General features: G+C 41.6%; 34 protein-coding genes, 1 tRNA gene, 3 pseudogenes and 1 riboswitch. Of the genes and pseudogenes, 20 read left to right on the top strand and 18 right to left on the bottom strand.

Annotated features, from left to right (window positions below; translation table 11 throughout):
- Window positions 1–453: 453 nt before the first annotated feature.
- Window positions 454–527, bottom strand: a tRNA-Met gene (locus ACT8YW_RS08840).
- A 223-nt stretch (window positions 528–750) separates the two neighbouring features.
- On the opposite strand from ACT8YW_RS08840, the gene ACT8YW_RS08835 reads away from it, so the two are divergent.
- The 4 genes from ACT8YW_RS08835 (at window position 751) to ACT8YW_RS08820 (ending at window position 5,611) form a co-directional block, all read left to right on the top strand.
- Window positions 751–1,137: an START-like domain-containing protein gene (locus ACT8YW_RS08835; protein ID WP_444104663.1), complete on the top strand. Its 387-nt coding sequence runs from the start codon at window positions 751–753 to the stop codon at window positions 1,135–1,137.
- A gap of 76 nt (window positions 1,138–1,213) precedes the next feature.
- A complete protein-coding gene (locus ACT8YW_RS08830; protein ID WP_444104662.1) occupies window positions 1,214–3,112 on the top strand; it encodes an LptF/LptG family permease in 1,899 nt (632 codons plus the stop codon).
- A gap of 5 nt (window positions 3,113–3,117) precedes the next feature.
- Entirely contained in the window at window positions 3,118–4,335 is a 1,218-nt protein-coding gene (locus ACT8YW_RS08825; protein ID WP_004309056.1) for a bifunctional 3,4-dihydroxy-2-butanone-4-phosphate synthase/GTP cyclohydrolase II, read from the top strand.
- A gap of 82 nt (window positions 4,336–4,417) precedes the next feature.
- Window positions 4,418–5,611: a pyridoxal phosphate-dependent aminotransferase gene (locus ACT8YW_RS08820; RefSeq protein ID WP_004306402.1), complete on the top strand. Its 1,194-nt coding sequence runs from the start codon at window positions 4,418–4,420 to the stop codon at window positions 5,609–5,611.
- A 244-nt stretch (window positions 5,612–5,855) separates the two neighbouring features.
- Here the strand turns inward: ACT8YW_RS08820 and ACT8YW_RS08815 are convergent, their stop codons facing one another.
- Entirely contained in the window at window positions 5,856–6,026 is a 171-nt protein-coding gene (locus ACT8YW_RS08815; protein ID WP_002559159.1) for a DUF362 domain-containing protein, read from the bottom strand.
- Between the two features lie 180 nt (window positions 6,027–6,206).
- Here ACT8YW_RS08815 and metA point away from each other — a divergent pair, with 180 nt between their 5' ends.
- From metA to ACT8YW_RS08795, 4 genes are read left to right on the top strand one after another with little or no spacing between them, the layout of a single operon-like run.
- Window positions 6,207–7,124, top strand: coding sequence for a homoserine O-acetyltransferase MetA (metA, locus tag ACT8YW_RS08810; protein ID WP_004314573.1), 918 nt, complete (start codon window positions 6,207–6,209; stop codon window positions 7,122–7,124).
- Complete coding sequence (locus ACT8YW_RS08805) at window positions 7,121–8,950, top strand: peptidase U32 family protein (protein ID WP_444104661.1); 1,830 nt, start codon at window positions 7,121–7,123, stop codon at window positions 8,948–8,950. The genes metA and ACT8YW_RS08805 overlap by 4 nt, the downstream gene beginning before the upstream one ends.
- Window positions 8,947–9,903, top strand: coding sequence for a zinc ribbon domain-containing protein (locus ACT8YW_RS08800; RefSeq protein WP_032849822.1), 957 nt, complete (start codon window positions 8,947–8,949; stop codon window positions 9,901–9,903). The genes ACT8YW_RS08805 and ACT8YW_RS08800 overlap by 4 nt, the downstream gene beginning before the upstream one ends.
- Window positions 9,904–9,939: 36 nt before the next feature.
- Window positions 9,940–10,458 carry a GNAT family N-acetyltransferase gene (locus ACT8YW_RS08795; RefSeq protein WP_221661423.1) on the top strand — a complete coding sequence of 173 codons (519 nt, stop codon included), beginning with the start codon at window positions 9,940–9,942 and terminating at the stop codon, window positions 10,456–10,458.
- Window positions 10,459–10,990: 532 nt separating this feature from the next.
- Here the strand turns inward: ACT8YW_RS08795 and ACT8YW_RS08790 are convergent.
- From ACT8YW_RS08790 to ACT8YW_RS08760, 7 genes are all read right to left on the bottom strand, one after another.
- Window positions 10,991–13,456 (bottom strand): TonB-dependent receptor, encoded by a 2,466-nt coding sequence (locus tag ACT8YW_RS08790; protein ID WP_444104660.1) that lies wholly within the window; start codon window positions 13,454–13,456, stop codon window positions 10,991–10,993.
- Window positions 13,457–13,546: 90 nt separating this feature from the next.
- Complete coding sequence (locus tag ACT8YW_RS08785) at window positions 13,547–14,149, bottom strand: response regulator transcription factor (RefSeq protein WP_004306407.1); 603 nt, start codon at window positions 14,147–14,149, stop codon at window positions 13,547–13,549.
- A 16-nt stretch (window positions 14,150–14,165) separates the two neighbouring features.
- Complete coding sequence (locus ACT8YW_RS08780) at window positions 14,166–15,818, bottom strand: NAD(P)/FAD-dependent oxidoreductase (protein ID WP_444104659.1); 1,653 nt, start codon at window positions 15,816–15,818, stop codon at window positions 14,166–14,168.
- Window positions 15,819–15,896: 78 nt separating this feature from the next.
- Window positions 15,897–16,832 (bottom strand): acyltransferase family protein, encoded by a 936-nt coding sequence (locus tag ACT8YW_RS08775; RefSeq protein ID WP_444104658.1) that lies wholly within the window; start codon window positions 16,830–16,832, stop codon window positions 15,897–15,899.
- A gap of 773 nt (window positions 16,833–17,605) precedes the next feature.
- A complete protein-coding gene (radA, locus tag ACT8YW_RS08770) occupies window positions 17,606–18,973 on the bottom strand; it encodes a DNA repair protein RadA (protein ID WP_270702666.1) in 1,368 nt (455 codons plus the stop codon).
- An 11-nt stretch (window positions 18,974–18,984) separates the two neighbouring features.
- Complete coding sequence (locus ACT8YW_RS08765) at window positions 18,985–20,184, bottom strand: ATP-binding protein (RefSeq protein WP_008999047.1); 1,200 nt, start codon at window positions 20,182–20,184, stop codon at window positions 18,985–18,987.
- A 103-nt stretch (window positions 20,185–20,287) separates the two neighbouring features.
- On the bottom strand, window positions 20,288–21,325 hold the full coding sequence (locus ACT8YW_RS08760) for an asparaginase (protein WP_444104657.1): 1,038 nt from the start codon (window positions 21,323–21,325) through the stop codon (window positions 20,288–20,290).
- A gap of 401 nt (window positions 21,326–21,726) precedes the next feature.
- Here ACT8YW_RS08760 and thrA point away from each other — a divergent pair, with 401 nt between their 5' ends.
- The 5 genes from thrA to ACT8YW_RS08735 all read left to right on the top strand — a co-directional run bounded on the left by thrA (window position 21,727) and on the right by ACT8YW_RS08735 (window position 30,081).
- On the top strand, window positions 21,727–24,162 hold the full coding sequence (thrA, locus tag ACT8YW_RS08755) for a bifunctional aspartate kinase/homoserine dehydrogenase I (RefSeq protein ID WP_004299126.1): 2,436 nt from the start codon (window positions 21,727–21,729) through the stop codon (window positions 24,160–24,162).
- A gap of 7 nt (window positions 24,163–24,169) precedes the next feature.
- Complete coding sequence (locus ACT8YW_RS08750) at window positions 24,170–25,378, top strand: cofactor-independent phosphoglycerate mutase (RefSeq protein WP_444104656.1); 1,209 nt, start codon at window positions 24,170–24,172, stop codon at window positions 25,376–25,378.
- Between the two features lie 43 nt (window positions 25,379–25,421).
- On the top strand, window positions 25,422–26,723 hold the full coding sequence (thrC, locus tag ACT8YW_RS08745) for a threonine synthase (protein WP_444104655.1): 1,302 nt from the start codon (window positions 25,422–25,424) through the stop codon (window positions 26,721–26,723).
- Window positions 26,724–27,664: 941 nt separating this feature from the next.
- Entirely contained in the window at window positions 27,665–28,882 is a 1,218-nt protein-coding gene (locus tag ACT8YW_RS08740; RefSeq protein ID WP_444104654.1) for an OmpA family protein, read from the top strand.
- 14 nt (window positions 28,883–28,896) lie between these two features.
- On the top strand, window positions 28,897–30,081 hold the full coding sequence (locus tag ACT8YW_RS08735) for a hypothetical protein (protein WP_444104653.1): 1,185 nt from the start codon (window positions 28,897–28,899) through the stop codon (window positions 30,079–30,081).
- 96 nt (window positions 30,082–30,177) lie between these two features.
- Here the strand turns inward: ACT8YW_RS08735 and ACT8YW_RS08730 are convergent, their stop codons facing one another.
- The 3 genes from ACT8YW_RS08730 to ACT8YW_RS08720 are packed head-to-tail and all read right to left on the bottom strand — an operon-like array spanning window position 30,178 to window position 33,668.
- Window positions 30,178–30,801: a thiamine diphosphokinase gene (locus tag ACT8YW_RS08730; RefSeq protein WP_444104652.1), complete on the bottom strand. Its 624-nt coding sequence runs from the start codon at window positions 30,799–30,801 to the stop codon at window positions 30,178–30,180.
- Entirely contained in the window at window positions 30,798–31,406 is a 609-nt protein-coding gene (gene pnuC, locus ACT8YW_RS08725; protein WP_444104651.1) for a nicotinamide riboside transporter PnuC, read from the bottom strand. The genes ACT8YW_RS08730 and pnuC overlap by 4 nt, the downstream gene beginning before the upstream one ends.
- Window positions 31,407–31,418: 12 nt before the next feature.
- Window positions 31,419–33,668 (bottom strand): TonB-dependent receptor, encoded by a 2,250-nt coding sequence (locus ACT8YW_RS08720; protein WP_444104650.1) that lies wholly within the window; start codon window positions 33,666–33,668, stop codon window positions 31,419–31,421.
- Between the two features lies 1 nt (window position 33,669).
- A riboswitch (TPP riboswitch) is annotated at window positions 33,670–33,766 on the bottom strand.
- A gap of 129 nt (window positions 33,767–33,895) precedes the next feature.
- Between ACT8YW_RS08720 and ACT8YW_RS08715 the strand changes: the two genes are divergently transcribed.
- Window positions 33,896–34,804 (top strand): mechanosensitive ion channel family protein, encoded by a 909-nt coding sequence (locus tag ACT8YW_RS08715; RefSeq protein WP_122136748.1) that lies wholly within the window; start codon window positions 33,896–33,898, stop codon window positions 34,802–34,804.
- Between the two features lie 102 nt (window positions 34,805–34,906).
- On the opposite strand, the gene ACT8YW_RS08710 is transcribed toward ACT8YW_RS08715, so the two are convergent.
- Both ACT8YW_RS08710 and ACT8YW_RS08705 read right to left on the bottom strand, forming a co-directional pair.
- Window positions 34,907–35,146 carry a hypothetical protein gene (locus tag ACT8YW_RS08710; RefSeq protein ID WP_004306417.1) on the bottom strand — a complete coding sequence of 80 codons (240 nt, stop codon included), beginning with the start codon at window positions 35,144–35,146 and terminating at the stop codon, window positions 34,907–34,909.
- Window positions 35,147–35,214: 68 nt separating this feature from the next.
- Complete coding sequence (locus ACT8YW_RS08705) at window positions 35,215–36,501, bottom strand: O-acetylhomoserine aminocarboxypropyltransferase/cysteine synthase family protein (RefSeq protein WP_004299135.1); 1,287 nt, start codon at window positions 36,499–36,501, stop codon at window positions 35,215–35,217.
- A gap of 178 nt (window positions 36,502–36,679) precedes the next feature.
- Between ACT8YW_RS08705 and ACT8YW_RS08700 the strand changes: the two genes are divergently transcribed.
- The 5 genes and pseudogenes from ACT8YW_RS08700 to ACT8YW_RS08680 all read left to right on the top strand — a co-directional run bounded on the left by ACT8YW_RS08700 (window position 36,680) and on the right by ACT8YW_RS08680 (window position 40,703).
- A complete protein-coding gene (locus ACT8YW_RS08700; RefSeq protein ID WP_004299136.1) occupies window positions 36,680–37,150 on the top strand; it encodes an Lrp/AsnC family transcriptional regulator in 471 nt (156 codons plus the stop codon).
- Between the two features lie 216 nt (window positions 37,151–37,366).
- On the top strand, window positions 37,367–38,005 hold the full coding sequence (locus tag ACT8YW_RS08695) for a CatB-related O-acetyltransferase (RefSeq protein ID WP_444104649.1): 639 nt from the start codon (window positions 37,367–37,369) through the stop codon (window positions 38,003–38,005).
- A pseudogene (locus ACT8YW_RS08690) lies at window positions 37,992–38,141 on the top strand (alpha/beta hydrolase); the annotation flags it as partial. The gene ACT8YW_RS08695 and the pseudogene ACT8YW_RS08690, both read left to right, overlap by 14 nt.
- A gap of 93 nt (window positions 38,142–38,234) precedes the next feature.
- Entirely contained in the window at window positions 38,235–39,608 is a 1,374-nt protein-coding gene (locus tag ACT8YW_RS08685) for an MATE family efflux transporter (RefSeq protein WP_444104648.1), read from the top strand.
- A gap of 138 nt (window positions 39,609–39,746) precedes the next feature.
- Window positions 39,747–40,703, top strand: coding sequence for a bifunctional helix-turn-helix transcriptional regulator/GNAT family N-acetyltransferase (locus tag ACT8YW_RS08680; RefSeq protein WP_444104647.1), 957 nt, complete (start codon window positions 39,747–39,749; stop codon window positions 40,701–40,703).
- A gap of 47 nt (window positions 40,704–40,750) precedes the next feature.
- Here ACT8YW_RS08680 and ACT8YW_RS08675 read toward each other — a convergent pair whose 3' ends face one another.
- The 4 genes and pseudogenes from ACT8YW_RS08675 to ACT8YW_RS08660 form a co-directional block, all read right to left on the bottom strand.
- Window positions 40,751–40,969, bottom strand: coding sequence for a hypothetical protein (locus ACT8YW_RS08675; RefSeq protein ID WP_444104646.1), 219 nt, complete (start codon window positions 40,967–40,969; stop codon window positions 40,751–40,753).
- A 502-nt stretch (window positions 40,970–41,471) separates the two neighbouring features.
- Window positions 41,472–41,941, bottom strand: a pseudogene (locus ACT8YW_RS08670) (GyrI-like domain-containing protein).
- A gap of 30 nt (window positions 41,942–41,971) precedes the next feature.
- Window positions 41,972–43,102: a GyrI-like domain-containing protein gene (locus tag ACT8YW_RS08665; protein ID WP_444104645.1), complete on the bottom strand. Its 1,131-nt coding sequence runs from the start codon at window positions 43,100–43,102 to the stop codon at window positions 41,972–41,974.
- The gene (locus ACT8YW_RS08660; protein ID WP_444104644.1) at window positions 43,099–43,515 is read right to left on the bottom strand and encodes a DUF3788 domain-containing protein; all 417 of its coding nucleotides are present in this window, start codon (window positions 43,513–43,515) and stop codon (window positions 43,099–43,101) included. The genes ACT8YW_RS08665 and ACT8YW_RS08660 overlap by 4 nt, the downstream gene beginning before the upstream one ends.
- 196 nt (window positions 43,516–43,711) lie before the next feature.
- On the opposite strand from ACT8YW_RS08660, the pseudogene ACT8YW_RS08655 reads away from it, so the two are divergent.
- Window positions 43,712–44,054: pseudogene (locus ACT8YW_RS08655) on the top strand (hypothetical protein); the annotation flags it as partial.

Below are 44,054 nucleotides of genomic sequence, written 5' to 3'. Positions count from 1 at the left end.
GACCTCTGTTAATCTAGTCTCTCTAATCTCTTGTGGTAAATAGTGAATTGTGTTAGTCTTCTCTGTTACTCTCATATTAGAATTAATGTTAATAGATTAGTGATTGATTTATCTGCTACGAAGTTACAAAGAAGGGGGGTGTGAACATAATGTAAGAATGGAATCTTAAATAAATGATGTAAAGTTGCTTATTAGCGTTAATCTATCATTGCTCAAATATCCCTTTGGATGAAATTGGAGTATTATGGTTTAATGGATAAGTGGGAAGGATAATATTGACTGGAACTTGTTTGGGTAAAGTCAATTTGATATGTTTAATAATGAATAATGTTTAATCTAATTGATATATGATTTACACTGGTGTAAACCATAGTGTAAACCGCCACCAATTGATGTATAAAAGAAAAAGGCACCCAAGAGTGGAAGCCTCTCAAATGCCTTATTCTTATCAAGTAGCGGGACCCGGGATTGAACCGGGGACCTCATGATTATGAATCATGCGCTCTAACCAGCTGAGCTATCCCGCCATCGTTTCTCGATTGCGGGTGCAAAGATAGATGATTTTTTATAATCTCCAAAACAATTCATAACTTTTTTGTGTTTTTTCTTTAATACGGGCCTTGATTTTTCCTATAAATAGGGAGTTTGATGCCCGATAATGAAAGAATAATTAATAAAGTGTCTGATTTATGCAGCGTATTTAGAAAAAAGTATTTATCTTGGCACACGTAAAAACAATTCGAAATTGCTATGAAAAAGGAAAAGATTCATTTGGAGTATTTGTTGAATGCAACATCTAAAAATATTCTTTGGGGAGCTATTAGCACACCGACCGGGTTGGAGGACTGGTTTGCAGACAAAGTTATTTCTGACGATAAAATAGTAGAGTTTCATTGGGGGAAGACAGAACAGAGGAAAGCAGAGATTATTGCTATTCGCTCTTTCTCTTTTATCCGCTTCCGTTGGCAGGATGATGAAAACGAACGCGATTATTTTGAAATCAAGATGACTTATAATGAGCTGACTAGTGACTATGTGCTGGAAATTACTGATTTCGCAGGGCCGGATGAAGTGGATGATATGAAAGAATTGTGGGAGTCACAAGTAGCTAAATTAAGAAGAACTTGTGGTTTTTAGTTAACTTTCAACTAAAAATTTTCGATGCTCCTTTTTTTGTGCTAATTTTGCATCCTAATTGCACGAACCTATTAAGATGCTACGCATAAAGAAATTAGATATATTCATCGTAAAGAGTTTTTTGATGCTCTTTATTGGTACATTCTTCATCTGTCTGTTCATATTCATGATGCAGTTCTTGTGGAGATATGTAGACGAATTGGTCGGAAAGGGATTGGAGATGAGCGTAATGGCTCAATTCTTCTTTTATTCCGCATTAACATTAGTGCCGGTATCGTTGCCATTGGCAGTGCTACTGGCTTCTTTGATTACTTTCGGTAACTTTGGCGAGCGTTATGAATTGCTCGCGATGAAAGCCGCAGGTATTTCTCTCCTTAAAATCATGCGTCCGCTTGCTTTCTTCGTTTGCGGACTTGTCGGTGTCTCATTCTATTTCCAAAATGTAGTAGGTCCTATCGCCCAGGCTAAATTGGGAACTCTGATCCTTTCGATGAAACAAAAATCTCCGGAGTTGGACATTCCGGAAGGAGTTTTCTATTCTGAAATCAAGGACTATAATTTAAAGGTAGCTAAGAAGAACCGGAAGACCGGTATGCTATATGATGTGCTGATTTATAGTATGAAAGATGGCTTTGAGAAAGCACGTATTATATATGCTGATTCCGGGCGTTTGGAGATGACCGCGGATAAACAGCATCTTTGGCTGCATTTGTATAGCGGAGATTTATTTGAGAATCTGAAAGCTCAAAGTATGAAATCGGAGAATGTACCTTACCGACGTGAGGAATTCAGGGAAAAACATACCATTATTGAGTTTAATTCCGATTTCAATATGGTTGACGGTGAGATTATGGGTAAGCAGTCCAGTGCTAAGGACATGGCGCAGTTGCAGAGTTCCATTGACTCGATGACGGTTGTGGGAGACAGTATCGGACGACAGTATTACAGGGAAGTGGCAGAAGGAAATTTCCGTCCTTCTTATGGATTGACAAAAGAAGATACGGTCAAAATAGAAAAGGCGGATATTTATGAATATAATGTAGATAGTCTTTACGAAGTAGCCTCTTTAACGCAGAAACAGAAGGTGATTTCTTCTGCTGTCAGTCGTGCGGAGAACGTGGCTAACGATCTTGGGTTCAAGAAATTCACGATGGAGAACAATGATTATAGTATTCGAAAACATAAGACGGAATGGCATAAGAAGATAACGATTTCACTTTCTTGTCTGCTGTTCTTCTTTATCGGAGCTCCGTTGGGCGGTATTATCCGTAAAGGAGGTCTGGGAATGCCGGTCATCGTATCCGTGTTGGTGTTTATCATTTATTATATCATTGATAATACAGGATATAAAATGGCCCGCGACGGTAAGTGGATTGTTTGGATGGGGATGTGGACAAGTAGCGCAGTCCTTGCCCCGTTAGGAATCTTCCTTACTTATAAATCGAATAAAGACTCTGTGGTGCTTAATGCAGATGCTTATATCAACTGGTTTAAAAAGATTGTGGGAATTCGTAGTGTGCGTCATATATTTAAGAAAGAAGTGATTATTCATGATCCTGATTACGTACGTCTGACGGGTGATTTGGAACAACTTTCGGCAGAGTGTAAAGCGTATGCCGCCAAGAAACGATTGGAAAAAGCACCGAATTACTTTAAGTTGTGGATGGCGAGTGAGGATGATAACGAGGTGATGGCAATCAATGAAAAGTTGGAAGCATTGGTTGAAGAAATGTCCAATACGAAATCTGCCACTTTGATCGGTGCATTAAACAATTATCCGGTTATTTCCGTTTCTGCTCATGTGCGCCCGTTCCATATATATTGGTTGAATCTGGTAGCCGGAGTCATTTTCCCTATCGGTTTATTTTTCTATTTCCGCATCTGGGCGTTCCGCGTTCGTCTGGCTAAGGATATGGAACGGATTATAAAGAACAATGAACAAATTCAATTCATCATACAGAAAATCAATAAATAAGTGTTATGAAAGAGACTATTAAAATGGATAGAATAGAAGATGCGATTGCCGACTTCAAAGAAGGCAAGTTTGTCATAGTAGTGGATGATGAAGACCGCGAAAACGAAGGCGACTTGATTATTGCAGCTGAAAAGATAACTCCCGAAAAAGTAAATTTCATGTTGAAACATGCACGTGGCGTACTTTGTGCACCTGTCACAGTGTCTCGTTGCAAGGAGTTGGATTTACCGCATCAGGTAAGTGATAATACTTCCGTGTTGGGAACTCCTTTTACGGTTACCATTGACAAATTGGAAGGCTGTACAACAGGTGTTTCTGCTTCCGACCGTGCCGCTACTATTCAGGCATTGGCCGATCCGACTTCTACACCGGCTACTTTCGGGCGTCCCGGACACATCAATCCGTTGTACGCGCAAGAAAAAGGAGTACTTCGCCGTGCCGGACATACAGAAGCTACGATTGATATGGCTCGTCTGGCAGGACTTTACCCCGCAGGTGCCTTGATGGAAATCATGAGTGAAGACGGAACAATGGCACGTTTGCCCGAACTCCGTCAGATGGCAGACGAACACGGACTGAAACTGATTTCTATCCATGACCTGATCGTTTATCGCCTGAAACAGGAATCCATTGTAGAAAAAGGAGTAGAAGTAAATATGCCTACCGAACACGGAAAGTTCCGTCTGATTCCTTTCCGCCAGAAATCAAACGGATTGGAGCACATGGCTATATTTAAAGGAACATGGAGTGAAGACGAACCGATCTTGGTACGTGTCCATTCCTCTTGCGCTACTGGAGATATCCTTGGCTCACAACGTTGTGACTGTGGCGAGCAGCTGCATAAAGCGATGGAAATGATCGAAAAAGAAGGAAAAGGTGTGGTGGTTTACCTCAATCAGGAAGGACGTGGCATCGGTCTGATGGAAAAGATGAAAGCATATAAGTTGCAGGAAGACGGTATGGATACCGTTGACGCGAATATTTGTTTGGGACACCTTGCCGACGAACGTGATTATGGAGTAGGCGCACAAATCCTTCGTGAACTGGGAGTACACAAAATGAGACTTTTGACAAATAATCCGGTGAAACGTGTTGGTTTGGAAGCATACGGATTGGAGATAGTAGAAAATGTACCTGTTGAAACAGTTCCTAATCCGTATAATGAACGATACTTGAGAACAAAGAAAGAAAGAATGGGGCATACTTTACATTTTAATAAGTAAATTGCCAATTTGTTTTCATATATCAAATATTATCGCTTATTTTGCAACGATTTTCACTCAACAACAATAAAATAGATACAAAATGAATCAATTATCAGATCGTTTGAACAGCTTGTCGCCATCGGCGACGCTTGCCATGTCGCAAAAGAGCAACGAGCTCAAGGCACAGGGTGTTGATGTTATTAACTTAAGTGTAGGAGAACCGGATTTTAATACTCCTGACCACATCAAAGAAGCTGCGAAAAAAGCCATAGATGATAACTTTTCTCGTTACTCTCCGGTACCGGGTTATCCGGCTTTGCGCAATGCTATTGTTGAGAAACTGAAAAAAGAAAACGGTCTGGAATATACAGCCGCTCAAATTTCGTGTGCCAATGGTGCCAAACAATCTGTTTGTAATACCATCCTTGTATTGGTAAATCCGGGTGACGAAGTCATCGTGCCGGCTCCTTACTGGGTAAGCTACCCGGAAATGGTGAAAATGGCAGAAGGTACTCCCGTAATTGTTTCGGCAGGTATCGAACAAGATTTCAAGATTACTCCGGAACAGTTGGAAGCAGCCATCACTCCGAAGACGAAAGCATTGATTCTTTGTTCTCCGTCTAATCCGACAGGTTCTGTATATACAAAAGAAGAATTGGCCGGATTGTCAGCAGTATTGGCTAAACATCCGCAGGTGATAGTAATCGCTGACGAGATTTACGAACATATTAATTATATCGGTGCCCATCAGAGTATCGCTCAATTCCCAGAAATGAAGGAACGTACAGTGATTGTAAACGGTGTATCCAAGGCTTACGCTATGACAGGATGGAGAATCGGTTTCATTGCCGGTCCGGAATGGATTGTAAAAGCTTGCAACAAGTTGCAAGGTCAGTACACTTCAGGTCCTTGTTCTGTTTCTCAAAAAGCTGCTGAAGTGGCATATACAGGAACACAAGAACCGGTAAAAGAAATGCAGAAAGCATTCCAACGCCGTCGTGACCTGATTGTGAAGTTGGCTAAGGAAGTTCCGGGATTTGAGGTAAACGTTCCGCAAGGTGCTTTCTATCTGTTCCCGAAATGCGATGCTTTCTTTGGAAAGAGCAACGGCGAACGTAAGATTGCAGATTCGGATGATTTGGCAATGTACTTGCTTGAAGAAGCTCACGTGGCTTGTGTAGGTGGTGCCTCTTTCGGTGCTCCTGAATGTATCCGTATGAGTTATGCTACAAGCGATGAAAATATCGTAGAGGCTATCCGTCGTATCAAGGAAGCATTGGCTAAGTTGAAATAAGAGTTCACCGCAGATTACACAGATTGACACAGATTGAAAAGAGATTGTCTGTCTGAAAAATATTAGATTAATAAAATCATCCTTACTACAGTATGCAGTAAGGGTGATTTTTTGTTTAAGGAACTTCTTTGTATTTTTCTATCCGTTTGATTGTGAATTAATCTGTGTAATCTGCGGTGAAGGAAGAGCAATAAAAAAGGCTGCCTTCCATAGAAAGCAGCCTATACTCTTTTTGTAACTTGTATTATTCAGCCGGGTGAATTGCTTCAGACGGACAAACGTCTGCACAAGTACCACAGTCAGTACATACATCTGGGTTGATAGAATAGATATCACCTTCAGAGATAGCTTCTACCGGACACTCGTCAATGCAAGTTCCGCAAGCAATACAATCGTCACTAATTACGTATGCCATTTTTCTAAGATTTAAATTATTAGTACTAATTTCTCCGGCAAAAATAAGGCTTTTATTGATTGGTTGTTATGCTTCTATGTTTAAATTGACTTAATTTGTACGTCTTCTAAATAAGCTACCTCCCTATAATCTGCTATATTTTTCGTATTTTTGCACTCAAATTACTAATATATAGCGATTATGCCTTTAAATTTACCCGATAAACTACCTGCGATAGAGCTTTTGAAGGAAGAGAATATTTTTGTGATCGACACTTCCCGCGCTACGCAACAGGATATTCGTCCGCTACGGATTGTGATTCTGAATCTGATGCCGTTGAAAATTACAACGGAAACAGACTTGGTGCGTTTACTCTCCAACACACCTCTTCAGGTGGAGATTTCATTTATGAAGATCAAGAGCCACACGTCAAAGAATACGCCGATAGAACACATGAAAACGTTCTATACAGATTTCGACCAGATGCGTCATGAGAAGTATGATGGTATGATTATCACTGGAGCTCCTGTAGAACAGATGGACTTCGAGGAGGTGACCTATTGGGATGAGATTACGGAAATCTTTGATTGGGCACGTACGCATGTCACTTCTACCTTATATATATGCTGGGCTGCGCAGGCCGGATTGTATCATCATTATGGAGTTCCTAAATATCCGTTGAAAGAGAAGATGTTCGGTATCTTTGAACATCGGGTATTGGAACCTTTCCACTCCATCTTCCGTGGTTTTGATGATTGTTTCTATGTGCCGCATAGCCGTCATACAGAAGTACGCAGGGAAGACATTCTGAAAGTTCCGGAATTGACGTTGCTTTCCGAATCGGAAGATGCCGGTGTCTATATGGCAATGGCACGGGGCGGTCGTGAATTCTTTGTCACGGGACACTCCGAATATTCTCCGCTGACACTGGACACGGAATACCGTCGCGATCTCGATAAAGGCTTGCCGATAGAGATGCCCCGCAATTATTATATAGACAATGATCCTGAAAAAGGCCCGTTGGTACGTTGGCGTGCTCATGCCAATTTGTTGTTCTCCAATTGGCTGAACTACTTCGTTTATCAGGAAACACCTTACAACATCAACGATATTCAATGATAAAGCAGCGTAAAATAGAACTTCTCGCTCCGGCGAAAAACCTGGAATGTGGCATTGAAGCTATCAATCATGGGGCAGATGCAGTATATATCGGTGCTCCGAAGTTCGGTGCCCGTGCGGCGGCTGTGAACTCATTGGAAGATATTGAAGCATTGGTGCAGCATGCCCATTTGTATCATGCACGTATTTATGTCACGGTCAATACGATTCTGAAAGAAGAAGAGTTGAAAGAGACAGAGGAGATGATTCATGCACTTTATCGGATTGGCGTAGACGCGCTGATTGTGCAGGACATGGGGATCACGAAGTTGAATCTTCCTCCGATACCGCTTCATGCCAGTACACAAATGGACAACCGTACACCGGAAAAAGTAAAATTCCTTTGGGAGGCGGGTTTCCGGCAAGTAGTCCTGGCGCGGGAACTATCGTTGCGTGAAATAAAGAAGATACACGAAAATTGTCCGGAAGTGCCTTTAGAGGTATTCGTACATGGGGCACTTTGTGTCAGCTATAGCGGGCAGTGCTACGTCAGCCAAGCCTGTTTCGGTCGTAGTGCCAACCGGGGAGAATGTGCGCAATTCTGCCGGTTACCTTTTAGTCTGGTAGACGCGGACGGGAAAGTGATTGTCAAAGACAAACATCTGCTTTCCCTGAAAGATATGAATCAAAGTGACGAACTGGAGCAATTGCTGGATGCCGGAGTTTCCTCGTTCAAGATAGAAGGGCGACTGAAAGACGTTTCTTACGTGAAGAATGTAACGGCCGCTTATCGTCAGAAGCTGGATGCCATCTTTGCCTGTCGTCCGGAATATGTAAGGGCTTCTTCGGGTACGTGCAATTTCGAGTTTAAGCCGCAACTGGATAAGAGTTTCAGCCGTGGATTCACACATTATTTCCTGCATGGACGTGACAAAGAGATTTTCTCTTTCGACACTCCCAAGTCGTTGGGCGAGGAGATGGGGACTGTGAAGGAGATTCGCGGCAATTATCTGACGGTTGCGGGACTTAAATCCTTTAACAATGGAGACGGTGTTTGTTATATCGACGAACAGGGACGTTTACAGGGATTCCGCATCAACCGGGTGGACAGCAACAAACTATATCCACAGGAAATGCCTCGCATCAAGCCTCGTACCACATTATATCGTAATTTCGACCAAGAATTTGAACGAGTGCTTTCCCGTAAGTCTGCCGAAAGGAAAATCGCAGTGCGAATGTTGCTTGCCGACCATCATTCCGGTTTCTCTTTGACATTGACTGACGAAGATGATAATAGCGTCACAATCACCCTTCCACGTGAGAAAGAGCCGGCCCGGACTCCGCAGACGGACAACCTGAAAACGCAACTGTCCAAATTGGGGAATACGCCTTTCGAAGCAAAAGAAATAGAAATCTCTTTTGCCGACAACTGGTTTCTGCCGGCTTCGGTATTAGCCGATTTCCGCCGGCAGGCAATCGACCGGTTAATAACTGCCCGTCGAATCAATTACCGTCAGGAATTGTCGGTATGGAAGTCAACCAATCATGCTTTTCCACAAACGACGCTAACCTATCTGGGGAATGTCATGAATACTCGTGCAGCTTCTTTCTATCAGGAGCATGGGGTTCAACAGGTAGCAGCGGCTTACGAAAAAGAAGCGGTGGAAGATGCGGTACTGATGTTCTGCAAACATTGTTTGCGTTACAGTATGGGATGGTGTCCCATCCATCAACGGGTACGTTCACCTTATAAAGAACCCTATTACCTGGTGTCAAATGACGGCAAACGTTTTCGTCTGGAATTTGATTGTAAGAATTGTCAAATGAAAGTAAAAGTGGCTCAATGAAAACAGTGATGAACCTCCTACTATGTTTACTTTTGCTCTCATCTTGTTATTATAAAGCACCGGCTTTGGATTCGGAAGAACTGTCGAAGAAGACGAAAGACTCGTTGACTTACTTGTACGAACGGCATTATACATGGAATACAAACTTGGAAGTAGTCGATGATTCCATCTCTTTGGAATGTCTTCCGATAAAAGATACTTTTATTCAGTTGAATAAAGGAGATAGGGTAGTGGTGGCAGAGTTTGCGGTTCACCCTGCCGATAGTGTAGACAGTGTTTGGGTGAAGCTGGCTCATACGCAGGATGAACAGGGCTGGGTACGTGAAAAAGAACTCAAGAAGTCATTTGTGCCGACTGATAGTATTTCGCAGGCCATTCATCTTTTCAGTGATACGCATGCTTCTTATTTCATTATCATCTTCGCTTTATTCGTCGGTGTATATCTGTTTCGTGCTTTTCGTCGAAAGCAGTTGCAGATGGTCTATTTTAATGATATTGATAGTGTTTATCCGTTATTTCTCTGTTTGTTGATGGCTTTCAGTGCAACGATTTACGAATCGATGCAGGTCTTTGTGCCGGAAACGTGGGAGCATTTTTATTTCAATCCTACTTTGTCGCCGTTCAAAGTTCCTTTTATTCTCTCTGTCTTCTTGTTGAGTATTTGGCTGTTTTTGATAGTCGCTTTGGCGGTGCTGGATGATTTGTTCCGACAGTTGACTCCCGCTGCAGCTATCTTTTATCTGCTGGGGTTGATGTCTTGTTGTATTTTCTGCTATTTCTTCTTTATCCTGATGACACATATTTATATCGGTTATCTGTTCCTTGCCTTTTTTATGCTGGTTTTTGCGAAGAAAGTCCATCGGAACATTGGGTATAAGTATCGTTGTGGGCGTTGCGGGGAAAAGTTGAAGCAAAAAGGTGTATGTCCCCACTGTGGAGCAATCAATGAGTAATTTTATTATCTGTTTTATTCTTGAATAACTTTTCAAATGATGGAAATCAGATCTACTGAAATAAAAGATCTCCCTTTAGTGATGGAGATTTATGACTATGCCCGTGCCTTTATGCGTGCAACCGGAAATACTACTCAATGGATTGACGGTTATCCTTCTGAAGTATTGATTCGTCAGGAAATTGAGGATGGACATAGCTTTGTCTGCATAGATGAACAGGGAGAAATCCTGGGGACTTTTTGTTTTATCTTGGGCGACGACCCTACTTATCAACAGATTTATGAAGGAACATGGCTCAATAATGAACCTTATGGAGTGATTCATCGGCTGGCAACGAACGGAAAACAGAAGGGGGTATCGGAAACCTGCTTGAATTGGTGTTTCGAACGTTGGCCCAATCTCCGGGTAGATACTCATCGGGACAATAAAGTTATGCAGCATATATTGACGAAGTATGGCTTTCAACGTTGTGGCATCATTTATGTAAAGAATGGGACAGAGCGTATCGCTTATCAGATGACGCGTGTACCTGATGGAACAGTGAAACTTGCTTAATCGTGGTGGAGTGTAGTTGAAGTGTATTAGATGTGGGCAAGATAATCTTAGATATAAGCAAACCAATAGGAAACTGTAGGTAAAGTAATGCCAGGACACCGGTATAGTTCCGTTAAGATGCCGGTATAGTTGTGTGAAGGTACCGCTATCTTTACCTTTCCATGGCTGTGGTAGCTTCTCTTCACGGCCGTGGAGAGATCTCGTCACGGCTGTGGGAAGAAGTCACCACGGCCGTGGGAAGGTAAAGATAGCGTAGGGTTAAGAGAACAATGCCTATTGGATTAATTAAGTATAACGGCTTTATAATGCATACTTCATAGAGGCATACGTTCTTCTATCACGTATTCCATGCCATCAATCTATAAGAGACAGGCTGACAATAAAAGTCAGAATCTTTTATTGTCAGCCTGTTTTTGGATTATTGTCAGCACTTATTGTCAGGTGTCAATGGATTGATAATCATTGTTCTATATGGATAAAATCTTTAGCTGACAATAAAATGACTAAATAATATCTCTATGAGTGAAAATGATTAGAACCGGCAGCGGAGATCTACCCCAAATTGCATTGGGCGTCCTTTCTGCATAAAACCTTTGTTCATTGTTTCGAAATAGAAGGCGGCATATTCTTTATTCAAGAAGTTGCGTGCCCAGAAACTAATCATTGCGTCACCGATTTCCAGATTCGTTCTCCAGTTGAGTGTGCCATAGAAAGATTGGCTGACATCGTTTTGTTCAGTCCAGTAGATGCGTCCGGCAGCGTTATAATTAGCTTGGAATACCACCCGGTCGAAGATAGAGCGCGGACTGCAGGTGATGGCGTATTCTCCTCCGATATTTAAGGTGTGTTTGGGGACGAAGGGAACATATTTGCCATTATAATCTGCGGTCACTTTAAAAGTGCCGTCTTTTTGCTCTTCGGTGATTACATAATCCGTAAAGGTGGCATACGTATATCCGTAACTGACATTCAGGCTAAGTTCTTTTGTCACACTGGCACGAAGGGCTGCTTCTGCACCATAGCTACGGCTTTTTCCTGCATTGATCGTGATACGTCCCAGACCACTTTCTGCAAATTGGGAGAGTTGTTGGTCGCGGGTATCCATATAGAATGCTGCGACGTCAGCCCAAAGTCTGCCTTCCCATAAAGTAAGGTGGCTACCTACTTCGTAGTTCCACGAATATTCGGGTTTGTAAGTGGTGGACGCTTTTACATCAATCTCTTTTGTAGGCACCATTTGGTTCATCATATTAATGATGGTTTTTCCCCAGGTGGCATCTTGCCCTATTGTCGGACTTTCTTTGATGGCATTCATCATCGAATTTTTCAATTCTGTTTGTGATAAGTCAGAGAACATCTGGATGTTATATCCTCCTGAACGATAGCCCCGGGTGACGGTGGCATACACATTATTTTGATTCTTCCATTCATATTGAATAGCAAATTTGGGTAGGAGCTGTACATAATCAGTAGAGAGCTTGCCAACGAAAGAGGCCGGGGCTTTCATATTCTGATCAGACAAGTTTATTTGGTTGGGTCCCATAGCTAAGTGAAAATCAAAACCAAAATCGATAGGAGTGCTAAGAGAATTATATTTCATACTGATTTTCTCGTAATCGAGCCGGAGGCCGGCTGTAACGGACAGTCCTTCTATGAACAAGTTGTTGAAAGTAGACTGATGATAAAGTGCACCGCTAAGAGTCGGGGTGTCGAAAGTTCCTCCTACGCTTAATGACGGGTTGTGCACAGTCATTCCCATGGTGGGAGCTCCGGGTTTGGCAGATACTTCTTCAAAAGCTGCATTGGCGTTGTTTTCAATGACCGACTTCACTCCTTCTTCTTTAAACAAAACAGGTCCCGTAGTATGCAGCCATTGATAGAATCCGAAAGCTCCCGTAGCCCACTGCCATCTTTTTCCGGGTTTGGCTTTCAACACAATCTCTTCGGAAATGGTGTTTGCACGTTGCTTTTGCTCAATATTGAAAATATCTCTTTCTGTGAAATCTTGATCGAGAAACATGCGGTCGTTCAGGTTCTGATAACCTGTCACGGCACTTAATATAAAGTTGTTGGCTTGATATTCAATGTTAACACCGGAGTTGAGCAATCCACGGCGGTAACTGCTGCGGTCGTTATATGAAATCTTACCGATATAATCTGCCCGGTCTTCTGTCATTTCCTTACCATTTTCTTTCGCTTTAGCTATTGCACTGGGGGTAATCCCGGTATAGTAATACGGATATCCGCCCTGATCGCTATATTCATAGCTAAGGGCCATGTCTATTTTCAGGTTCGAAGTGGGCAGGTAAATACCACGGAAACGTCCGCCACCGGCATTGCTCTTGTCTACCTTTTCGTTATTTCTTGCCGAATTTTCAAAGAAGCCACCTGTGTGTTCGTAGAAACCTCCGGTAGAAAAAGCGAAGCGGTCGGATGTCCGGTGATAGTGGGTGAGTGACACATTATAATTATTGTAAGTTGCTGCTCCCATGCGGATATCAGTACCTTGATAAGTGAAAGGCGATTTTGTGTGCACTTTGATAAGTCCTCCCATTGTATTACGTCCGTAGAGAGTACCTTGTGGTCCGCGGAGAATATCAATACGTTCGATATCAGCATAGTTGAAGTCGAAAGCGGATTTGTCGATATAAGGGATGTTGTCTACGTAAAGTCCTACGGACGGAGTGTTGATACGTGAGCCGATTCCACGGATATAAATGGAAGTGGTCAGTTTGGAACCATAATCGGGGATAAACAGATTAGGGACGATGCCTGTCAGGTTTTTCACAGAATTCACCTGATTGGCGCGCATATTATCTTGTGATAAAACAGTGGCTGCCACCGGCAATTCACGCAACTTACGATTCTCTTTTGGAGTAGCAATCACTACCACCTCTTCGATGTCTACTATTTTTAGTGAGTCTTTGGGGAAATCTTCAGCCCATGCTGTCCCTGTCGTCAGGAGCATAAGGGCAATCATAATCTTCTTTGTCTTCATCTGCTGTTAATTTATCTGGTGCAAAGTAACGGCAAATATAGATGACGGTCAATCCTCATTTATTAGGATTATGACTTATTTTTTAAGAGGTCAGATTCGGTCAGCTTCGATATATCCGTTCATTACAGCATAAATAGTCAGCCCGGAGACGGACTTAATGCCTAATTTCTCCGTGATATTTTTTCGGTGAGTGATAACGGTAGTCAGGCTGATATTCAGTTTATCTGCTATTTCTTTGTTGATTAATCCTTTGGTTATCAGTACGAGCACTTCTATTTCACGGGCGGATAGAATTTCCTGATGAGGCTGCATCGGAGGCATGGGTGGCATATCTTTTACCGGATAACCGTCATGGTGAGCATGTTGGTGAAGTTTCAATATGTTTTTCACCAGCTCTTCTTCGGATTCGTGAATGTTGAGTACAGGTACGCCGGACAGTTGGAATTGCGGACTGTCGCTTGCCAATACAATCGTTTTTCGTTTCCGGGGGAGAAAGAAAGCATTGTGCTCCACGTAAATCTGTGCGGAAATGAAATAGTGGGCATACATATCGGGAGTATCGTCCATCAGTTCGCTGAAGTGATGAAAAGTCCGTATGGTTGCCATAGGAATCATTTCCTCCAGGATTCCTTTCAGACCGAGACAGGTCAATGTATTGGCTTCTACGATTGCTATTTCGGGTTGATAATTCATTTTAGTGTAAGTTTAATTAATGGTTGAAATAGTTGGCTGCTGCTTCTGCACATCGTTCGCCGTCCACCCCGGCAGACACAATTCCTCCGGCATAGCCTGCGCCTTCTCCGCAAGGAAATAATCCGCGAACGGTGACATGTTGCAGAGTATCCTTATCGCGTATGATACGAACGGGGGAAGAAGTTCGTGTTTCCACACCAATCATTACTGCCTCATTTGTCAGGAATCCGTGACTGCTTCGTCCGAATTGTTGGAAACCAAGAGATAGCCTTTTGCTAATAAATGATGGCATCCAGAAATGAAGTGGAGACGAAATCAATCCCGGACTATAGGATGACTCGGGCAGATCGTAACTCAATTTCTTGCGGGTAAAATCCAGCATGCGTTGTGCCGGAGCAGTCTGTCGTCTGCCTCCCTGCAACCAGCATTGACGTTCCAATTCCTCTTGAAAGTGAAGAACAGATAGTAACTGTGAATTAATCTCTGAAAGTTGTGAACTTTTCAAATTCGGGTTTAGTGCCATCAGCTGTTCATCTTGTTGCGCAGCCAATTCTTTATTCCTCATTTTTAATTCTTCATTTCCCAAATCTTCCGGTTGAATTTCCACTACCATTCCCGAATTACTCCACCGTGACCCACGGTTGGCAGGAGACATGCCGTTTACTACCACTTGTTCCGGTCCGCTGGCGGCAGGAACGATGAAACCTCCGGGACACATACAGAAACTATATACTCCTCTGCCTTCTGCCTGTGTTACAAAGCTGTATTCAGCAGCGGGCAGGTATTTGCCCCGTCCATTCTTATTATGGTATTGTATTTGATCGATCAACATTGCCGGATGCTCCAAACGGACACCGACTGCAATGCCTTTCGCTTCAATCGCCACATGATTCGCAGCCAGCCAACGATATACATCTCTCGCCGAATGTCCGGTTGCCAGTATCACGGGTCCGAGAAAAGTCTTTCTTGTATTTGTTTCGATACCTTTGACTTCATCGTTCTCAATAATCAATGCATCCATTCGTGTCTGGAAATGTACTTCTCCGCCACATTCGATAATGGTGTTCCGCATATTTTCAATGACACGTGGCAATTTGTCTGTTCCGATATGCGGATGCGCATCCACCAATATCGAAGTCGAAGCTCCATGCTGGCAAAATACGTTCAGAATCTTATCTACATTCCCTCTCTTCTTGCTCCGGGTATAGAGTTTCCCATCCGAATAAGCTCCTGCACCCCCTTCGCCAAAACTGTAATTCGATTCCGGGTCAACCGTGTGTTCCCTGCTGATCTGTGCTAAATCTTTTTTTCGCTCGCGCACATCTTTTCCGCGTTCGATAACAACGGGACGTAACCCCAGTTCGATGAGACGCAGGGCTGCAAATAGTCCGCCAGGACCTGCACCCACGACAATCACTTGCGGTTTTCCCTCTACCTTATTATATATAGTATGTTCGTATTCGTCATCCTTAGGCATCTCACGAATGTATACCCGTACCTTCAGATTGACGAAGATAGTCCGCTGACGTGCGTCGATGCTTCGTTTCAAGACTCGGGTAGCAGTGATGTCACGCAGGTTCAAACCTTTTTCTTTAGAAAGATATTCTTTCAATCGCTGTTCGTTTGCTGCGATTTCGGGAAGGATGCGGAGTTGGTATTCTTGTATCATCGATTTAGAATTTGCTACAAAGGTATCAAAAAAAATCAAGTGTTATAGCCATACAACACTTGATTTCAAACTATATCTTTAGCGTCCCCCTGTCACAACACTTAAGAAACGGGGAAGCCATTTCTTCAATAGACTGTAAATTCCCAAACTTGTAAGAATGATAAATCCTGCACTCAAAAAGTAAATACTCAAAAATATCATATCGTTTGAAACGGGAAGGTATTTAAGGGTATATTTTAAGATAACTCCTAATGGTATACCATGAAAGGCATAAATGAAAAAAGCGCCACCTACAAGGAAAGTATTTGCAGTCCACATTCTTCGTTCTATAAAGTGGGCTGATAGAGAAATGGCAAGAACAATACCTGTAAGAATACTCAATGAATGGATAAAGTTTATCCATGGTTGTTCCCTAAAATATATGCATACAAGCGCCAATAGAGAATAAAACATTGCTGAAGGAAATAGGCAAGGCTTTAGCAATGCAACAAAGTTACAGTTTTGAACACTGAAATAAGCTCCTGCAGAGAAGAAAAAAAAGGCTGCTATACTAAATCCGGGAAGAGAGAACCACCAATTAAAGTACCACAATACTCCTAATACAAAGACACTAAACCAACGGAAGTATTTCACAAGTATATATATCAACGGGGAAAAAAGTATCATAACTATTAAATCGCGTAAAAACCAGAATTGATAACAAATAGGACATCCTCCATTTATGCTCCAAAAAGCATCTAACCAATCAGTCAATGAATACATATCCATTAACTGATTGGTACTTGACGAAAGTCCCGGAATCGTTTGTATGAGAATGGAATATGAAATAATCATTAGGTTCCAAAATAAGTAGGGGAGCAAGATAGAGCGTCCACGATTCTTTAATTTATGTCTATATACTGATAGTGAGAATTCCTTCGATCGGTAAAAGAATAAAAAGCCGGAAATGAAAAAGAACAGTGGAACGGCAATACGGCCAATTAGTTCTGAAAAAAAAATAAGATGTTGTATCATATATCGGGCATGAGTATTCATGCAATATATTAACATTAACACCATTCATAATTACATTGGAAAAATGTGCATGAATTAGCACTACTCCTACAATTAGTGGAAAGCGGAGGAAATCGATGCTTTTTGATTGAAGCTCTTCGTCTGTCATTGTTTAATAAGTTTTAATTTGTTATGGAAAAAGTGCGCTCCACTTTGTATCTTTTCTCTGGAGGGAAGTATACAAAGCGAAACGCACCCAGTTCGTAACAAAATAAAACGGGATGCATTCACCTATACCTTTCTCTGGGCTTTAGAATAAATTGGTCGTTTTTCTATCGGAGAAATGTTGTGAAGCAATATTCTATTATAAGAAGATTGAAAATTTATACCATAGGCTATGCAATTTTAAGGGGGTGTATTCGGGCATAAAAAAGGTGTGACCTCGTATTTATTCAGAATGTAGAAGGTACGACCAAGCACCCAGCCCGAACCAAATAAACCGTAGGAACACACCCCGTTGAAGGTGTATTCACCAAGTTTATTTCTTTCGAGCTTTTTATTTGGTCGTTTTACTACACAAGAAATAATAGCAAATACTAATATGTCAGAATTAAAGCTTACTGTTTTTTGTTTCTCGTTTTAATTATAATTGTGCAAATATACAATTTTATTTCTTTTTATCTATTGCGTTGATGCTATAAAATAGGTGTTGTTAAAAAGATTGAGATATTCTATTAATATTATATATGTGAAAATATTTTGGCTTATAAGTAGCAGAGATAGAAATTTATTGCTTATCCGAATAAAGCCCTGAACGCCTCTTCTACTTTTCTCACCGGTACTAATTCTATCTTCAGTTTTTGGGTATCGATCCCTTGCAAGTTATATTTAGGCAGCAAGAAACGTTTGAAACCTAACTTTTCAGCTTCACCGATACGCTGTTCAATTCGATTCACAGGACGTATCTCTCCCGACAGACCGATTTCTCCCGCCATGCAAACTTCCGGTTCAATGGCTGCATCCATATTGGAAGAAAGGATCGCACTGATAACCGGCAGATCGATAGCCGGATCATTCACTTTCAATCCTCCGGCAATATTCAGGAACACATCTTTCTGTGCCAGCTTAAATCCGACACGCTTTTCGAGAACAGCCAGCAGCATATTCATTCTTCTTAAATCGAAACCGGTTGCCGAACGTTGAGGATTTCCATAAACAGCAGAACTGACCAAAGCCTGTGTCTCGATCAAGAACGGGCGGATCCCTTCGATAGCGGAAGCAATAGCCACTCCACTCATTCCCTCATGATCCTGACTAAGCAAAAGCTCGGAAGGATTATTCACCTGGCGCAACCCATCCTGACGCATTTCATAAATCCCTAATTCTGCCGTACTGCCGAAACGATTCTTGATGCTGCGCAGAATACGATACATATAATGCTGGTCGCCTTCAAATTGAAGAACAGTATCTACGATATGTTCCAATACTTTAGGTCCTGCAATACTTCCTTCTTTATTAATATGACCGATCAGCAACACAGGGGTATGCGTTTCTTTCGCGAAACGAAGAATAGATGCCGAACACTCTCTGACTTGCGCAATACTTCCGGGAGATGATTCGATACTCTCGGTGGAAATAGTCTGTATAGAGTCAATAATCACTAAATCGGGATTCGTATTCTTGATATGCACATAAATTTGTTCGAGCGAAGTCTCACAAACAATCAGGCAATCGCTGGAAGTATCAGAGAGACGGTCGGCACGGAGTTTAAGCTGCCGTGCACTTTCTTCACCGGACACATAAAGGATTTTCTTTTCCGGCATGTGCAGTACGGTCTGCATGACGAGCGTGGATTTACCGATTCCCGGCTCACCGCCTATCAGGACAAGAGAACCCGGCACAAGTCCGCCACCCAATACGCGATTCAATTCATCATCGTGCATATTGATGCGTGGCTCGTCGTCCGCTTCAATATCGCTAAGTGCCAGTGGTTTGGGTTTCTGTGTCTCAATGCCCGACACCGGGCGGCGGTTGGTAGGTTCTTTCCGTACGATTTCCTCAACATACGTATTCCATTCTCCACACGACGGACATTTACCCACCCATTTCGGTGAATCCTGTCCGCAATTACTGCATACATATACGGTTTTCTCTTTTGCCATATTCTCTTTCTTTAATATAAAAATCCGAATGCCCAGAGTGGAATCTTATTTCCGGCCGAATATTCAATATCATCTGCGGCAATAAATGCCTGTTTAGTGTTAGCTATCTGTTTCCCGTCTTTGCTTTTCCCGCCAACTTCTATCGTATATTTACTGTCTATCGTATAGTCTGCGCTACGCGTGCAATATTCCACACGATGTTGATAGGCGAGTTGGTTTACCATGAACACCTCTCTCAATGTTCCTTTGTTTACATCTTTAAAGGTCAATGCATAAAGCAGGTTGGTATTTTCCATATAAATCTTATCCGGTTTTTGTAACTTTTTGATAGAGTCATTATCCGAATAAAGAAGGTGGATTAATTTAGCTCTGTCCAGATACTGTAAATAGGCCAAAATAGTAGTACGTGAAAGTTCTGCCATAGCAGAGAGTTTAGTGATGTCCACCATAAAAGGCACTTCGGAGGAGAGGATTCCCAGCAGACTTTTTAGTTTTCGCACGTTACTGATGTCCACTCCGCATTGCTGGGGAAGTTCGATTTCGAGTATCAGGTTGGCTATATTTTCGATACGTGTGTAGTATTCCGCATTTCCTTCCAAATAAAAAGGATAGTATCCATGTTTCAAATAGTCTTCAAAATAGGCGAGGGGACGGCATTGGGAATTCACTTCATTACAAATTCCATCACTATTGTCCAATATCTCTTCCAGCGTGTAAGGGCGGATGTCAATCTGATGGTATAAATTCAGATATTCACGGTAGGATAGCCCTTGCATATTATATGATATGCATCGACGAGACAAGTCGGCCTCTGCATTCAGCAGTTGGAGTAAGGATGACCCGGTGAATACTATTTTCAGTTCAGGAAACTCATCATATATATTTTTAATTTCCTTGCTCCATGACGGATATTTGTGCACTTCATCCAAGAACAGGCATTTACCTCCTTTCAGGTAAAACTGTTCGGCGAGTTCGCTAAGAGAATGCTGTGTGAAATACAGACTATCTAAACTTGTATATAAGGCACTTTGGCTATCATTGGCATAATGAAGTTTTAAGTATTGAAGCATTAAAGTTGTTTTCCCAACTCCGCGAGCTCCCCGGATAGCAATCAGACGGTTATCCCAATTGATTGTATTCATCAGGCTTCTGATATAGGTTGTGGAAGTAGCTGTTAGTAGCCTTTTGTATCTTCTGATTAGTGTATCCATATCTTTATTTGTTTTCTATGGAATACAAAAATAGGCATAATTTGTTCAACGCGCAAAACAAATTCAGATAAAATGTGTTCAATGCGTAAAACAAACAGGGAATTTACAAAGTTATCTCTCCTGCCATCGAACGGTTCATCCGGTCGCGTACCTCATCCGGGGTATATCCATGTCCCAGTAAGAACATTAATTTAGTGACTGCCGATTCCGTTGTACTGTCATATCCGGAGACAACGCCTGCCTGCAACAACTGGTATCCCGTTTCGTAACGTTCCATTTCTACCATTCCTGCGCTGCATTGTGTTACGTTGACAATTACAATTCCACGTTCACTGGCCTGACAGAGCCGGCGTATAAACCATTCCTTTCGGGGAGCATTCCCCGAACCGTATGTTTCGAGCACGACCGCCTTTAAACCTTCAATCCCCAGAATGGTGGCAATCACATTTTCCTGGATGCCCGGAAAGAGCTTCAGTACCACTACATTGGTATCCAGCAAATAGTGCGGTTTCAATTCCCGCTCTTCACCATTTCCGTGAATTTGCACATTATTATATTTAATATGGATTCCCGCTTCCGCCAATACCGGATAATTGAAAGAACGGAATGCATTGAAGTTTTCTGCATTCATCTTTGTCGTACGGTTTCCCCGCATCAGGTGATTTTCAAAGAAGATGCATACTTCCGGTACCAGTGCCCTTCCTTCCTTGTTTTGTGCGATGGCAATCTCGATACTAGTCATCAAATTTTCCTTTCCGTCCGTGCGGAGTACGCCGATGGGAAGCTGTGAGCCTGTAAGAATGACGGGTTTGTCCAGTCCTTCCAGCATAAAACTTAGTGCGGAAGCGGTATAAGCCATCGTGTCCGTTCCGTGCAGGATGACGAAGCCGTGGTAACGATTGTAGTTATCATGAATAATGCGTACCAGCTTCCGCCACATGTCCGGTTCCATGTCCGACGAATCCATCGGAGGATCAAACTGATAGGTGTCAATTGGAAAATTGAACTTTTGCAGTTCGGGGATATACTTTTGCAGTTGCTCGAAGTTAAAGTTCTCCAGAGCACCTGTCGCGGCATTCTCAATCATACCAATTGTTCCACCGGTGTATATTAACAATACGGAAGTATTTAATGGACTCATAAGCTGATTTTGTACGGTTGTTTTCGCAAATATAATAATAGATTTGATAAATAAGTAACAAAATGTCATAAAAGTGAAGGCGGATGACCGGATAAAGCGCAGGCGAAAGATTCTTTTTATCAGAAAAAAACCGAAAAAAGTGATAGATTGAACGTTTTTATTATTACTTTTGCGACACTTATCAAAAACAAGAGTAGAAACAAGGACTATGATGAAGTACTATCCACATACAGTCACATCCATGTGTACCATGACCCTTAGGGGTTAATGGATAGTTTTTGTGTATCTACGTGATTCACGCTTGTATAAGCAGGCAAAATTCAAATTCAATTTTATTCGTAAACAACCAATCGTTCTGTAAAAAGCAAACTGCAGGACATTGCATTTAAATAAGTATCTTCATGAAAGTAATGAAATTCGGCGGAACATCCGTAGGTTCCGTGAACAGCATTTTAAGCGTAAAGAGAATTGTAGAGTCGGCAAATGAGCCGGTAATTGTAGTTGTTTCCGCATTGGGAGGCATCACTGACAAATTGATAAATACATCGAAGATGGCGGCAGTGGGAGATTCAGCCTATGAGGGTGAGTTTCGCGAAATCGTTTACCGTCATGTGGAGATGATTAAGGAGGTGATTCCTGCCGGAGAAAAGCAAGTATCGTTGCAACGTCAGATTGGCGAGCTACTGAACGAATTGAAGGATATCTTTCAGGGAATTTACCTGATTAAAGACCTTTCCCCGAAAACTTCGGATACAATCGTCAGCTATGGTGAACGCCTTTCATCGATCATCGTCACCGCACTGATTGAGGGAGCAAAATGGTTCGATTCGCGCACTTTTATCAAGACGGAAAGAAAGCATAGCAAGCACACGCTGGATACAGAATTGACTAATAAACTGGTGAAAGAGGCTTTCCAGTCTATTCCTAAAGTAGCGCTGGTGCCGGGATTCATCTCTTCGGATAAAACGACAGGGGATGTCACGAACCTCGGACGCGGTGGCTCGGACTATACGGCTGCCATTATTGCTGCGGCGCTGGATGCGGCAAGTCTGGAAATCTGGACGGACGTAGACGGATTTATGACGGCTGATCCGCGTGTCATTTCGACTGCTTATACGATTACGGAATTGAGTTACGTAGAAGCGACCGAACTTTGTAACTTCGGCGCAAAGGTGGTTTATCCGCCGACTATCTATCCCGTATGTCACAAGAATATTCCTATTATAATAAAGAATACATTCAACCCGGATGGAGTGGGAACGGTTATCAAACAAGAAGTTTCCAACCCGCAGAGCAAGGCTATCAAGGGGATTTCCTCCATCAACGACACAAGTCTGATTACTGTTCAGGGGCTTGGTATGGTAGGTGTGATCGGTGTAAACTACCGCATTTTTAAAGCATTGGCAAAGAATGGAATCAGCGTGTTCCTCGTCTCACAGGCTTCATCGGAAAACAGTACTTCTATCGGTGTGCGTAATGCCGATGCCGACTTGGCTTGTGAAGTGCTGAACGAGGAGTTTGCGAAAGAGATAGAGATGGGTGAGATTTCTCCGATTCTGGCAGAAAGAAATCTGGCAACAGTTGCTATTGTAGGTGAGAATATGAAACACACACCGGGTATTGCAGGTAAACTTTTCGGTACACTGGGACGTAATGGTATCAACGTAATTGCTTGTGCACAGGGAGCTTCGGAAACCAATATCTCTTTTGTGGTCGATTCCAAATCCTTGCGTAAATCATTGAACGTTATTCATGACTCTTTCTTCCTCTCCGAATATCAAGTATTGAACCTCTTTATCTGTGGTGTCGGTACGGTAGGGGGTAGTCTGGTAGAACAGATTCGTTGCCAGCAACAAAAGCTGATGATGGAAAACGGACTGAAACTTCATGTAGTAGGCATCATTGATGCAGCCAAAGCGATGTTTAGCCGTGAAGGTTTCGATCTCGCCAACTTCCGTGAAGAACTACTGGAAAAAGGCAAGGACAGCAGTCTGCAAACCATCCGCGACGAGATTATCGGAATGAATATCTTTAATTCCGTATTTGTAGACTGTACGGCCAGCGCTGACATCGCATCGCTTTACAAAGATTTCCTGCAACACAATATCTCTGTGGTAGCAGCCAATAAGATCGCGGCTTCTTCCGCTTATGAAAACTATCGTGAACTGAAAACGATTGCCCGCCAACGTGGTGTGAAATATCTGTTCGAAACAAACGTAGGTGCAGGTCTTCCGATTATTAACACAATCAACGACCTGATTCATAGCGGCGACAAGATTCTAAAGATTGAAGCGGTGCTTTCCGGTACACTGAACTATATATTTAATAAAATCAGCGCCGATATTCCTTTCAGCCGTACCATCAAAATGGCACAGGAAGAACGCTACTCTGAACCGGACCCACGTATTGACTTGAGCGGAAAAGATGTGATCCGTAAACTGGTGATTCTGGCACGTGAAGCCGGATACCGTCTGGAACAGGAAGATGTTGAAAAGAACCTCTTTGTTCCGAATGACTTCTTCGAAGGTTCTCTGGAAGATTTCTGGAAACGTGTTCCAAGTCTCGACGCAGACTTTGAAGCCCGTCGCCAGGTATTGGAAAAAGAAAACAAACACTGGCGCTTTGTTGCTAAACTGGAAAATGGAAAAGCTTCTGTCGGCCTGCAGGAAGTAGGAGCCAACCATCCATTCTACGGTCTGGAAGGTAGCAACAACATTATCCTGCTTACTACGGAACGCTATAAAGAATATCCGATGATGATTCAGGGATACGGTGCCGGTGCCGGTGTTACGGCTGCCGGAGTATTTGCCGATATCATGAGCATCGCAAATGTTTAAACGCCTTATGAAACATATTATCATATTGGGAGACGGAATGGCCGATTGGCCAGTGAAGTCATTAGGGGACAAGACGCTCCTGCAATATGCAAAGACGCCTTATATGGATAAGCTAGCTCGCATGGGACGTAACGGCCGCCTGATTACTGTGGCGGAAGGTTTCCATCCGGGTAGCGAAGTTGCCAATATGTCCGTGTTGGGATATAATTTGCCAAAGGTATATGAAGGTCGCGGACCGCTGGAAGCTGCCAGTATCGGTGTGGATCTGAAGCCGGGTGAGATGGCAATGCGCTGTAATTTGATTTGTGTGGAAGGAGAAATTCTGAAGAATCACTCCTCCGGACATATATCTACAGAAGAAGCAGATGTGTTGATTCAATATCTGCAAGAAAAACTGGGCAATGACCGCGTACGCTTTCATACAGGAGTTCAGTACCGCCATCTATTGGTTATCAAGGGAGGTAATAAAGAACTGGACTGTACACCTCCGCATGATGTACCTTTGAAACCTTTCCGTCCATTGATGGTAAAACCATTGGTTCCGGAAGCGCAAGAAACGGCAGATCTGATTAACGACCTGATTCTGAAATCGCAGGAACTACTGAAAGATCATCCATTGAATCTGAAACGTATGGCAGAAGGTAAAGATCCTGCGAACAGTATTTGGCCCTGGAGTCCCGGTTACCGTCCGCAGATGCCTACTTTCTCCGAGACTTTCCCACAGGTAAAGAAAGGAGCAGTCATCTCGGCTGTCGATCTGATAAACGGAATCGGTTACTATGCTGATTTACGTCGCATCGCAGTAGAGGGAGCGACCGGACTTTATAATACGAACTATGAAAACAAAGTGACCGCTGCCTTGGAAGCATTGAAGACGGATGATTTTGTTTATCTGCATATCGAAGCCAGTGATGAGGCCGGACATGAGGGAGACATTGACTTGAAACTTCTCACTATCGAGAATCTCGATAAACGTGCCGTAGGTCCTATTTATGAAGCAGTGAAAGATTGGGACGAACCGGTAGCCATTGCTGTATTGCCCGATCATCCTACTCCCTGTGAGCTTCGTACCCATACATCTGATCCCATTCCGTTTCTTATCTGGTATCCGGGTATCGAGCCGGACGAGGTGCAAACTTACGACGAAGTATCTGCCTGCAATGGTAGTTATGGTGTGTTGAAAGAAGACGAGTTCATTAAAGAATTTATGAAATAATGTTCACCACGTAATCTGTGGTGAGCACTAAAAATATCATCCCATGAAATATTATAGTACGAATAAACAGGCGCCGGTGGCTTCTTTACAGGAAGCAGTTGTAAAGGGGCTTGCAGCCGATAAAGGGTTGTTTATGCCTATGTCTATCAAGCCTCTTCCACAAGAGTTTTACGATACGATTGATACGTTGTCTTTTCAGGAAATAGCTTATCGTGTAGCCGATGCTTTCTTCGGTGAGGATATTCCTGCCGACACTCTGAAACAGATTGTATATGATACATTAAGTTTTGATGTACCTTTGGTGAAAGTAGCGGATAACATCTATTCGCTCGAACTTTTCCACGGACCGACATTGGCCTTCAAAGATGTAGGCGGTCGTTTCATGGCGCGTCTGCTGGGATACTTCATTAAGAAGGAAGGACAGAAGAATGTAAATGTACTGGTAGCCACTTCCGGTGATACGGGAAGTGCCGTGGCTAACGGCTTTCTGGGTGTGGACGGTATTCATGTATATGTGCTCTATCCGAAAGGAAAAGTCAGCGAAATACAGGAAAAACAATTCACTACACTGGGGCAGAACATCACTGCGCTCGAAGTGGACGGAACGTTTGATGATTGCCAGGCATTGGTAAAAGCTGCTTTTATGGATAAAGAGTTGAATGAACATCTGTCATTGACTTCTGCCAATTCCATCAATGTAGCCCGTTTCCTGCCACAAGCATTTTATTATTTCTATGCTTATGCACAATTGAAACGTGCCGGAAAAGCTGATAATGTTGTAATCTGTGTACCTAGCGGAAACTTCGGAAATATCACCGCAGGATTGTTCGGAAAGAAAATGGGATTGCCTGTGAAGCGTTTCATTGCTGCCAACAACCGCAACGATATTTTCTATCAATACCTGCAAACTGGCAAATACAATCCCCGTCCGTCTATTGCAACAATCGCTAACGCTATGGACGTGGGAGATCCTAGTAACTTTGCCCGTGTGCTTGATTTGTATAATGGTTCGCATGCTGCTATCTCTGCCGAAATTTCAGGAACAACTTATACCGACGAGCAGATCCGTGAAACGGTGAAAGAAACTTGGAAAGAACATCATTATCTCCTTGATCCTCACGGAGCTTGCGGATACCGCGCATTGGTAGAAGGCTTGAAAGAGGGCGAAGCAGGTGTGTTCCTTGAAACGGCTCATCCGGCTAAATTCCTTGAAACAGTGGAAAGCATTATCGGTGAATCAGTAGAGATACCTGCCAAGTTGCAGGAATTTATGAAAGGCGAGAAGAAGAGTTTGCAAATGACGAAAGACTTTGCTGATTTCAAGAGCTATCTCCTTTCATTGTAGTATTCACTTTTTATCACTTCAGAAGAGGTCTTGGATTGAATTTTCGGTTTTATCTATTGTTCTAAGCGTAATGAGAAGTCTCTTTTCACAGTGTATAGCTACATTATACAAGGGAGAGGAGAATCCTCATTTCGTTTAAAATGATAGATACCTCATTTTATTCTCATTTGGCTTCTTTCCGTACGATTTTGAGCTAAATTCATAGTTACAAGGACTAATCTAATGCAATACAGTTTTTAGTAATTCTTCTTAGAACTATTATTTTCTTCGTTTCCTAATGGGTTTTCGTTCCACTTAAGTGGAGCGATAGTTCAACTTAAGTGGTTCTATCGTTCGACTTAAGTAGAACGAAAACTGAAGTGCAGATCTAATTATTATTTATAAAAGCCAGGAAACTAAATACAGTATTAAGACAGGTTATCTCTTACTGACTATTGGAAGCTACTGTTTAGTTCATTTCCGCACCGTTATGAATAAAGGTATTTTCGATTCAATTGTATAAGTATCACCCTATTCAGAGTGAGAGTATATTGATGTGTTAAATAGGATCGAGTTTTGAACTTTTATTTTCATATTATGTATTTCTTATAAATGTTGTTCTTGATAGGTGAGAAAACGGGAATTATTGGAAATGAGATATGGAGAATTGCTAAAAAGTGTGTATCTTTGCAAGCATTGTTGAAGGGAAGTGTCCCTGAACATTTTTTATAGTGATATTGTAAGAAGCGTTGTGCTTCATTCTTGTTAACGAAAACCTGAGAAATTTTCAAAATAACACAAGAATGGCATGAGCGGTTCTCGCGCTATAGGCGTGGGGCTGCTGTCCATTTTGTGTTATTGGGTTTTCTCAGGACCTTCGTTAACGGAATGGCACGCAGTTCCACGCTTCCGTTTTGTAAATTCTGCCTTAAGGGACTGCGGACAGAACAAACACATTTTTTATGAAAGCAAGGAGTTTATTATTTTTTTCCCTGTGCTGTTTTTGTTTTTTAGTGATGGCTCAATCGGGTGATAAATCTGAAAGAGTAAGATTGGGAGTAAAAGGAGGAATGCATTTTTCTAATATGCATTTTTCTAATCTTGACCAGTACAGTCCGGACTGGGGATCTAATGGAGTTGGTGGGATATTTGCCGAGTTTGATTTGGGTAGAAACCGAAAATTTTCTGTCCGACCGGAAATTCTATTCTTGTCACGTGGAACTAAAATAGGAGATAGCAATATCTCTTATAAACTAAAGACGAAATACACAGATTTCCGCCTGCCCCTCATCTTTAATTTTACTAATCCATCTAAAGTGGGTCCTTATGTCTATGTAGCCCCCGTGCTAGGGATTGGCAGAGGAGGCGAAGTTAATTATACCGAATTCCATGATGGTGAGGCTTATGAATGGGAACCTCTGGATATAAACGACGCGAACTTCTCTAAAGTAAATTTTAGCGTGGCTGCAGGATTGGGAATACGGATTCCTATTAAAGTTGCAGCAGGGAAAAAGATTCATTTGGCTTTGGAGGCAAATTATCAGTATGGCATCACTGACACTTACGGAAGTAAAGAAAAAGATGGGGAAGCTATCGCAGTCAATCGGGCAATATATGATATTACCGGTACACGGAAACATCAGGACATAGAAATTACGGCAGCTGTGTCCGTTCCTTTGAGTATATTTAAAAAGACGTCTAAAAAGGAAAAGCCAGTTCCCGTTGTTGAGAAACCGATTGTGGTAGAAGAAGAGGAAGTACCTGTAATCATTGAGGAGAAAAAGCCGTGTTATACGTTGGAAGAGATTCTCGATTTAGTGGTAGCCCAGAAACCTATCGCCGGAAAGACAATTTGCGCAGTAGATGTTATCAATTTTGAATTTGGCAAGAGTGCAATAAACAAAAATTCATATGCTTACCTTGATAAGATAGCCATGTTGATGCAAAGAACAAATCTTAGTGTTGAAATTAAAGGACATACGGATAATGTGGGTAAAGAAGATTTCAATATGGAACTTTCCAGGAAAAGAGCGAAAGCTGTATACGATTATTTAATAAAGAAAGGGGTTGGTTCTTCCAAACTTTCCTATACTTATTATGGGATGACTAAACCGATAGCTTCTAATGACATGGAAGAAGGGAGATTGATAAACCGCAGAGTTGAATTTGAAATCAAATAAATGGAGGACAGAATATGAAAGTAACATATGTAATCGCACGAATAAAAATGTTTTTAGCAATAATGCTTTGTCTGTTTGCAATATCAAGTTGTATTTCTGACGGAGATGAGACAGTTGTTTTGGAAACCGGAAATGTGCAAGCACGTAAAATGCTTTTTGGGGAATGGAAGTTGTCGTCTAAAACAGTGGTCGATGAGGATGGGATAGAACAGTCCAAAGAGGATATTTCGGAAGAACCGAATCTTGAATTTACGGAGGATGGAAACTGCAAGTTGACATATCCTAATGGAAACAGTGTGAATCAGAAATGGGACTTATCTGGAGATTTTTATTCCATCTTTATATCCGATATCCGTTATGAAATCTACACGCTGGGAAAGAATATCCTTGTTTTGGTGATAAACTATGAAGACTATTATTTGAAGTTTGTCTATTACAAACTTTCCTCTCCGGAGCAAAATGATGGAAAGGAAGGTGAAATAGGTGGAACCGATGATAACAATCTTTATAAGCCCTATTCCGCTAGATTTAAAGTGACGAAAATAGTCGTTGACGATAAAGATACATATACCTTCGAATATGATGGCAAAGGACGTATCATGAGGTATAAGACTCCAAGTAAAACGTATACATTTACTTATGATGACACGAAGACTTATCTGTGGCTTAACGGGAAAATCGTCAATACGGGCTTTGTAGGTTCTAATGGATATTTGACAAAGATGTGGAACGGTACTAGCGAAAGTGGGGGTGTAAGCACATTTGTTTATATAACGGATATGGATTATTATATGAATTACTTAAATAGAGTGGAATATAAAGGCACTGGTGCTATCCAGTATTGGAAACCGGCTTATTCAGATGGTAATATGACTTTTTTGTATAATGATGGTTCACACAATTTCACTTATACATCTTCCGATAATAACTTCTCTGTGGATCTGAACGGTTTTATATCCGCGATGTATCAATGGGAATGGTTTATGCATGATGCAGAAGTTATTTGGGGGTTATTTGATTTTTACGGAGTCAGATCTTCTGATATGGTGTATCAGGAAACTACATCTCAATGGAATAACACTTTCTCTTATTATTATGGAGAACGAGGAGACGATTTTACTTTGCGCATCACACAAGTAAGAAAAGGATTGAATACTAATTTCACAAAGATATATAAAGTCTATGCTACTAATAATTAACTCAACTTATTTCAGAAACCTGAGTAAGTAATAAACCTTATTTTCCGAATGACTGGAGTGGTGCCGAACATTCTCGCCCCGCTTCAGTCTTCTTTTTCAATAAGCAAGAAATATCAAATACTCTCCCGTGCAATGAATAGTAAACTCATCAGTTATCGCTTCGTTAAGCGTGCCTTGCCACCAATTGGTAAAGTCGCTAAGCGAGTAAATCAATCCTTCGCCCTTCAATCCTTTAGCGCCAAAATTGATGATAGATATTTGTTGGCCGGGATGAGAGGCGAAAGTCTGTGTGTCGCTTGCGGGAATGAATACTCCGTAATCGGTGATCGTCCGTACCTTCATGCCGTTTTTCATATAGTCCAGTAACAGACTGATATTTCCGAGAGTATGATCTTCCCGTTTTCCAGTAGCACCGACGATAGCAATTTTCCTGTAGCCTTTTTCTTGCAGGAAGCGAACAGCCTTGGTTTGGTCGTTCGTTTCCTGATCGGTTACATGGTGAATAATATCTGAAAAGCGCGTTTTGTTTTCCGGTGAAAGAGAATCTCCGTCACCGATAATCACATCCGGGGTATGTCCGCGGGAAATATACTCGTTGGCTGCTCCATCGCAGCAAATCACGAATTTAGCTTCTTCCAGCATTTTCAGGGGAAGTACATGTGTAGGATATTCGCCGTTGGCAAGTATGACGGCTTCGGGAGTATAGTGTTCGCTTATCATTGTATATTCATTAATTTTTTCCATTTAAAGTAGCCAAAGATAGCTATAATGGAGTAAAGTCCGTACAAAGCAGAAGTAAAATAAAGGTCCTTATAGATATAAAGTCCACAGCAGACAATATCCACAAGAATCCAGGCAAACCATTGCTCGACGTATTTGCGTGCCAGCATCCACATACCGACAATGCTCAATGCCGTGGTAAAACTATCCAGCCAAGGCACGTTGCTGTCCGTATATTCGATCAGTATCCACGCAATACCGATAAATGTAACAATAAATACCAGAAAAAGAGGTAAGTAAAATTTCCATGGAGTATGTACGATAGGAAGGTCTTTGGGGTTGTCATTGGTTGAAATATTTGCTGACTGCTGACCTTTCTTTTTCCTGTGTCCCCACATCCAGAAGAACCAACCGTAGATAGCGGCTATCAGATAGTAAATATTGATACCGAAATCGGCATACAGTCCCGCTTTGTAATATACGAAGATGTAGATGGCAGGCATCACAATACCCGCTATCCAAAGGTAGATACTTGCCCGGTACTCTAACCAAAGGTAGACTAGCCCGACAATCGTACCGAATATTTCCAGAAAATTCAATTCCATAACTCTGTGTGATTAAAAGCGGAAAGAAACATGTCCCATAACGTTTGTTCCTGCTTGAGCTGCGTATCCGGCATAGTTTCCCCGATTTTCCAGCGTATCGGTATAGTCGCTTGATGCCCAGCCGTTGTTTTCATATTTTTCATTAAACAGATTGTATACAGTAAATCCTACGGTGACTTCTTTCAGTACTTTCTTGGGACGGAAGCTGTACGCCAGATTGAGGTTGCTGACAAAATACTTATCAAGAGTCAGTTCTTCAACTTCTGCGTTTGTCATATACTGTTTGCTTACGAACTGTGATTGCAGGGCAGCTTCGAATCCCTTATAATTGAATGAGAAACGATTGTTGAGTAAGAAGTCCGGTGAGAAAGCAATGTGAGTGTCTTTATGCTTTATCTGAATAGTTGGGAGAGAAGTAGAGCTACCGTCGTCATTATAGTGGTAGCCCGGCAGGCTCTCTACGAAATCCTGAATACGGTTTTTACTCCATGTAGCGTTGATATCCCATTGAAACCATTTGCACGGTTTGATTCCCAGCATGATTTCGATTCCCATACGATAACTGTCCGGCACGTTTTCGGTCAGTGCTTCACCTATATCGTTTAAGGCTCCGGTCAGAACCAGTTGGTCGGTATAATCCATGTAGTAGAAGTTTGCACCTGCTGTCAGCCATTGGTTGGCAAAGGTATATCCTGCTTCATAGTCGAGCAGCTTTTCTGCTTTGGGATACGAATCCGGATCGCCATCCGTATAATTGTTCCTTGTCGGTTCTTTTTGGGCTACCGAGAAAGAGGCATAAACGCGATGGTTGGACGTGATGTTCCAGTTTAATCCGACTTTCGGGTTAAAGAAATCGAACTTCTTGTCTACTGCCAGTGGACGCAGGGCATTCTTGCTCCAGTCATATTTATCATTGTTGCCGTCGATGGTATAGTCGATGTGGCGATACTGAAGGTCGGCATATGCACTTAGCCCTTTGGTAAGATCGTAGTTTGCTTTCAGATAAATGTTGCCATCAGTCTTTTTGGATTTGTTGCGGTAATATTCATGGTCGGGAGATAGAGAACCTACGTAGTTTTTCACCCAGGGGACTCTTCCGAAGTTATTGCCTCGGTATTGATTTAATCCGCCGCCCAGGGATGCACTTAGCCTGTTGGCTGTGTAATTGAGAGAAAAAACACCGCCGCCGAATTTATTATCCATCTTCTTTTGACGGACTAAATCGCTTTTAGCTACTTCGGTTCCATCTATTGTAAATGGCTTTAACCCATATTCTATCAAGTATCTGCCGTCTTTGTACTCTTCGTAATAACCGTCACCTTTGGTATAATGTAAGGCAACGTTTAGGTTCCAAGCCGTTGAGAAAGTGTGATTGAAGAGAAGTTGATAATTCTTTTGCAGGTAATTATCTGTTTGGTCGTCGTAATAATGTTTTTTGCCATTGGCATCGGTGTACATTTCCCCGCAAGGATTGTAGCGTCTGCCGAATTCTTCCATTTGCTCTTTTGTTGCATATCCCCAAGCATGATATGTCTTTTCTTTTCCGGCAAATGCAATCAGTTTCACAGAGGTGTTTTCTGCAAAATAACCTCCTTGCAGGTAGTAAGAGTTCAAGTCCACCGAAGCACGGTCTATGTATCCGTCCGTACCGATATTGGAAAGGCGGGCGTCAAACGTCCAGTGGTTATTGAGTAAGCCGGTTCCCACTTTCACTGTTTCCTTGTGTGTATTGAACGAACCGTATGAACCGTTGAATTCGGCGTATGGTTTCATAGATGCACCTTCGGTTTGCATATTGACACTGGCTCCAAAAGCACCTGCTCCGTTCGTCGATGTACCTGCTCCGCGCTGCACCTGCATATCTTTTACGGAAGAAGAAAAGTCGGGCATATTCACCCAGAACAGGTTATGGCTTTCGGCATCGTTCATCGGTATGCCGTTTACTGTGATGTTGATTCGTGTGCCATCGGTTCCACGTACGCGAAGTGTCGTATAACCGATACCGGCTCCTGCATCCGATGTGGTCAATGTGGAAGGAGTCATACTTAGCAGATAGGGGATATCCTGTCCGAAGTTTACCTTTTTGAGTTCTGCTTTACCTATATTGGTGAATGCCACGGGAGTTTTGGCTGTGGCACGTGTGGATACTACCTGCACCTCTTGCAGGTTTACTACTCTCATACTGTCCTTTGCACTCGTCTGTGCATGAACAGTGATGCCTGCGCCCAATAAGGCGACGGCCATCCATACAATTCTTTTCATTTTTGCTTACTAATTAGTTCTCTACGCCGGCATTACCCGGATCAGATTCTATGGGTATGTTCTCAGCCCGTCATGTTAAGGCACCCCTACCAGTGAATCGGTTACAAAAATACAGCTTTTGCAGGAGGAAAGCAAAAAAAACTTTTAGATTCGCTAAAAACAATATAACTTTGTAGATTGTTGAAATAGCAAAACAGCAATTTATTCACTTAATATATATTTTAATTATGCTACTATTATTGCAAGCAACACAAGCTGCGGATTCTGTGCAAGTGGCCGCAGATAAATTAATGGAAGAAGCGATTGCCAATGCTGACGGATTGGATAAACTTTCGCTGATTACTCAACAACTGATAGACTTCGGTATTCGTGCCGGAGAACGTATACTGATTGCGGTCATCGTCTTTATTGTCGGACGTTTTCTTATCTCGTTGCTCAACAAGTTTATAAGACGTCTGTTGGATAAACGAAAGGTGGATGTAAGTATCAAAACTTTCGTTAGAAGTCTGGTAAATATTCTGTTGACAATCCTTTTAATCATTTCTGTTGTCGGTGCTTTGGGAGTTGAAACAACTTCGTTTGCGGCTTTATTGGCTTCTGCCGGTGTGGCTGTCGGTATGGCTTTGTCCGGCAATTTGCAGAATTTTGCCGGGGGACTGGTTATTCTTTTGTTCAAACCTTATAAGGTAGGTGACTGGATAGAAACACAGCAAGGTTCAGCCGGTACAGTAAAAGAAATCCAGATATTTCATACCATCCTTACTACTTCGGACAACAAATTGATTTATATTCCAAATGGTTCATTGAGCAGTGGAGTAGTGACCAACTACAGTCATCAGGAAACCCGCCGTGTAGAATGGATTATTGGTATAGATTATGGAGAAGATTTCAATAAGGTTCAGCAAATTGTTCGTGATATTCTGGCTGCCGATAAACGTATCTTGAATGAACCTGCTCCGTTTATAGCTCTTCATGCGCTGGATGCCAGCAGTGTGAATGTGGTGGTACGTGTATGGGTAAATAGCGGAGATTATTGGGGTGTTTATTTCGATACCAATAAAGCAATTTACGAAACCTTCAATGAAAAAGGTATCAACTTTCCTTTCCCACAGCTTACTGTGCATCAGGGAAATTGATTGTTATACTCTGATAATTCAAAAAATAAGGGAGTTGTACTTAACGTGCAACTCCCTTATTTTTTGGAAAACTTGTCTGGTGTGATTGAATAAATCTCTTTTTTATTTTATACCGAAATCTTCGGCTAGTTCATATCTATCTTCTTTGATTCCCAGTACATGATTAATTTTTCTCCTTTTCTCGAGATCTTTAAAGTAGTTTTCCACAACCTGATAGAGATCGAAGTTAGTGGTTGATCCTGCGGCTAAATCGAGTGATTCCACCATCTTTTCTACGGCTTGATGGATTTTCTCTGCGTCTATCAGATGCAGTTCGTTGCTGTGTATTAAATATTTTTCCATGACTGCAATGTTTTTAATGTTATATAGGTATAACATCTTGCAGTCATGGAAAGTTCAATGATTGAATGTTAGATTTTGGCAAGCGCCTGATCCAAATCCGCAATCAGGTCATCAATATGTTCCGTTCCAATTGATAAACGTACGGTGCCCGGATAAATCTCCTGTTCGGCGAGTTCCTGTGCATTGAGCTGTGAATGGGTAGTGCTTGCCGGGTGGATCACCAATGATTTCACATCGGCAACATTGGCAAGCAGGGAGAAAATCTCCAGACTGTCGATGAAGCGGTGTGCTTCTTCTTGTCCGCCTTTTACCTCGAAAGTAAAAATGGAACCGGCACCATTCGGGAAGTAACGTTGATACAGTGCATGGTCAGGATGATTGGATAATGACGGATGGTTCACTTTCTTCACTTTCGGGTGATTGTTTAAGAAATTCACTACCTTCAATGCATTTTCTACATGGCGTTCTACGCGCAAGGAAAGAGTTTCCAAGCCTTGCAACAGGATAAAAGCGTTGAATGGACTGATGGTGGCACCTGTGTCGCGCAGCAGAATAGCCCGGATACGGATGGCATAGGCAGCCGGACCGGCTGCATCAACGAAGCGTACGCCATGATAGCACGGATCAGGTTCGGTTAGTTGTGGAAATTTGCCGGAAGCTACCCAGTCGAATTTTCCTGAATCTACAATGACTCCTCCCAATGAGGAACCGTGTCCGCCAATGAACTTTGTTGCAGAATGTACTACGATATCTGCTCCGTGTTCGATAGGGCGGATTAAATACGGGGTACCAAATGTGTTGTCAATAATCAAAGGTATTTTGTGGCGGTGGGCTATTTCTGCCACTGCTTCTATATCAATGATATTTGAGTTCGGATTTCCCAGGGTTTCGATAAATACGGCTTTCGTATTTTCCTGAATAGCTTTTTCGAAGTTCGATAAATCGCTTGGGTCAACGAATGTTGTTGTGATGCCATAGCTGGGCAAGGTATGTGCCAGTAGGTTATAACTTCCTCCGTAAATAGTTTTGGCTGCTACAATATGGTCGCCTGCGCGAGTGATGTTCTCGAAAGCATAAGTGATAGCAGCGGCACCCGAAGCAACTGCCAGCCCTGCTACTCCTCCTTCAAGAGCTGCTACGCGTTGTTCAAAAACTCCTTGAGTGGAGTTGGTCAGGCGACCGTAGATGTTTCCCGGGTCCTGCAGGCCGAAACGTGCGGCTGCGTGAGCGGAGTTGTGAAATACATAAGAGGTAGTCTGATAAATAGGTACTGCGCGGGCATCTGTTGCCGGATCTGCTTGTTCTTGTCCTACATGAACTTGTAAAGTCTCGAAATGTAAATTCTTTGTTGCCATAATCGTATGTTTTTTAAGTTTTATATTCTTTCTTTATTTTCTTGCAAAGTTATAGGATGTAGACATGTCGAACAATATATAGATTAAATATAGAAAATAATGCTATTTTTGTGCCGTTATATGGAATAATGTATCTGCGTTATTCCTAAAAATCACCTTTTAGAAGAATATTTTTCTTATGGATACTTTTGATAAACTGGATAGAGTCGATTTGCAAATACTTCGTACTTTGCAAGAAAACGCCCGATTGACGACAAAAGAGTTGGCTGCACGGGTGAGCCTTTCTTCAACTCCTGTTTTTGAACGTCTTAAACGGTTGGAGAGTGGAGGATATATAAAGAAGTATATTGCCGTATTGGATGCGGAAAAGCTGAATCAGGGATTTGTCGTATTCTGCAGTGTGAAGCTTAGACGTCTGAACAGGGATATAGCAGCCGAGTTTACGCGGATCATACAGGATATTCCTGAAGTAACCGAATGTTATAACATATCAGGAAGTTATGATTATCTGTTGAAGATTCATGCTCCCAATATGAAATACTATCAGGAGTTTATTCTGAATGTGTTGGGGACGATTGATAGTTTGGGATCACTGGAAAGCACGTTTGTGATGGCTGAAGTGAAACACCAATATGGAATACATATTTAGTTCGTTGTGTGATAATCTGAAATTTATCTTGTATATTTGCTGTGTAATATAAATCCTGTTCTCCTGACACAATGAAATGGCAACTTTGTAAATAGCTTCGCCCATATGGATTGTAACAATAGAGAGTTCTACTGCTACAACTGTTTGTGATTTAACGTAGATCACAAGTTATTTTATTTATTCTATTCAATAAACCATATAAAAGAAGCTATTGCAATGAATTCGAACATATATCCTCGTACCAATGATTTTCAGACTATTTACCTGAATACAGTGATTAAGAATCCCGCCATTATGGTAGGTGATTATACAATATACAATGACTTTGTAAATGATCCTGTTCTTTTTGAGAAGAACAATGTTTTATATCATTATCCGATTAATAAAGACCGATTGATAATTGGCAAATTCTGTTCCATTGCTTGTGGAGTCAAATTTCTTTTCAATAGCGCAAACCACACATTAGGTTCTTTATCCAACTATACGTTTCCTATCTTTTTTGAGGAATGGAATTTAGATAAAGGAGATGTAACTTCTGCCTGGGATAATAAAGGGGATATAGTAATAGGTAATGATGTCTGGATTGGATATGAAGCTGTTATCATGGCAGGAGTTCATATCGGAGATGGAGCGGTTATTGCGTCGCGGGCAGTGGTTACTAAAGATGTTCCTCCTTATACGATAGTAGGTGGGACACCAGCTAAAGAAATTCGGAAGCGTTTTGATGAGAATACGATTGTCCAATTGCAGAAATTGCAATGGTGGGATTGGAGTATTGAGAAGATATCCGAATGTATACCTTATATTACAGGTGGAAAGATTGAAGAACTGAAAAAGATAAATGTTACCTACTGAAAAGGAACAGGAACAATTCCGGATGAAGGTTGTAAAATTAGATGGAGTAACACATAGCAATATGGGAGAGAATGGAACGGAAGAACAACACAACCTTATTAATCAGTATATCTATAGATTTCTTACACGGAGATAACTGATGTATTATATTTATTTTATCCAGTGGTTTTAAATCGGAAGCCTGTTTTTCTTATAACTTTGCAACTGATTTTAGAAAAAGAAGTTTGGGATGATAAATAAATATGAAGAGCGACTGGGGACAGAGCGCATGTTACCGCTTGTTTTTAAGATGGCACTTCCGGCTGTGGCAGCGCAATTTGTTAATTTGCTTTATAGTATGGTCGACCGTATTTATATTGGTCATATCCCTGGGATTGGTACGGATGCATTGGCGGGTGTAGGAGTAACGACTTCTCTTGTTATACTGATTTCTTCTTTTTCAGCGATAGTAGGAGGTGGCGGTGCGCCGTTAGCGGCTATCGCACTCGGACAGGGGGATCGTTCACGTGCCGGAAAAATTCTGGGTAATGGTTTTATTCTGCTGATACTATTCACCTTGTTTACTTCTCTCATCGCATATACCTTTATGGAGCCGATTCTACTTTTTACAGGAGCTTCGGAAAATACATTGGAGTATGCGGTCGACTATCTTTCTATCTATTTATTGGGAACTATCTTCGTAGAAATATCCACAGGATTAAACTCCTTTATCAATGCACAAGGGCGTCCTGCTATCGCCATGTACTCGGTATTAATAGGAGCACTGTTGAATATCGTCCTCGACCCGATTTTCATTTTTGGGCTCGATATGGGAGTAAAAGGTGCAGCTCTGGCTACAGTGCTTTCACAGGCATGTAGTGCAGTGTGGGTTTTAACTTTCCTTTTTTCCCGCCACGCCTCTCTCCCTTTGGAAAAACGTTATATGGCGTTGAACCGGAAAATAATACTTTCTATATTTGCTTTGGGCGTATCACCGTTTATTATGGCAAGTACCGAAAGCCTGGTTGGCTTTGTTCTGAACAGTAGCCTGAAAGATTTTGGGGATATTTATGTCAGCGCATTGACCATCTTGCAAAGTGCGATGCAATTTGCAAGTGTTCCATTAACAGGATTTGCGCAAGGTTTCGTTCCTATTGTGAGTTATAATTATGGGCACGGTGATAAACAACGTGTCAAAGATTGTTTCCGCGTTGCATTGATAACTATGTTCTCATTCAATTTACTGCTGATGCTGTTTATGATTCTATTCCCCTCAACAGTAGCTTCCGCCTTTACGAGTGATGAAAGACTGATAGAAACAGTCCGCTGGACAATGCCTGTTTTCTTGGGCGGTATGACTATCTTCGGATTACAGCGGGCCTGCCAAAATATGTTTGTAGCCTTGGGACAAGCAAAAATATCTATTTTCATAGCCTTGTTACGCAAAGCAATCCTATTGATTCCATTGGCATTAATATTACCGCATTTTATGGGAGTAGCCGGGGTATATGCGGCTGAAGCTATATCCGATGCAACAGCGGCAATTTGTTGCACTTTATTGTTCTTCTGGCAGTTCCCCAAAATATTGGGAGAAATCCAGAGGAGCACTTTGCACATAAGCTAAATTTCCTGGTGTTTATCCATAAATAGAACTAATTATGTAACTGCTTACGTATTTTTACGAAAAATGTTTGTTCATATTATAAAAAGCTAATATATTTGCGTAATCAATTACGTATTTAGTAACACAACTAATAAAAACATGGACTTTTTTAATCAGACAGGCAAATTAGCCATCGGTAGCAGATTACGCATGTTGACCGATAAGATAACAGTAGATGCGGCCGCCATCTATAAAATGTTTGGAATAGACCTCAAACCGAAATGGTTTCCTGTATTTTTTGTATTATCGCGTGGGGAGGCAAAAACCATTACGTCCATAGCCAAAGAGATTGGTCATTCTCATCCTTCCGTGAGTAATATTATTAAAGAAATGGTAGCTAAAGGATTAGTGAAGGAGACAAAGGACAAATCCGACGGGAGAAGAAACATGGTTATGTTATCTGCCAAAGGAAAAAGAATGTCCGACTCTTTTTCGGAACAGTGCATAGATGTTACGGCAGCTATTGAGCAAATCACGCAGCAAACCCGGAATGATCTTTGGAAAGCTATCGAAGAATGGGAGAATCTTTTGTTGGATAAATCCCTGTTGGAGCGGGTGAAGGAAGCGAAAAAGGAACGAGAGAGTAAGGACATCAAAATAGTTCCTTATGAACCTTGCTATCAATCTGCCTTCCGGACCCTTAACGAAGAGTGGATAACTGCTTATTTTCGGATGGAAGAGGCCGATTACAAGGCTTTGGATCATCCAAAGGAATATATTCTGGATAAGGGAGGAGCTATTTTGGTGGCTCTTTATAAAGATGAGCCGGTCGGTGTATGTGCTTTGTGTAAGATGGATCATCCGCTTTATGATTATGAGTTGGCTAAGCTGGCTGTCAGCCCTAAGGTTCAGGGCAAAGGTATCGGAGTACTGCTTTGCGAAGCAGTTGTAAATAAAGCGAAGGAGTTTGGGGGCAAAAGGCTTTTTATAGAGAGCAATACGCGTCTGAAACCGGCTATCCATATTTATCATAAGTTAGGCTTCAAGGAACTTCCCGAATATCATACGACTTATGAAAGAGGAGATATACAGATGGAATTAATGATTGAAGAGTGAAAATGAAAAAGGTGGATGGTGAATTTATTAAGGGGCGCATTGCCCCTTCATTCCAGTTCCTGTGCATAAATGTTGATGGCGCGTAATGCCTTTGATATTTCAGTCGGGGTGATCCCCTGACATTCTATTCTCAACACTTTTTCCCAGTCCTCCATATCTACATTCCATTTGTAGATTTGGGGACATAGGGTGAAAAGCGCTGCGGTATGTTTGATATCCCGTACATTCTTTACCGAGGTGCGAAAAATTAGTATTTGCTCTTCCATAGTTACTATCAATTACTTTTGTTTTCTGTGCAAAGGTAAGTTTAAACAGGGAGCTATATAGGATTATTCGACGAATGCCCTGATTCCTCATGATGAAATAAGTAATATGGGAGATTAACTTCATATATCTATCCTTTGAAAACTCCCTCATCTGTACCTGTCAATATATAAAAAGTGTATCTGTTCTCGTCTTTCTTTTTTGCTTTACTTTGCAGTGTTGTTTTAATCTCCTAATATAATAAAACGATGTCTGCATCTGTTGTATTTGATCTATTTTGTAGGGTACTTCAGGGGATAAGAACTAATTTTTCGCTATGCTATTTTTAGTTGTTCTCCTTGAATACAATATCTTTTTCGTTGCCTAATGAGTTTTCGTTTGACATAAGTCAAACGAAAGAACAACATAAGTCAAGCGTTAGTTTGACTTATGTTGAACGAAAACTGGAATGTATATTCGATAGTTATTGATAGAAAGAGAGAAATAACTAGATGAAGTAAATATTCATAATAGTGGCATTTCTATTCTCGTCACCTGTTCTTCTTCGGGTACGTTGGGACTGCTGTAATAATATTCTATGGATGTTCCCGAAGGTTTGTAACCGTTGTTTTTTATCCATTCCATCATTTCATTGTACAGGACAGCCAGTTCACTGTAAGTTCCTCTATGCAGACAGGAAACTATTTTTCTTTCCAGTATCGTAATAGATCGTATAGCTCCTTCACCCTGTAACTCTCTGGATGATTTTAGACCAATAATCATTTTTATATTGTGTTCAGTCAGGCTCTCAAAGTCGGGATACTCGACATAAGGAATATCAGTAGTGATTTCGCCTTGTGCCTTAAATAAAGAGTCTATTTTTACGAAGTTTTCCCGATAGCCTCCGGCATTCCGTTCATATCCGTGTGTACTTCAACAGCCAAAGCGGATTGCTCCGGTTGTTTCAATAGCATGATTTCTGAAACCTTTCCCATAATGCATTGTTTTAGAGTGTTGATAATTTCTTATTTCTTTGTGACCGGAATATAAATGTCGGTCATTAATTCTGTTCTAAGAGTAGAGGAGGGACGGTTCATATACATCTCAAAGCTAAAGGTACTTTGAGGGCGATATTTACTTTCCGGAAACCACTCTTCATAAATAGTCCGGTAGAACTTATGCAACAAAGAGTAGTCTCCGATATGCCTGAATACAGCATAACGTCCACCGGGAACTTCCATCACTCCCGGTTGCGAATCATTTTCAGTGTCATCAATTGTCACTTCGAGATAGAAGCGGCATTTATTCATGGGAGTTATGGACGGGTCATCCATACTAAGGCTGACAAACTTATAATTCAACTTTTCTTCATTATGCTGCTTGGCGTAATTGGTCAGTCTGTTCCATATTAATTTGTATCGGAGCTCATCTTTGTATTTTTCACCAACCTCGATACAAAATACTTTCATTGGCAGAATCGACCAGATTTCAGGAGTGATAACCGCATGTTGCTCATCATACATCGGCTTGTACTTCTCTCTATATTGAGAGGTCGATACGCCAAAATGTTTTTTGAAGGCTTTGGCTAGACTAAATTTGGTCTGATAGTTTGTCTGTTCCGAAATCTGATTTAATGTAAACTCGGTGGATACTAACAAATGTGCTATATGTTCGAGACGTAAACGCTGTATATAGCTTCCGATATTTTCTCCGGCAACAGTTTGAAACACTCTTCTGAAGTGATATTTGGAAAGTCCGCTTATCGTGCTAAGCATGTCTGTATCCAAAGTGTCGAATAAATGATTATTGATATAAACGATTATATCCTGAATCTTTTGGTGATGGATATTACTGGTTTCCAGCTTCTGTTTCCATCGGTTCAGTTTGGGGAGCCGTTCGTTGAGTATTCGTCTAAGTTCTTCCGGCGAATAAGCAGTATCTGCATATTCATTGTACTTGTCGGTGTATTTTATCCAGATATTAATCATTTCCGACATCGGAATGTCGACGATATATTTTCCGTCTTTCAGGCAGTAATAGCAATATTCGTCACTTCGCGAACCGTCAGAGTTAGTACCCAGATATTTCTCTACATCAAAGCGGAGAGGCATCCCGCAACTTTGACAATACCTCTTATTTATTTCTGATTCAATCATCGATTGGGTTTTCGTTTGATAGCTAGGAGCCGCTCTATATCATTAAATAAAGAAGTATCTTTTAATTCGAACATAAGCCACTTCCCATCATGGAAAGTGGTCGTCTCATCATATATCTTTTGAGCCGCATTGGAGAACATTTCTCGCATGGATTCGAATTTAGTGCGTTCATCTTTACCTAAAATAACCATGAACCCAATCGTTTGTTCTTTGGCGTATAGGGCACATAGAGTTTTTCCGCCTCTGCGATATTTGTATTCGTAGGTCCATTTTTTCCCTCCATGATTCCACATTTGTTCCATATTGTATTTCTGTTCGATAAGTTGGTGAAGTGAAGTCCATAGATCATAAAGTTCCTTACCTGTCAAGGCTTCCAGTGTTTCGGGAGTTGGAATTTGAAAAGTTTCTTTCATGGCATTCTGCATTTACTTTTGATTATCTACATCACAAAGGTAGACTGAATTTCTAATAGATCGTTGTCCAATATAGGCATTTTAGGCAGTGCAACTGAACAAACTGTCCCGAAATTAATTTATTTTGTAGAAACGGGATATTGGTGTATAACCTTTATCTTTGCATTAATTTAAAATAAAGCAAAATTTAAAGAAAATGAAAACAATGCTATTAGCGGTAGGTACTCTGTGCCTCATGGCAGGTTGCTCGTCGAAAGTGAGTAGTTCTAAAGGAATTGTAAGTGATGCAACCATGAATACGGTAACGATTGTCACCGATAAGAATGATACCCTTTCATTCAGTACGATGGATGCAAATAAAGAAGAAGTCAACGGTTTACTTCTGAATGATACGCTGGAAGTGTTTTATACAGGAAAATATACACCGGGGATGCCGGCTACCAAATTAGTTCAGTATCCGCAATCTCCGCTTGTAGGAGGTGACCGGGATGAACATGGCTGTATCGGTTCTGCCGGATACGTATGGTGTGAAGTGCAAA

Source organism: Bacteroides sp., from assembly GCF_052357945.1.
Classification (GTDB): domain Bacteria; phylum Bacteroidota; class Bacteroidia; order Bacteroidales; family Bacteroidaceae; genus Bacteroides.
Note: the sequence above shows the minus strand (reverse complement) of the source record. Positions and strands in the feature narration are given on the sequence as shown.

Coding starts and splice junctions, on each gene's coding strand:
- metA (WP_004314573.1), top strand. CDS start 6,207: ATGCCTTTAAATTTACCCGATAAACTACCTGCGATAGAGCTTTTGAAG.
- ACT8YW_RS08665 (WP_444104645.1), bottom strand. CDS start 43,102: ATGATTGAATCAGAAATAAATAAGAGGTATTGTCAAAGTTGCGGGATG.
- ACT8YW_RS08765 (WP_008999047.1), bottom strand. CDS start 20,184: ATGGATACACTAATCAGAAGATACAAAAGGCTACTAACAGCTACTTCC.
- ACT8YW_RS08735 (WP_444104653.1), top strand. CDS start 28,897: ATGAAAGTAACATATGTAATCGCACGAATAAAAATGTTTTTAGCAATA.
- ACT8YW_RS08835 (WP_444104663.1), top strand. CDS start 751: ATGAAAAAGGAAAAGATTCATTTGGAGTATTTGTTGAATGCAACATCT.
- ACT8YW_RS08820 (WP_004306402.1), top strand. CDS start 4,418: ATGAATCAATTATCAGATCGTTTGAACAGCTTGTCGCCATCGGCGACG.
- ACT8YW_RS08685 (WP_444104648.1), top strand. CDS start 38,235: ATGATAAATAAATATGAAGAGCGACTGGGGACAGAGCGCATGTTACCG.
- ACT8YW_RS08825 (WP_004309056.1), top strand. CDS start 3,118: ATGAAAGAGACTATTAAAATGGATAGAATAGAAGATGCGATTGCCGAC.
- pnuC (WP_444104651.1), bottom strand. CDS start 31,406: ATGGAATTGAATTTTCTGGAAATATTCGGTACGATTGTCGGGCTAGTC.
- ACT8YW_RS08800 (WP_032849822.1), top strand. CDS start 8,947: ATGAAAACAGTGATGAACCTCCTACTATGTTTACTTTTGCTCTCATCT.
- ACT8YW_RS08660 (WP_444104644.1), bottom strand. CDS start 43,515: ATGAAAGAAACTTTTCAAATTCCAACTCCCGAAACACTGGAAGCCTTG.
- ACT8YW_RS08805 (WP_444104661.1), top strand. CDS start 7,121: ATGATAAAGCAGCGTAAAATAGAACTTCTCGCTCCGGCGAAAAACCTG.
- ACT8YW_RS08790 (WP_444104660.1), bottom strand. CDS start 13,456: ATGAAGACAAAGAAGATTATGATTGCCCTTATGCTCCTGACGACAGGG.
- ACT8YW_RS08775 (WP_444104658.1), bottom strand. CDS start 16,832: ATGATACAACATCTTATTTTTTTTTCAGAACTAATTGGCCGTATTGCC.
- ACT8YW_RS08795 (WP_221661423.1), top strand. CDS start 9,940: ATGATGGAAATCAGATCTACTGAAATAAAAGATCTCCCTTTAGTGATG.
- ACT8YW_RS08705 (WP_004299135.1), bottom strand. CDS start 36,501: ATGGCAACAAAGAATTTACATTTCGAGACTTTACAAGTTCATGTAGGA.
- ACT8YW_RS08730 (WP_444104652.1), bottom strand. CDS start 30,801: ATGATAAGCGAACACTATACTCCCGAAGCCGTCATACTTGCCAACGGC.
- ACT8YW_RS08760 (WP_444104657.1), bottom strand. CDS start 21,325: ATGAGTCCATTAAATACTTCCGTATTGTTAATATACACCGGTGGAACA.
- ACT8YW_RS08675 (WP_444104646.1), bottom strand. CDS start 40,969: ATGGAAGAGCAAATACTAATTTTTCGCACCTCGGTAAAGAATGTACGG.
- thrA (WP_004299126.1), top strand. CDS start 21,727: ATGAAAGTAATGAAATTCGGCGGAACATCCGTAGGTTCCGTGAACAGC.
- ACT8YW_RS08815 (WP_002559159.1), bottom strand. CDS start 6,026: ATGGCATACGTAATTAGTGACGATTGTATTGCTTGCGGAACTTGCATT.
- ACT8YW_RS08695 (WP_444104649.1), top strand. CDS start 37,367: ATGAATTCGAACATATATCCTCGTACCAATGATTTTCAGACTATTTAC.
- ACT8YW_RS08680 (WP_444104647.1), top strand. CDS start 39,747: ATGGACTTTTTTAATCAGACAGGCAAATTAGCCATCGGTAGCAGATTA.
- radA (WP_270702666.1), bottom strand. CDS start 18,973: ATGGCAAAAGAGAAAACCGTATATGTATGCAGTAATTGCGGACAGGAT.
- ACT8YW_RS08780 (WP_444104659.1), bottom strand. CDS start 15,818: ATGATACAAGAATACCAACTCCGCATCCTTCCCGAAATCGCAGCAAAC.
- ACT8YW_RS08710 (WP_004306417.1), bottom strand. CDS start 35,146: ATGGAAAAATATTTAATACACAGCAACGAACTGCATCTGATAGACGCA.
- ACT8YW_RS08750 (WP_444104656.1), top strand. CDS start 24,170: ATGAAACATATTATCATATTGGGAGACGGAATGGCCGATTGGCCAGTG.
- thrC (WP_444104655.1), top strand. CDS start 25,422: ATGAAATATTATAGTACGAATAAACAGGCGCCGGTGGCTTCTTTACAG.
- ACT8YW_RS08720 (WP_444104650.1), bottom strand. CDS start 33,668: ATGAAAAGAATTGTATGGATGGCCGTCGCCTTATTGGGCGCAGGCATC.
- ACT8YW_RS08700 (WP_004299136.1), top strand. CDS start 36,680: ATGGATACTTTTGATAAACTGGATAGAGTCGATTTGCAAATACTTCGT.
- ACT8YW_RS08715 (WP_122136748.1), top strand. CDS start 33,896: ATGCTACTATTATTGCAAGCAACACAAGCTGCGGATTCTGTGCAAGTG.
- ACT8YW_RS08830 (WP_444104662.1), top strand. CDS start 1,214: ATGCTACGCATAAAGAAATTAGATATATTCATCGTAAAGAGTTTTTTG.
- ACT8YW_RS08785 (WP_004306407.1), bottom strand. CDS start 14,149: ATGAATTATCAACCCGAAATAGCAATCGTAGAAGCCAATACATTGACC.
- ACT8YW_RS08740 (WP_444104654.1), top strand. CDS start 27,665: ATGAAAGCAAGGAGTTTATTATTTTTTTCCCTGTGCTGTTTTTGTTTT.